Consider the following 57,671-nt stretch of genomic DNA (forward strand, 5'->3'; position numbering starts at 1 on the left):
GTTTCAATCCAAACGAAAGATAAAAACCAATGAAAACCCGAGTGGTTGTTCAGCTGGTTAGATTGTCCCGACTCGTCGGGAAGGTCGCGGGTTCGAGTCCCGTCCATTCCGCATAAAAGCCTTGGTTTTCCAAGGCTTTTTTTGTTTAAAACGCAAAAGAATTTATTTTCTTAAAAACTCTCTAGGCATTCCTTGGCATGTTGTTGCCCAGGAATGCCTAGAGACTTCACTGCTACCTACTGTCTTTCTATTATTAGTCTCCGGTTACTTCCTTAATCACTCGGAGCCAGTTTAAGCCCAGAATTTTTTTGATTCGTTGATCAGTATAACCCAGCCTTTGCAGCGCCATGGTGATTTGTGGATAATCGCTGATGTCCTTAATTTCACGCGGCAATTCAGGACCTCCATCCAAATCACAGCCAAGAGCCATGTGGTCCTCCCCTACTAAATTAACACCATAGTCAATTACTTTGGCCAACTGGTCTACATGCATCCAATATTCATCAGGAATGGTGCCATTGAAAACCAAAGGGACCTCTTTCATTACAGCCTTGTCTACCTCTTCAATTGTATTCATGGAGGTGGATTGCTTCACTGATTCCGGCGTAGTTTCTTTAGGTGCTGTTTGCCAAGCCCAATATTTAGGGTTGTTAAACAGACTTCCAAAGTGAATGCCAATTACGCCCCCTTTTGCCGCAATCGCTTTCGCTGCTTCGTCAGTAATACAACGTGGATGAGCCACAATACTATAAAATCCTCCATGGCTGTAGACTATAGGATGCTTACTTGCCTCAGCAGTTTGTAGTATTGCGTCATTAGATGCATGGGCGATGTTAATGATCATGCCAAGGCTATTCATTTCTGAAATAATCGTTTTCCCAAGTTCATTTATCCCTCCCCACCTACTTACGTCATTACAGGTGTCAATGAATGCATTCGTTGTATTGTGTGCGGTGAGCTGCATTGACCTAAGTCCTAAGCGATATAAGGCACGTAATAGGTTAATATCACCATCCAAATCAAAGGCTCCTTCTAAATCCAAGAAAGCAGCCATTTTGCCTTTCTTATTGATACGCTTTATATCAGAAGCATTCAACGCCAATTCAATTACAGAATCATTGTTTTTGATTTGGTCTAAAGCAAGGTTTATCACTCGAAAGGTGTTTTTAGTCTCAAACCTTCCAGGATAATAATGTTCAGGTGTGTAAACTGAGAAAAACATAGCATCCAAGCCTCCTTCTATAGCTCTAGGAAGATCAACGGTTCCGTCAGAATATCTTTGACCAATGTCCGTTTTCATCAACAACTCACGGGTCATTACATGAACATGTCCATCCATCACAAATGCTTTGCGATGCAATTTAGGCATTGGTTTACCCTGAGGGGTCAATGGTATGTTATTATCATTTTTCGGAGCAGCTAATAAGGAATTTAGTGGCAAAACACTTCCTGCTATTGGCAGTAATGTTAAGCCCTTAATAAGGTCTCGACGTTTCATTCGTTAATGCGTTTTTTTAATATAAATTTTATTCTTCAATGGTATTACCAGAACTTTGGATTAAACCTACACAGTCCCACTTCCTCACAAGTTCTGGCAATTAACCAAAATTGGATCGCTTGAGTCGCTGAAATACCTATTCATCAAAACCGCGTAGGTAAGGGCGACTTGGTGGCCGCTCACCCGTGTTGAATTGTGGGCCTCGTTTCGTGTGGTAAGTCATGTTCATAAATGGTGTTTCGATGCGTTTACCCACAGCCGAGTAAATACCATTTTCCCAGTTCGATTCCACATAGTGGTTGGTAATCCCAGTAGACAAAAGGAGACGTTCCGCATTGAATGGTTCTTTTTTTGACACCATCATTTCGGTAATCCAGTGAGGTTGTGCATTTGAGGCATGATACTGGTCAAAAGGACCTGCCCAACCAAGCATAGAGATTATCGTCGGCTCATTTTCCCCTTCAATCTCTCCAGCAAAGGTCCAACCGACATCTTTACCAGATATTACAGCTCCTTTCGTTCCATCATTGTATTCTACGATACAAATGTTTGCTCGTTCGTTTTCCTGAAAGTGTCCAGGCTTCAGTTCAAATTGTTTCGCCACAGCATCAAGCAGTTTTCCGGCCCAGGGATTGCGCTCAACCCATTCCCAAGTTTCTTTCCCTCGGATAGACTGCACAGATTTAACACCCGTCTCACCTCCTTTACGGCGCTCCACAAATGCCTGAAGAACATCAATGCTATGAAAAATACCGCCCTCATCAGACGCCCCTCCGACAACAATTGAATGCTTTAAAGGCGTGTCATTGTCAAGTTCTATATCAGGCGTGCGGTAATAAAGAGGAATAGAGGAGCCCCCTGTCAATGGGAAATTTAGCTCTCTGGATTTGTCAAACATCCATTTGGCTTCATCCCAATCATAAGAGAAGTGTTTGTCATTAAATACAGGTACAGCGCGCTTACTCTTTTCAAAAACCCGCACTACTTGTTGGAAGATCCTCCAGCGCGGCAAGAGCCAACGACCTTTGAGGTCTTTTGGATAATCACCATGTTCTGCAACAATAACAACGCCATCTACTGCCAGCTCCTTGCCTCCAAGTGTTACTGCCTCACCCACTGTCTTAAATACAGGGATGCCTTTGGCTTTTGCTACTTTCTGACCCAGTACGCTTTCGTCATGTTGATCTAAATAAATGGCGACAACTTCGACCCTAGACTTAGTATAAGCCCCTTGCCACCAATAGCCATCAATTAACTTGGTTGCGATCCAATCAGCATGAGACCTGGTGGCCCCCCAATAACTAACGAGAACTGCTATACGAGGCCGGCTCTGTGATTGCTGTGCAATAGAACTTATTGGAAAACCGACCAACGCTGTTAATCCGGCTACACCAGCCATCCCAAGCATTTCACGCCGGGTAATGAGGGGTTTTGCCTCCGAATCATCTATAGTAGGTATTGAATTTACTGTCGTATTTTGAATTTCGACTTCTTTTTTTGACATAACGTTTAAAATTTCAGTGGTTAGGGTGAAATAGGTAATACTTTCATAAACGTTAAATCTAAACAAATAATTTAATATAGGTTTTATTTACCAATCCATTGAAGCAATGAAGACTTTGGTTAACGGCCTTATTCTCTTTTGTCATTATGCCCTATCTGCATCATTTACAGGGTTTAGGGTTTCTTTTTTAACGCTTTCTCTTTATGGGCTGCGATGTGATCTGTCTTGCTACTTTTTATTTCATACTGAGGTTCTTCCATGCTGGCATGATGCGTATACCCTTTGTAATCAAAATCTGCAGTATGTACTTTAATAATTGTCCCAGATACATGTCCCGCGTGTGAGTTCCAGGTAACTTCGTCTCCTATTTTGAATTTATGATTCATTTTAAAAATATTTTAATCAATACCTTTCATTCCGCTATAAACAGCAAAATTTCCTGAATTGTCATTTCCTATTTGAATTCAAATGGAAATACCCTTCAGGAAACCTTGCCTTTATTGCCTTTTAAAACTCAAATGAATTAGACAGGAACTCCCTCAGCCTTCTTCATTCGATCCCAATTTCTATGCTTGGCAATTGCCTTAATAAAGGCATTTGCTTCAGCGTTGATTAGCACAGCTTTATCCTCTTTAAAATCTTTCACATAGGTTTCGTCCAAAAACTTTTCCCCTTCGTTGTCTGCAGCAATGGCCTTGCAGTGTTTTAAAGCTTCATTGATAAACTTTTTAAACTTGGCAGTTTTCAACAAAGCGTCGATAGACGATTGTCCACCCGGTATATAAACAGCATCGTACAGTACACTTTCAGTTGTGTTGATACTGGCAGCCACAGGATGATCCATATTGGAATCACACTTTACCGTTCCACCATGTGGCGCGATTATACTTACTGTAGCATTTTCTGCCTCCAAAGCAGTTTTCATGGCCTTAAAATCATCCATACTGAAACCATCTGCCGCCAACACAGCAATCTTTCGAGTAGCTATACTATCAAATTTGGTATTTGCCTGGCTCAGTGGTGCCGATTGATCGAGGTAATTTTTCTTAGGACCGGGCTGATAATCTTCTACATTAGCATCCGCTCCTATGGCTTGATTAATGGGTTGTTCTATTTTATCTGGAATCCTCAATCCCAAATTACCAGCCACTTTTTCCGCCAATTCCGTGTCAATCTGCGCAATCATCCAAAGCATTCTTTCCTGGATATGCTTGTGGGTACATTTGCCCAATTCGAAGGAATAAGCACTGGCAACATGACTTTTTTCCCACTCAGCCAAACTTCTGTAGAAAAGTGCTGGCTGTGAAAAGAAATCTGTAAAACTTTCGCTTCTGGCCCTGATTTTTTTACCATCTATTCTTTCCTCATAGGATGAAAATGCTCCCTCTGCAATTTTAGACATATGGGGGCATCCTCCACCTAGCGTATTGGGGAAATAAGCTGTTTGCCCTTTAGGTATTTCGGTTTGCATGTGCCCGTCACGCTGGTTATGATGGGTTTTAACTACAGGTTGGTTAATTGGAATTTGATGAAAATTAGGGCTTCCCAATCTGGAAAGTTGTGTGTCACGGTAAGAGAATAAACGTCCCTGAAGTAGTGGATCGTTGGAGAAATCAATGCCTGGAACAATATTCCCTGGTAAAAAGGCTACCTGTTCCGTTTCAGCAAAAAAGTTCTCTGGATTTCTATTCAAGGTCATTTTACCTATAATCTTGACAGGAACCATCTCTTCCGGTATCAATTTAGTGGCATCCAAGAGGTCAAAATCATATTTATGTTCATCTGCCTCCGGGACAATTTGAACCCCTAGCTCCCATTCTGGAAACTGCCCGGAATCTATTGCTTCCCATAGGTCCCTCCTGTGAAAATCAGAATCTGCCCCACTAATTTTTGTTGCCTCATCCCAAGTAACTGAGTGCACCCCTAAGATTGGTTTCCAATGAAATTTAACAAAATGTGCTTCCCCTTTTTCATTGATAAGGCGATAGGAATGAATACCAAACCCTTCCATCATGCGAAAGCTCCTTGGTATTGCCCTGTCGCTCATCAGCCAAATCTGATTGTGCAGGGTTTCAGGAGTCAGTGACACGAAATCATAAAAAGTATCGTGCGCAGAAGCTGCCTGGGGTATCTCATTGTTTGGCTCTGGCTTCACCGCATGTATAAGGTCTGGAAACTTCATCGCATCCTGGATGAAGAAGATTGGCATATTATTACCAACCAAATCCCATGTTCCCTCTTCGGTATAGAATTTCACTGCAAAACCACGAACGTCTCTTGCAAGGTCAGTTGAACCTTTGGAACCACCTACGGTGGAAAATCTTACGAAAACGGAGGTTTTACGGTTGGTATCTGTAAAAATCCCCGCTTTGGAATATTCGCTTATACTGTCATACAACTCAAAATAACCATGAGCGCCACTCCCTCTGGCGTGTACAATTCGTTCGGGGATACGTTCGTGGTCAAAACTTGTGATTTTTTCACGAATGATAAAATCCTCCAGAAGAGTAGATCCTCTTACTCCTGCTTTCAACGAATTGTTGGTATCATTTACTTTTACCCCCTGCCTGGTAGTTAGTGCCTGGTCTGTAGGATCCTTTGTAAATTTCTTTAGTTGTTCGGATTTTGCTGTTTCTTGATCTTTATTTTTCATTACCAGATTATTTTAAAGGTAAAACTCAAAACCTGCAATAGGCCACCCAATTCGTAAGGGAATTATCCCCATAGAAGATTCGAAACCCCATTGCATAATCAGAGTTGAATAGATCAAATCTAGCACAGCAAAAAGAAAAAGTATAGCTCTAAAGATTTATATATTAGCTCTATCAAAAGCTACCTTTTGTTTTAATTTAAATAAATCTTTAATTATCAAAACAAAATTTAGAAATCAGCTATTCCTGTTAGTTATGTATCATCTTGAGGCCTTTACCCTGTTAAAAAAAATGAATGACACAAGGTCAATTATTCTTGAAAAACCACTTCAAACTACTCATTCTTGAGAATTATTTAATTTCTATTTATTGAAAAATTAAATCATCATTCACATTGGTCTAAATAACACTATTTTAAGTCAACAATTCCTTCCCATTTAAGACTAGTTTTTGATTTAAATTATTGTCTATCCATTACATTATTCGGGGGTTTGAGATGCTGGCTTTTGGCGTACAATTTTGTATGGGTGTAAGAGTGCCTGAGTGAAAAGCCCTTCATATAAAGGGTGAAAAAAAATTAATTTTAATAAACATAGTATTCAAGAATGAGTTTCATTTCAAACGAATAGTGAATGCTAGTTTCACTTACTTAGACAGGTTACCAAAAGCAGGGTTAGCAAAAATATGAAAGCAATAAAAGAAATAGATGATTCAGCTTTATGCATTCATCGAAAAAAGTGGGCTAGAGGTTTCAGGTACGTTGACGAGAAGGGAACGACCATTAAAGACCAAAAAAAGCTAAAGCGTTTAAAGAACCTGGTGATTCCTCCTATGTGGGAAGATGTTAAGATTTGTAGGTTTGAAGAAGGCCATATACAGGCTACGGGTAGGGATAACAAAGGCAGGAAACAATATATTTACCATTCTGTCTACGAACAAAAATGCCAAGAAGAGAAATTCAATAAAATGGTAAAGTTTGCAATGGCCTTACCTAATATTCGTAAAAAAGCCTATAAGGCATTAAAGAATAAAGAATGGAGCAAAACAAAAGTACTTGGGCTAATGGTTTTAATTCTGGATGAATATGGCATTCGAATTGGCAACAAGTTTTACCAAAACAGCAATGATACGATTGGCTTAACGACCTTACGAAGAAAGCACATGAAAATTGAAGGCGAGGCGCTTACCTTTCATTTTAAAGGTAAGAGTAAAATCGATCGGAAAGTGTTAATTGATGATACTGAATTGATCAAATTGATCAAGGATTCAGCTGATCTTCCTGGTTATGAAATTTTCCGATATCAAGATGAAAACGGCAACTTTCAAGCAGTAGACAGTGATGAAGTAAACCAATATATTAATGAAAATATGGGAGAGGATTATTCTAGCAAATACTTTCGAACATGGGCTGCTTGTCGTATGGCTGTAGAATATTATCCTCTAGCATTTGAAGAATATGAAAAAGCGAAACGGAAAAAATTCAGCAACATCCTGGTAAAAATGGTAGCCTCAGAACTTGGAAACACCCCAACAGTATGCAAAAACTATTATATCCATCCTGAAATTTTTAATAAAATTGACCAGCAAACCTTACCACAACCCAACCCATTTAAGCCCACAAGAAGTGCTTATAAGCTTTCCGCAAGTGAAAAGCTTGCCCTACAGATTATCGAACAAGCTTCCACAAAATGAGTTTTCTTTGCGGCTTTATTCTTAAGAATTTCAATTCAAATAATTCAGTCATTTAGTAAGGTCGTTTGGCTATTTACTTTCCTGAATTCAAGGAATAACATCCTTATGAAAACATCTCTTAGCTAATCATAAGGATAAATGGATTATTTCTTAAATCGACCTACTATTTTTTTTGCTGCAAATACCAATGGCAAAGTAATAGCTCCCACTACCAGCCCAATCAAAAACTCTTTAACAATTGAGGGCCAAGTTGGGATCAAGTGATGGAAGAATTCAATATTATGTGCAAAAATACCGCCCGCTACCAATAGCAAGGCAATTGTCCCAATAACAGACAAACTTTTAATTACAATTGGTAAGGCTTTAACCAACAGCTGACCGAAAAAATCAGATACACTATTTTCTTCTTCATTATAAGCTATCAATTTTAACCCAAAGTCATCCATCCTTACGATAACTGCTACAATCCCATAGACACCAATAGTGGCGATAACAGCAATAATGGTTACTACCGCAACTTGAATCCAAATTGTTTCCTGAACGACTGTTCCCAAGGCTATAATAACGATCTCAACTGATAGAATAAAATCAGTGAAAATAGCTGATTTAATTTTATCCTTTTCAGTAGCCAAAATTTCAGCTTCAGTTAATTTCACATTCGGGATTTCAGCTTTGTGGTGTTTGTGTCCCGTCAAAAATTCAAAAACCTTTTCAGCTCCTTCATAAGCCAAGTAGAGCCCTCCAAGTAATAACACAATCGTAATTACCTTAGGCAGGAATGCACTCAGTAAAAATGCTGCCGGTAAGATCATTAATTTATTAAAAAAAGAGCCTTTCGTGATGGCCCATAGCACTGGGATTTCGCGTGAAGCAATGAAACCTGAAGATTTCTCAGCATTAACTGCCAGGTCATCTCCCAATATACCAGCGGTTTTTTTCGCTGCTACTTTACTCATGGTAGCCACATCATCCATAAGCGTAGCAATGTCGTCTAGCAATGCAAAAAACCCTGAAGCCATAAATTCTAAATCTTTAATTGTTGTAAAGGATGCAAAAATAATTTTTTAATTTAAATTACTTGTATTCACCTATTAATCAAGGCGCTTTTTTAAAAGTAATTCTAATCTCAACCCACAATCTAATACTTGCGTTCCCATCTGCTTGAATAAGGCAAACAAATATTTTTTTGAGTTCTTCCAAAAATTATCAACAAAGTATCTTAGTAAAAATAAAACAAACAAATTATTTATGCTTAAGTGGACAATCATATTCGTACTGTTAGCAATTCTTGCCGCCATGTATGGCTTTGGTGGCTTGGCCGAAGGTGCCGCAGACACCGCCAAAGTATTGTGTTTTGTGTTCGTCGGAATGGTGATTGGCTCACTGTTTTCAAGTTTCAAACAAGCTTAAACCCTTAATAAGCAAAAGAGACTGTATATCAGGCACTTTGCGTATATTTAAGGATATCTAAATTTTAAAAAAGATAGTAACCGAACATTTTAACGTTAGGTTACTATCTTCATATTCAAATTAAAAAAAGCAATTTTAGTAATTTGGATTTTGAACAATATTAGGAGCTTTATTCAATTCCTCAGTTGAAATGGGTAGCCAATACATTTTACTGGTAACCGGACCTCGATTAAATGCTGTTATTTGTTGCCATGTTGTTGTCAGAGAATTTTCCTTTGTAGTTTGCACAATATCTATACCCAGAACTGGACTCAATGATTGCTCTAAAATCTTCCACCTCCTAATATCATACCATCTCTTTTCTTCAAAAGCGAATTCAATTTTCCTTTCGTGTCGCAAAGCATCTTTAATATTTTCAGTAAAATTGGGAAGTCCAGCACGGTTCCTTATCATATTAATATATTGAGTAGCTTCACTATAATCTCCCAGTTCAAGACATGCTTCTGCATAATTTAAAATTATTTCGGCATACCTGAATTCAATCCAAACATTTGTATTTGCCTCAGACCTTCCTATAATTTCGTGGTCCAACATTTTTTTCATTACATAACCTGTAAAACTTCCACTCCAATTTTGGACTGGCCCTTGACGAGTATCAAGTCCAAATCTAGTAGAAGTAGTTTCATCTTCCATTATATTTACATGTGTTCGTCTTTCGTAAATTCCAACAGGATCTATTTGTACTAAATTATCAAAACGTGGCTGAAACAATGCACTATCATACAAGATCGAAGCATAAAATCTTGGTTCACGATATTTATAGATATTTTTATGTGAATATTTATTAGAGTTATTTATATAAAAATTATCAGCATCAATAGAAAAATGTTCATTAAAACTTGAGCCATCTTCCATTTCATAATCGTCAACAAAATTCTGAGTTATATTCATACTTGACCAATTATTATTTCCATTTGGGCCCATCCAAAGATTCATTGAATGTCTATTCCCTACATCACTAACAAACATTTTACCCCAAATGACTTCTTCATTTGAAAGGTCTTGTGCGCGGAAAAAGTCATAGTAATTTTTTGCAATGGCTCCTTTATCGGGAGCACCAAAATCAGCTAACTGAAGAGTACCGAGGTCCATTACGTCTTTCGCAGCATCCTTAGCTGCAACCCACAAAGCTTGCCTATTTTCGTTGATGTAACCCACAAGTTCATTTTCCGCAGTACCATCAGCAGTAAGATCACTAGCTGCAAATAATAAAATTCTAGACTTTAGAGATAATGCAGCCTCCTTTGAAGCTCTTCCCAATTCCATGTCCTTTTTAAAGTTTAGCAATTTAGCTGCCTCATCACATTCTGACAAAATAAAATTTACAGTTTCTTTAAAAGAAGATCGAGTAATAATGGAAAAATCATCTCCTAATACGCTAGGTTCTTTTAAAATCGGTAAACCTCCGTATGAGCGGCACATTTGCGTATATGCATACGCCCTAAGAAATAGCGCTTCACCTTTTAAAACTTCTGTTCTTTCTTTAATATCAGGCTGGGCAGATTCGGGATACCCTTCAACAACTTTGTCAATATTAGAAAGGAATACATTTATTCTTTGAACATTATTAAACAACCACCAAGTCACTTGACCATGAGATTTACTCCCCATGTTTTCCCACGTAGAAGCTACATTATCCGCACTTATTACACCATCAAGATAACCAACCATATGCTTACTATAGGCCTCGTCAGTTACTGCTGAGAGCATTGTATAGCCTTTAAAACCATGGCTAGTACCATTATAACAACCCTTCAAATAAGCATCTGCTAAATTAATATCAGACCATACTGTTGGGTCAGAATATTTATCTAATGGTACCTCATCCAAGATACTTTCATTACAAGATATAAGAAATAATATTACAATTAACGGATATATTTTTTTGTATAATTTCATAGCTATAATCAATATTTTATTAAAATGATACTTCTATTCCTAAAGAATAAACTTTCATTAATGGATAATTACTAATACTACCTAGTTCTGGATCCATTAATTTATTTTTGGAATATAATAAGAATAGATTTTGGCCCGAAAAATATATTTGAGAACTTTTTAGCCGTGCGAAATTATTTATATATTCTGGAATTATATATGATATTTGTAGATTTTTTAATCGAGCAAAACTGGAATTATGAAAACCATAATTAGTCTTATGGCTTCCTCTCCAGTACTCTTCATCTCTTTCAAAAGCCCTTGGCTTATCCGATATATTATTTTCAGGAGTCCATCTTCCCTCTGCATCGTACATGAAATAGTTTCCTCCTGAACCCTGAATTACATTATAAATTTCTTTTTGAACATTCCCAACGCCTTGAACTAAAGCTCTAACAGCCCAGTTTTTATAAGTTAATGATAAATTTAAACCAAATGTAATTTCAGGATTTACTGTTCTATCAAATAGAATCCTATCGTCATTAGTGATATCACCATCTCCATCATAATCTTCAATAATAATATCTCCAGGTCGAGCTCCAGATACATGTGGCAATGAGTTTACGTGCTCCTCATTTCTAAATATTCCAATAGAATTATAAAGCAATGCTGCACCCTGAGGGTGTCCAGTTTCTACTTGCCAAGGTACGTTCCTAGCAGGCTCATCAAATTCAATTACTCTATTTCTAGCAAAAGAAAAATTACCATTGATAGCATAAGATAAATCATTAACTTCATTTCCATATCCCAATATAATTTCAACACCTTTATTGTCGACAATACCAAAATTTTCATCCGGCAAGCCTAAGCCAGTGAATCCTGGCACTGAGGCATTTCTCTTTACAAGTATTTCATCCCGTCTTTGGTAAAAGTAATCAACCTCAAAATTCATTTTATTATTTAACAATAGGGATTCGAAACCCACATTAAATATGTTGGCCACTTCCCAAGTTATAAATGGATTTGAAACACCATCTTGCATCAAACTAGATGCATAATTTTTACTTTCTCCAAAAACAGTTCCAGTGCCAAATTGATAATTTGTTAGATATTGAAAGGCATCCACTCTATCATTTCCCATTTGACCCCATGAAGCCTTAAGTTTTAAATAATCGATATAATTCAATTTTTCTTTCCAAAAACTTTCTTCAGACACCTTCCAACCAGCAAGTACACTAGGGAAATTTCCCCATCGACCATTTTCTTTCTCAAATCGTAAGGAACCATCTCGACGAAATGAAAATTGAAATAAATATTTTTCTTTAAAATCATAACTTAACCTTCCGAAATAGTTTATTCTTGAATCTATACTAACCCATGACCCTATATTTTGATCTAGATTCCCCCCTGCAAATAGATACGGTAACTTATCCGAAATAAAATATCTACGAAATGCATCAATTCCTTTACCCTGGTATTTTGAACCTTCGTATGCAATAAAAGTGTTCAAATTATGTTCCCCATTAAAGGTTTTACTATAATTAGTCTTTAAATTGTAGGTACTTGTTTTGCTATCATCATAATAATCCTGTACGCGTGGCTCAGTATAACCTGCCTCATACCCCAATAAAAAATCAGAACCATCTTCTTTCCCACTATTTCCATTGGCATAATATGCGGCTTTATCTAATGTGTGCAATGTCCATGGTTTTTGAAACAACTTCCTAACTTGGAATTCCATATCATAAGCATAATAACCACTTACTTCTAATCCTTCAACTTTTGGGATCTTAAGCCTAGCAGTAATCATATTCTGACTTCTATATTTCTTAGTATCATCAAATCCTGTAGCAAAAGAGGTAGAAACAACAGCTTGATCCCCATATTCTATATCTGGTCCGGGCAAACCATTTGGATAAGTAGCCACTTCAGTAGGCTTACTTCTAATCAATGAATTATTAAAAATTGAATTTGCGCTTTTTGTTGGGTACATTTTATCTTCCTCAGACCCGTTAATATCTAAAGCAATACTGAGGTACTCATTAACTTGAATATCTACATTAGCTCTCAGATTATAGCGATTATATGATGTCGCATTATTTTTATATATCCCATCGTCGAAAACCTTACCGAAAGAAGTATAGTATTTAATATTATCACTACCTCCACTGACTGAAAAAGTATGATGATTAGTATTGGTAAACTTGGTAAGAACCGCATCATACCAATCAGTATTTGGATGGGTCCATGGGTAATCCCCTGAACCAAATTTTTCGATATCCTGAATTGAGTACGCCATATTGTTTTCAGGAATGTTTTTGTAAGACTGAACCTCCCTTATCATTTGAGCATAAGTAACCGCATCTGCCATTTCTGGTAACATTGTAGGAGAACTTAAACCTCTATTGAAGCTATACTTAAATAATGGAGAAGTATTTTCCTTTCCACGTTTGGTCGTGACTAGAATTACCCCATTAGCAGCCCGAGCTCCATAAATAGCAGCAGATGCATCCTTCAAAACTGATAAGCTTTCAATATCTCCAGCCTCAAGAGAATTCAGATCTCTTCCAGGAATGCCATCAATTACAACCAAAGGAGAATTATTGCCCAGTGTAGCATATCCCCTAATCGTAATATTAGCTGCGTTGTTTCCTGGTTCCCCATTCTGTTGTTGTACTATTACACCAGGTAATCTTCCAGCAAGAGCATTTGACACCATGGATACTGGTGAGGAAGAAAGCTCTTCATTTGATATCGTTGCGATTGACCCAATCACGTTTACCTTTTTCTGTGAACCATATCCAATTACGACTACCTCATTTAAAGAAGCCATATCTTCCGTCAAAACTACATCGACTACACTTCTTTCTCCTATTGCCACATTTTCCGTTAGGAAACCTATAAAGGAAAAAGATAAACTTGAAGCTTCAGGAACAGTTATCGTATATTTTCCATCCAGATCTGTGGCAGTACCAGTGGTGGTCCCTGGCAATAAGATGGTCACCCCGGGGATTGGCTCTCCATTTATATCCGTAACTGTACCGGTGATGGTTACATCCGCCAGTTCTGCAATTTCTATTGCCCGCTCAAATTTCCTCGAAGCCAACTTTACATGGATATTTTCGTTGATCTGAACAAAATGAAGATCTGTCTGCTGAGAAACCGACACCAATAATTTGTAAAGGCTTTGCTTATCTCCCCCTATTGAAAGTTTTTGACTTAGATCTATAAGATCATGATTATAAGTAAATTCAAAATCGGTTTTGTTCTCTATCAGTCGGAAGAATTTTGAAAGCGTTTTTCCATTGAGATGTATTGATAAATTTACGTCTTCAATAGTTTTGCGCTGTGCGTTACCTGTATTGGCCATTAACACGGTGCACATAAAAAGTTGCACCGAAAAGGCATATATTAATCTTTTTGACAGCATTATCAGTTGTCTTAGTACAGTTTTTTCCATAATTTTGTTTTGTTTAAGTTTTGTGACTTAGATGATGACCTTAGTAAGTTGTGAGATGCTAGTAAGGTCTAATTAAGGCAAGGTTTTGTTCCATTCAGGAACGAAATCCTGCCTTTTTTAACTGCTATTTATTTTTTTCTTTTCATGTCATATAGGGTTGGTGATGGTCACTATCTTATCTTCAATCTTAAATGCCAGTCCGGAGGATAGGAAAATTCCACTTAAAACATTTTCCAGATTTTCGTCTTTATAAATGCCAGAATAAGTCATATTTGCATTTGGCCTACCTTGCAACAAAATCTTTACTCCAAACCAATTTTCCACTTTCTCCTTAACCTCAAAGAAGGAATTTCTTTTAAAGACCAATACCTTATCCTTCCACCCTGTAATGTATAAGGGATCAAAAGAAGTTTTAAGAAGTGCCCCTTCTTTATCCCTCATCATCATTTCAGAAGGCGAAAGAGACATCTGATTGCCTTTCTCATCCTTGATATTCACTTTACCAGTTACTAGCGCAACTGATAAAGCTCCATTTTTCTTCTTATTAACATTAAAGGAGGTGCCCAGCACCATGATTTGGGTTTGGCCTGTTTCTACTACAAATGGCCTTGCCTCTTTTTGAACTTCAAAAAAGGCTTCTCCCTCAAGACTCACTAATCGTATGCTGTCATTAAACTCGGAGATATAGCTAATTTCACTTCCTGAGTTGAGAAAAATCTTAGTCCCATCAGATAAGCTCAAGACTGATTTCTTACCGGCGGGGTTAGTTCTTTTAATCAATGTACTTGAATAAGTCTGCTGATCAACGTTCTTTGACGTTTGGACTATCATTTGAAAACTAATCCCGAGGCAAAAAAGAATTAATAAGCCTGCAGCTATACCACGCCAAGGGAAGCTAAAATCAAGAAAACTACCAGCTCTCTGCAGTTTTTTCGGCTCAGAAATACTTTTGGCTTTTATAATATTTTCGAAAGTTTCAACATAGCAATTATCATCCATAATCGGGTTATCCTGGTATTTAACAGAACTGATGATAAAAATTGCCTGTAGCACCACATCCCTTTTTTCAGGGTTCTGTGTCAACCATTTTTCCCAAAAATGCTTGTTGTTTTCATTTGGGTGTTTTACCCATTGGATAAAAAAATCATCCATTATGAAGTTTTCAATATTGTAATCTTTATATTTCATATTGCGTGGGTAGATGTCCACTAATTAAATCGTTTTATTTTTTCTTTGATAAAAACTTTTAAAGTTTCCAAAGCTCGATAAATAATTTTTCTTGCAGATTTGACTTTGCTAAATCCCAACACCTCAGCAATTTCCTTATAATTCATATCCTCTTCAATCAATAGCAAAACTGCTTGCCGCTGGCGGGAAGTTAGTTGGTTCATTGCAAATTTGATCTTCCCCTGCATTTCGAGGTCATATTCTTGTTGAATGAGTTTGGTTTCATGACATATTTCTATGGGGAATATTCGCTCATCAATTTCCCCAGAATTATGAATGTATCGCTTCTCAGCGTTTATGCTTCTTATCACCTCTCTCTGCATTATTTTATATAAATAAGCCTTAATGCTATTCACTTTAGTCAAACTTCCTCTCCTACTCCTTAAATAAATAAAGATGTCTTGAATACAATCTTGAAGAATAGCTTCATCTTTTGAAAACTGCCAACCATACCGAAATAATGCTGGAACATAAACCCTGTAGATGTAATTAAATGCAGACTCATTGCCCTTATCGAATGCTTTCCAAATTTCCCGATCTGTACTATTTTCATATTTTCTGACATAGTCAGAATGCTTTAAAGGCAGAATTTCTGGATTTTTGATGTGTTGTGGATTTTGCATCTTTGGTGCAGGTGTCTTTTTTAGGGCGTTTAACAACTAGAGGAGAGATAGTCTATTATGCCCCCAAAAAATTTAAAATAATTTACCAGGGACATTAATGGATTGAATAATAGATTAAACCATTTCTCTTTATTAAGAATTATTTCCCAAATTTATTCGGGATGAATTTGAAAATTAAACCCCCTATATTATTTTCATAATAAGTTATTATTAATATTAATTAACCCTATTAATGATTAGTAACAATAAAATTTTCATTTATACACCATATTTATAAATAACATTATATTTGGCAATTACTCATTTTATTATGTATACTTATTTTGAATATTTTATATATCACAGAATTAGGTATTAACATTTTATTAACATTAAAATTTGATTCGGTGAAAAACACCTAAATTCAAAATGCACTAAACCCATTTAATTATTGCACGGAGCAATTCTTAAAAAAGTCAAAAAACCTTTTTACGAAATTCGGAGTTAAAAATTAAAGAGTATTAACAAATTGAAAACAGACTAAAAGTTCACCATTATGGCTTATTTACTTGAAAAATGTGAAGCTTCAATACCCACAAAGGACAATAGGATTTAGATTATATGAAGTATTCAAAACCATAAACCCAGAAAATTGGATGAATTATTGTGGCATTAATTATTTTATTCTAAAAAGAAAACTAAATGGAAAGCTTGTTTAAAACTACTTGGACATCTATTGCTCTAATGGCAATTACAGCTATAGGAATCTATATAACCGTAATTTTGCTAACTAGAATCAGTGGAAAGCGGAGTTTTTCTAAAATGTCTAGCTTCGACTTTGCAATGACCGTCGCTGTAGGATCTATCATTGCAACTACTATACTGTCTTCATCGGTTAATTTGATTGAGGGGATGTTTGGTTTGGCTATCGTTTATCTTTTACAAATTACGATCGCTCTGGCTAGAAGAAATAAATTTGTTGAGAAAATGGTGGACAACACGCCATTATTACTAATGGATGGAGAAAAAATACTGGGTCACAATCTTAGAAAAGCCAGGGTTTCTGAGAGTGATTTACGCTCAAAATTAAGAGAGGCAAATATTACTCAATTGTCCCAAGTAAAAGCTGTAGTCTTCGAAACTACGGGTGATATTTCAGTATTACATTCCAATGCAAATCATGCCCTCGATTTATGGTTAATGAAAGATGTAAACAGGGATTAGAATAAATATTTTATTTAGCAATAATAAATTTTATTGAATTAAAGACCTAGGTTAAAGGAGTTTATATTTGATCAATTTAAACCGCTAAAATCAAAAAAGATGGAGAAGGATATGAACACCGGAAACCTGGAAAACCAGCAGACTGTCCAACAACTTGAAAACAAATGGAGAAACATTAGCTCCACATATAGCAAAAGATACCCCGCTCTAACAGAAGAAGATATAACTTACAACGATGGGGAATTTGATGCTATGACTGAACGTATTGCCAATCGTACCAAAAGAACTAAGAAAGAAGTGCAAAACGAAATTCAGAATTGGGAGGATGATATTCATTATATTCCCAAAATGGAATAGAGAAAATGGTAAGTCCAACAAACCTTAGGAAAACCTAAAGGTTTGTTGGACTATATTTATTAGATTGTTTAAAAGAAAATATTTTCAACCTTCCCACAACTTACCTGCGAAATTTTACTCCCTATATTCTACTCTATTAAATCTTCCAAAGTTTTTATCTGCTCCAGATCAGTACGAATTTTTATTGCATGATTTTGGAGTATTTGATCCAGCATAATCGGCAGGTGCTGCACGCCCAATAATTCTTCATATTCTTCCAGTGCTGCCTTGTCGCCTCGGATTGCTTCCTCAAGCATGGCTTCATCATTGTTTCCTGCAAAAAATGATTTTGCATCCATCCAAGCACGGTGTATCGATCCGGTAAAACTACCCTCAGTATTCATTTCATCAAAATTGGCCTCCAATTCTCGCTTTAATCTTAAGTTAAAATCCCTACGTTCATTTGACCTCTTTAGAAAAAAATTTCTTAAGCCTGGGTGTTGCGTATTTACGGCAGCCGTTTCATATCCCTTCTCTGCATCTTTGTTTTTTTCTAAAATTTCTGCAAGTTGGTCGCTGAGCTTTCTATTTGTCGTTTCCATTTTTTTATTTCGTTATAGGTTCAATACGTTTATCAATTTATGGGTAATAATCGCTTCATCTTAACTTGAAAAAATGCTTTTTTAATTTGAAAAAAATAGAAATGAAAATTTGGGTTGACAGAAATATAGGATAATCAAAATCAAGGAAACGCTTCTATGAAGCGTGGCGTTTACTTGCTATTTTCCAAATATAGATATTATAAAATAAGCTTGGATTTAGGCCCGTTTTTCAGGCAAAAAAATTGTAAAAATAGTTCCTTTCCCCTCAACACTTTCAGCCTTAATTGCCCCACCATGGTTGCTGATTATTTTTTTAACTATGGCCAAGCCAATTCCTGTACCTTCGTATTCTTGCCTGCCATGAAGTCTTTGGAAAACTTCAAATATTTTTCCTTCCATACCTTTAGGCAAGCCTATCCCATTGTCCGTAATGGATAGGGCAAAGTACTTCTTACTGGGATTCAACTTTAAACTTTGCACCTGAACTGCAGAGACTTCAGAAGCACTTATAATAATTTCAGGGGACACACCTTGCTTTGCAAATTTTATGGCATTGCTTATCAAATTCGTAAAAACCTGATGCATCTGGAAAACAATGGCCTCTATTTTGGGAAGCTCTTTAACCATTATTTTAGCATTTGAATGCTCTATAGAATTACTGCTATCCTCAAGCACCTGCTCCAAAATAACATTTAAATCTATTTCTTCATATTTAGTAATGTCATCATTAGACTTGGAAAAAGCCAGTAAATCATCAATTAGTGTCCGCATCCTACCCGCAGCATTTGTGATTTTCTCGAAGTATTTTTTCCCTCTTTCTGAAAACCTTCCTTGCTCATTTTCCATTAATACAGATGTATACATCTGTATCTTCCGTAAAGGCTCCTGTAAATCATGACTAGACACATAGGCAAATGATTGTAAACCCTCATTTGCATTTTCAAGTTTTGCTATCGAATCCTGTAATTTTTCATTGGCATCTAATAATTGCTCAGTTCTTAAATCAACCTGGCTTTCCAACTCTTTTGTAAAATTTTCCAACCTATTTCGAGACAAAACCATGTCTGTTACATCAGTAGTGGTGACAATTACTCCAGAAATTGAGTAGTCCACATCTGGCAAAGGTAGGTAGTGATAGTCCATATAGAATTCTTGCTCCCTACCATCTATAGTGACGATCACCTTAGAAGCCTTGTCTTTTATAGCCTGACCGGTCGTTAAAACCTGTTGAAGTTCGCCTAGATATTTCTGGCCTATTAATTCTGGAAAAACCTCAGCTAGATTTTTTCCGTCAACCTCTTCCCAACTCCTAGCCCAAAAATGATTAAGCATACGCTTATTGGCCATTTCTATTTTTAAATCTTTTCCTCTTAAAATAGTCATCGCTATTGGTGAATGAAGCATATGGTTTCGAAACTGACTTTCATTTTCTGCCAAAACATACTTTGACTTAACATAATCAGTTACCTCATTGGTTACCAGCATTATTTCAGTCACTTCACCTTTACTAAAAGTGATTGGTTGGATAATAAAATTGAAAAAGGCATCTATAATCCCTCCATTCCTTTTAATGTTGATTTTAACCTCAGTACCACGAACTGCCTCTTGTTTATTAAATACTTCCTCAAAAAAATGGGAAACAGTATTTCTAACTTCTGGCATTGCTTCAAATAATTTTTTACCAACAAAATTATTTGCCTCCCTATCTACGAATTTTAACATCATATTATTTGCCATCTCACTCACTAAGTTCTTCCCTTTGAAAATAGCTATGCCTACGGGAGCTTTGAATACTATGTCTCGAAAACGTTGTTCCTCTTTTTTGATCTGGGCATTGGCGAGCTTTAACTTCTGTTCATAACGAACCTGTTCCGACACATCTTGTAATGTACCATTGAAGCGATAAAAGACCTTGTCATTTTTGAAACGTGACCTTCCAAGTGCACGTACTATTTTGATTTCATCAGTTTTGTGATTCTTTATGGAAAAGGTATCAGAAAATTTACTGGCCTTATGTCCAATAAATGTTTTTTGGATGTTATTCATCACCCGAGCTTTATCTTCTGGAACAATTGCCTCAAAAGCATTTTTCATCGAAACAGCTGTTCCTTTTGGAATGCCCAACCAATCCATTAATCGGTCATTCCCCTGAAAGGAATCAATAGCAGGATTATAATCCCAAGTGCCCAATTCTGCTGCATCTATTGCAAAGGCCAGTTGACTTTCACTTTCTTGTAATTTTTTGAGGTTCAATACAGCATCTGTGGTCTCTATACAGGTAATTAAAATCCCTTCTGTTTCTTCCTTGTCTCCTATCAGGACACTATAACTAAATGTCCAATATACCTCTTCCATTTTCCCATTGCGATAAATGGAAACCAGTTGATTTTCATGCCAGGTTGCCTCCCCGGTCTGCCATACCCCATCTACTTCTTTTTTAAAGTTTCAATAAGTTCCGGAAACGCCTCTTCAAATTTTTGGCCAATAATAAACGGATGCTTCCCATCTTTACCAAGGCTAGGCCTGTAGGCATCATTGTAAAAACAATAATACTCTTCTCCCCAAAGTATGAAATTTGGAAAAGCAGTTTTAAGCATGCTGCTCACAGACATCCTTAAAGACAAGGGCCATTTTTCAGGAATCCCTAAAGGGTGATTCGCCCAATCCTTTTCACCAATGACCCTACCCATCTCTCCTCCATTTCTCAAAAATTTTGGTGGTGATTGATTTTTTCTAAAATCATCCTTCATATTTATTGACATTAATAATTCACCAGTTACTTCTGACAAATTCCAGAGCAAAAAAACCAACAGCTATATTTATATTATGTGCCAAAAATCGTGATTCACCATTGAAAAGCAATTTAGAACATCAAAAGATAAAACCCACAAGCCTGATTACCTAATCATTAAACAAAGGAAAAAGTTTTAGTCAGACCAAAAATTGTTTCATAAAAGGAACCCAATTAGCTCCTAGTTCAGTCTTACAAAAACTCAATCTTGCCTAAAAAAAGAAGGCTTATTCAATAGGTACTTAAAAACTCAAAGAATGGATCACTGTACTTACCCCTATTCATATCCATTCAAAGCCATATTGATAAGGTTAATTTACCAATGACTATGGCACCTTTTACAACATTACAAAAAATTGATCCTGTAAACTCGGGTCCGTTTTAGTCTCCATTATGGATTTCATAGATTTGTTCAACAATGTTTTCAAATGGCTGAAAGAAATAGGTTTTTGTATGTATTGGTTCGCTCCGTTTTCCTTCAATAAATCTACTACATTGTGATTATAGGTAGTGGAATAGATTATAATCTTAATATCAGAAAATTCAGGAACTTCGCGAATATCAGTAAGACATTCAAATCCATTTTGGAGGGGCATATATAAATCGAGGTAGATGGCATCAGGTAATTGACTATTGGCATGAAGACCTTTCATTAATTCAACCCCATTGTCAAATTGGCTCACTAATTTATCTATGGGCAATTTCTCTAAACCCTCCAAGAATATCTCCCTATCATCTCTATCATCATCGGCAATGAAAATTCGGATTGGCTCCATTTTTATATTTATCGGTTACTTTACTAATTACTCAATGGGATGTTCAAATCACCATGCTCTCCTAGATCTGGTTTATCCCCAGTTATAGCACCAATCCCCATCTTCAATAGACTGATGAATTTTCCGCTTTCGGTATCCCAGTACTGGGCTTCTTTTGGAATGACTTTGATAGCTGTTAAATTAGGGTCATCGACTCCATCAAACCATGCATCATCTGCACTTCCGTAATACCGCTCCACAACTACCTTACCTTTATAAATAACCGCTTGACCAAAAACGGTCAAAAAGCTCATCTGATCCGGCTTGGAGTAAATCAATTGAATATTATTGTCCTTATTAATATTCTGATTGTGCTCGCTTTCACTACTACTTAAAAACCAGACACATCCGTCCTCATCAACATCCTTGGTACTCATTGGTATTAAATGCGGAGGTATTGAATTTAGGTTTGTACCCATTATTGCAAAACGTATGTCTTCAGCCAATTCTTTTAATTTGGCTATGGCTTCTTCATTAAATAAGTTTTCTCTGCTCATAAATTTAATTTTATTTACCCTAAATATAAAGCGGATATATCCATAGGTATGCTACTATTAAATTAGAAATTAACTCAAAAAAGATAAGCATCTTTGTACTTCAAAGCACTAATTTTTTAAAGAGTTATGAATTTGTCTTAATACACCATCAAAAGTCAATAATCCTCTGCCGATTTCAAGTCCAATTAAACACTCAATCCACGGCCCAAATCCGATAATTGGTATGGTTAACAGCAATTTAAAAAACATAGACCTGCTTTAAGAAGGCCCGTTTAAAATTTACCCATTAGAAGAAAAACCAGGATAACATGTCATGCCCCCATCCACAAAAATTGATGTCCCATTTATATATTCGGATTCATCAGATGCCAGCCAGCTTGCCACTTTACCAATATCATCCGGCACTCCTATCCGTTTGTAAGGGATCAACTTTAAAAGTTGCTCCATACCTTCTTTAGAACTCCAAACCTCCTTATTAATCTCGGTTTTTATAGCCCCGGGAGCAATACTATTGCACCTTATTTTTGAAGAGGCATATTCCTGACAAATACTTTCCATTAACAATAAAAGCCCACCTTTTGAAGCTGCATAATTTGAATGGCCCGCCCAGGGAATTTCTTCATGAACGGAACTTATATGGATGATTTTCCCAAGAGATTTGGACACATCAGGCCGCATCCCTCTTCTTAAAAATTCAATAATGGCTTCCTTTGCACATAAGAATTGCCCTGTTAGATTAACATCAATTACTTTCTTCCAAGCTTCTAAAGGCATTTCATGTAATTTATGATCAATTTGAACGCCAGCATTGGCTACTAATACATCCACTGTACCAAAGTGATCTATTGTCTTTTTAAAAAGGTTTTTCACATCCTCTTCTTTACTTACATCACCTTTTAGAACAAGTGCCTCTCCACAGTCAGCATTATTATCGATCCAATGGGCAACTTCCTCCGCCTCCGCTTTACTTTTCCGGTAGTTGACCACTACATTTGCTCCCCCACAGCCTAATGCTTTCGCAATCGCACTTCCTATTCCAGCACTTGAACCAGTGACAATACATGTCTGATTTTCAAGTCTTTTATTGTTATTTTTCATATTCTTAGCCTCATGATTTTTAAAATTCAATGTAGATTTAAACAGCAATAAACATTGCTCTTAAAAAGTAAAAATGGATGCTAAATATTTTTTTTAACTTATTACTTTAGAGGTAAAAATTAACTTTTTAGAAGCTATTTATTGATCAATTTAGACTTTATTTTACGCAGTTAATCTGAGAAAAAATGGAAACAGCTACAATAGATAAAAAGGAAAATTTACTAGATGGGATGGGTGCAATACCCTGTCCACAAGAAGGAACAACATTCCGTGTATGGGCACCTAATGTTGAGAATGTATCAGTAGTAGGTGATTTCAATAATTGGGATGAGAATGAGCACCCCATGAATTCGGAACACAATGGATACTGGGCAATTCATGTTCCATCGGCCAATGTGGGTGCAGAATACAAGTTTGCATTAAAATCTAATGGCAATACTTTGCTTAGAAATGATCCTTACGCTCGGCAGATGACCCATAGTAACGGCAATTCAGTGATTGCGAAAAGAGCATTCGATTGGGAAATCGATAATTTTAAAATACCAAGTTTAAATCAATTGGTAATTTATGAAATGCATATCGGTACTTTTCATCAGAAAATCGATTCAGGGGAACCAAGAATAGGAACATTTAAAAGTGCTATTGAAAAGTTGGGTTACCTAAAAAACCTTGGCATCAACGCCATTGAAATTATGCCCATAGCAGAATTTGCCGGAGGAATATCCTGGGGTTATAATCCTTCTTCACCTTTCTCTATAGAAACAGACTATGGAACTCCTGAGGATTTTGCATCTTTTGTGAATGCTGCGCACAAACATGGTATGGCAGTATTGATGGATGTTGTTTACAACCATTTTGGCTCTTCCGACTCTGACTTATGGCAATTCGATGGCTGGAATGAAAATGACAATGGTGGGATTTATTTCTATAATGATTATCGGGCAGAAACTCCATGGGGACATTCAAGGCCAGATTATGGAAGGCCGGAAGTGCGTCAATTCATAAGAGACAATGCTTTAATGTGGTTGGAGGATTACCATTGTGATGGTCTGAGGTGGGACGCTACCTCCTATATTCGATTTGTAGAGGGAGGAACCGGATACGAAAGGAATGAGATTTTTGAAGGCAAAAAAATGATTCAGGATATCAATGGGGAAATAAGGGCCAAATATCCAGAAAAAATATTGATTGCAGAGGACCTAAATGCAGACACCATAGTTACACAAGACCAATACTATGATGGACTTAATTTTAATACACAATGGGATTCTCATTTTGTACACAAAGTAAGGAATATTTTGATTCACGAGGAGGACAATTCCCGCAATTTGCAGGAGGTTGTAAACGCATTGACTTTCAAATACAATTACGATGTATTTGAAAGAATAGTTTATACAGAATCACATGATGAAGTAGCCAACGGAAGTTCTCGAATACCTGAAGAAATTCAACCTGGGCAGGCTGATGGCGAATTTGCTAAAAAACGGTCTGTACTCGGTGCAACACTGATATTCACTTCTCCTGGAATACCTATGATATTTCAAGGGCAGGAATTTCTAGAAGATGGTTTTTTTGATGACAACCAAGGGCTTGATTGGGAAAAAGCAAACCATTTTGAAGGGATTACAAAATTGTACCAAGACCTGATAAAATTAAGGTTGAGCCAGGAAAAAAGCCTACAAGGACTACAAGGTCAAGATATACAAATCATTCATTTTAATCAAGAAAACAATGTACTTGCCTACCTTAGAAGTCATGATGAATACCCCGATAATCCAGTTTTGATTGTGCTAAATTTCTCAAATCAAAGATTTGAGAATTATGATATAGGTACTCCATTTGCAGGATCTTGGAAAACCATTTTTAATAGTAGTTATTCAGGATACGATGAGGATGATTTTTATACAGCAAATACTGAATTAACGGTATCAGAGGGTGATAACTATGACAACCTACCACACAAATTAACATTTACAATTGCTGAATATGCTTCTTTAATTATAACCAGAAATATGGAATAGATTGTTTCTGATTTGCTCATACCGTGTCCAAACCTCCCACATTGTTGGTGGTTTGGACACATTTGGCAACAGACTTCATTTAACCAAAGTCTATGGTAAATAATTAGGATGTTGTTTTATGCTTGAATTACGAAATTGTGATTGTCCAGCGCTGAACATGGATCATTCCAGTCAGTATCCAAAGTACTTTTAAGAATGTTAGTCATTTCTTTCTGGCTATAAGGCTTTTGAATATACCCATTCGCTCCAAGACTATAAGATTTATCTACGTCTGAAGGATTGAATGAGGTCGAGAAAATTATGACACAAATATCCTTTAATCGGATATTTTTTCGAATTTCTTCCAAACACTCAAAACCATTCATTTTAGGCATGTTAAGGTCCAAAAACAAAATATCCGGCAATTCTGCAATTTCATCGTTTAGGTACTCCATGAGCTGAATTCCACCATTAAATATAATGGTTCTCACATTAGCATTTATGGCTGTAATAGCATCTTGAAAAAGCTCACAATCATCAGAATCATCATCAGCTAAGATGAGTAAATTCTCATTGAATTTATTTTTAAAATCGGTCATGGCAAATAATTTAATCCAAAGAAATTCTTAAGCGAAGAATCAAATGGGTGGAAAATTAAATTTAATTTCACTTTGGATGAAGACATATCTTCAAAAATAAGACCAAAGTAAGTTATGAACCTATCATAAAATAAAACAAGGGGAGGAACGAGTGGGTAAATTTCTTAACTTTCAACTTAATATCAAGAACTTAAAGTACCCTTCAATTGCTAAAATGCTAAGTGGTTTTACAGAAAGATCTTTGAGAGGGCATTGCAAATTAAAAAGCAGTCATAAGCGTCAATATCCTTTATAAAACGAAAAAAAATCATTCCCTGAGGAAGTTCAGGTAATGATTTTCAAATAACTTAAGAGAAATAATAAAAATATTATGAATAATTAATTTTAATCAAAAGGTCCCTTAATAACCAGGTCATTTCAATATGAAGTTGAAGCACTTCTGCTATTAAATTAAGTGAATCATTGGAGTTAAGGTAGATAAAATCATCTTTTAAGTATTTACGTATGGATTCTATAATCAATTGGTGATCATCTAACAAATTCCTTATAAAATACTCTGAATCAGATGATTTGGTATCAAACTCATTCAAATTCGCATTTTGCAACCTATTCTTAAGTGTACCTTGGGAATTGAAATTAAGTTTTCTTATCTGATTATTAATGATATAAAGCGCTTTTTCTATCATTCTGATTTTATCATGAAAAAAAGTAATGCTATCATCTTTATTAGTAATAACTCTAGATGAGGCCCCCAAGGTTTTAGCATACAATACCAATTCATCTGCTAATAGTTGTTGGAATATTTTTATGTTAATTTTCACACTTAGATCAGTGTACTCAAGATATGTCTCAGTTGGTCTCATTTTGTTATGCTTTTAACCCCATTTTAACCTATTAGCCATAAAATAAAACAGGTAGGTTAGGCTAAAACAAGTTTAATCCACCCAATTTCCTTATAGGGTCTCATTCAGAGAAACACTACTGGAAAACATGTGTATAAATTGTTGTTTTTTGGTCAAAAAAGCCGTCTAATTTAGACGGCTTTAGGTTGGTTATTGGTAATTAAAATAGTTGGTTTGATCTTAATGTTTTATGCTGATAAACTCATCAGCTGTTGTTTTTCCTTATATTCTTTTGGGCTGCAATTGTATTTTTGCTTGAAGATCTTCGAGAAATAACTCCTGCTCGTAAAGCCTACACTGTACACCACTTGCGATATATTGAGATCTGAAGTTTTTATCAACTCTTCTGCTTTTTCCACACGCAAAGCTCTGATATAATCACTAACAGTAGTTCCATGCATTAGTTTAAAACCTTCTTGCAATTTCCCTGGAGACAATCCAGATTGATGACTCAACTCTGAAATTGAATGTTGCGATTCAGGGAAATTTTGAATTGTTTTTGAAACTTCACGCACAGCTCCCAATTCCCTGTGGGTTAAATTTCCTTTGTTCATTTCCTTGTTTTTCACGTCATCAGTATGCTGCTGAATTTCGTAAGCAAGGATCAAGTGAACCAATCCTTCGATCATTAGACTTCTGACAATTCCACGTTGCTGTATGGCTTCAAGTTGTTGAATTTTGTCAGCTATTTTCAAATTATAGGATCCTATATAAATTGAATTTTTCGATTCTTCTCCTCTTAAAAATGACTTCTGGATCCTATAATTCAAATTGTGTTTTCTAAGTATATTCTGATTTGAAGTAGTCTTTACAACAATCAGAGATATCTTAATGTGTTCACCCTTTGTGAAATGAAGCACATTTTCTTCAAAAGCTTTATTTGTTAAAATTCCCGTCTGAAAATTCTCAAGTACCTTTTTATTAGATTGGTTACCAAAACTATGGGTAACTTTCCCTCGCAAACAGTAAGCAAAACAGATGGGAGGATTCTCAGCTGTACCTGCACGTAAAGTAAAGTCTTGTGAAAACTTTACGTCAAACTCTAATAAGGAAATACCACTTTTGAAAGTAATACCTCTAATCCGGCCACGACCAAATTCATTGTCAATATCCAGGATATGTTCCTTAACCTTAACACTAAGGTTTCCACTAAAATTTTGTTGCAACTGATCGAACATGTTTTTAATGGCTGTCGAAGAAAGGGATATGGTATTCATAACGTTAGATATAGGGTTAAACATTAAATTTTGAGCCTCAACTCAGGTAAATTGGTTATTCAATTCAAACATAGGCTGAGTGGCAAATCCCCATTTAACAATCTCTATCGGGTCATTTAAAGCTTTATTTATATAAATACTTTTAATCACAAATAGAAAAGTTGATTGTTAACTCAAATCCTTCAACAAATATCTTAAAGGTGGCACCAAATAAGTTACAGAACTTTGGGTTTACGTTGCAAAATTTCATGTTCTATATAATACCCAGGTAGGAAAAAACTTTTTAAAGCTTGATAATTCTATCTAAAACCTAAATTCTAAACAGCTTGATTTCAATAGAAATTATTATACAAACAATTAAATACCAATACAATAACAATTTAAAACCATATGTAAAAGAAGATTTATAAGGGACTATTTTATCAAATCACCTAGGTCTAGGATTCGACTATTAAAATCTTAAGTGTCGTTAAATTCTAAAAAATGGTCGACTTTTATTATTTCGGATGGCTTGCATCAAAATTTGCCAATCATTGTGCGTTCTGATTTAAAAGTTTCAGTTCAATAAATTTGTCGGTAAAAAAGCTGCTGTTTAAGCATGTTTTATATGAGAAAGAAAATTCGATTGAAGAACTCCCGCTAAATACTACAACCGCCCAATTTCTTGGTTTACTGAGATGGGTTTGATAAATAATCTCAATATTTTGGGCAAAAAAAATCAATTAATATCTCTTTAGAAACCAAAGAGTAGCGAGGTACAATCAGAGGAAATAGGGTTAAAATCGAAACAAAAATGTATTTCGATTCATATTAGAGGTGTGGTACTGCCAATTCAAATGCAGCACTCGTTCAATCACTTCCTTAAGTTTACTAAAACTAGTGGGCTTATTAATATAAATATTGGCCCCATTAACAAATGTTTCTTCAATGTCCTGCTCTGAAGAAGAGGTAGAATAGATGGCAATAATAAGGTCTTTCAAGGCGGTATTTTGACGGATTTCTTGCAAGCATTGCATCCCATTTTTTGCTGGCATATTTAAATCCAGAAAAATTAAATTTGGGTGTGCAACATCCGGAATCAAAAGATAGTCCATAAGTTCCTGACCATCTTTAAAAAGAGTTAGTTCGGTTTTTATAGATAGCTGTTTAATCGCTTCATCAAAAAGCAATCTATCATCTTCATCATCATCAGCAAGTGCAACACTCAGAAAGTTAGTATCCATATTAAGGAATTAAGGTTTAAAACTTTGAAGTGTTTGAGTTTTCTTTCGACGCATAATACGCTGGAAACTACTTGGGGTTAGCCCTGTAGTTTTTTTAAATTGTCCAGATAAATGGGAGACACTACTATAGTTCAAACGATATGCGATTTCCGTTAATGTCAAGTCTTCATCACACAACAATTCCTTCACAAGGTCAACTTTTCTTAAAATCACATAGTTCTCAATGGATGAATAGGTGTTTTCTGAAAATACAGAAGACAAATAGGAATAAGTGTAATTGAGCTTATCAGACAAATAGCTTGAAACTTTCAATATTCGAGCGTTTTCATCGATTAACATTTCATCAATGGTGTTTTTAATACGGTCTACAAGTGTTTCTTTTTGGTCTTCCAACATTGTAATCCCATATCCCTTCAATGCCTTAAAAAGTTTTTCCTTTGTCTCAAGTGATAATGGTTCTAAGGTATTTACTTCTCCTAAATCCGTTGATGAATAGGATATCTCAAGCTTCTCCAATTGCTCCCGTACCACCGTTTCACAAATCACCTTGAAATTATATCTCAGATAAATCTTCATTAAAAATGAACCAATTAAAGTTTATTGTCCAGAATTGGGGCAAGATAATCACAAATTTCGTATTAAAATCCTGAAATTTCAATAAAAAATAAGCCATTTACCTTTTTGAACGCAAATAGCTGAAACCATGAACTTTAATCCTATTTTTGTTGTAGATTAAAAAAACTACTTGGTCCCAATAAACAGGGATACTACGTATTACAAATAAATGATTATCGCAGGGCCAAAAAAAAGCGGATTTTTCTTTAAAGAAAAATCCGCTTCAGAATTCAATTTTCTAAGTCTGCCTACTAATTATCATCGGTAGCGTCGTCGATTTCATCTTCCACTTCTTCTGCGCCTTCTTCAATAGCATCGCCAGTATCTTCAACTGCCTCCTCTATTTTATCGCCAGTAGTCTCTTTTTTTTCTCTGCAACTTGTTAGTGACAAGAAAGATGTTGTCATCAATGCAATCAGGAAAATATTAATATAACGTTTCATAAATTCTAACTTTAGTTTAAATGTTTTCGAATTAATTTAAATGCAAATGCTGGTTTAAAATGCTTAAAATCCCTTTCGTCCGAAAATCAAGGATATAAGAAATAAGACAACGAAAATAAAGAAGATCACTTTCGCGATAGATGCTGCTCCTTCAGCAACGCCGCCGAAACCAAATATCGCAGCAATAACTGCTATAATAATGAAAATAATTGTCCAACGTAGCATAGTGAATTTTTTAGGGTTAATAATAACTAAGCAAGGCACTTTTATACCTATTTTCAAAATTATCATTTAAGATTCAGTCCTATTGTCTCAATAAATTATAATCTTACTTCAATCCGATTTCAGAATATTATTAAGTGATAGGCAACTACTCTGTACTTTCGGTAGACTTAGGTGAAACTTTCCAAATAATTCCTCCGTCATCATCATTTACTAATAATGAGCCGTCTGGTGCGACAACCACACATACGGGCCTTCCAAAAACTTCGCTTTTCTCTTCGTTTGCAATAAATCCAGTAAGAAAATCTTCCGCCTTTGTAGGCTTCCCGTTTTCAAAAGGAACAAAAAGAACTTTATATCCAGACAATTTAGCTCGGTTCCATGAACCATGTTGGCCTACAAATGCTCCGTTTTTATATTTCTCAGGAAATCTATCTGCATTATAAAAAGCAATGCCTAATGATGCTGTATGGTTTCCAACAGGCACATCTGGAACAATGGCTTTAGCCACCATCTCCTCATGGGGATCATCCTTCCATCGAGGATCCTTTACCTGCCCATAATAACTGTAAGGCCAACCATACCAACCACCTTCTTTTACACTGGTGATGTAATCCGGAACCAGATTGTCGCCTAACTTATCACGTTCATTTACTGCAGTCCAAAGTTCTCCGGTTACAGGATTGAAATCCATTCCTACAGGGTTTCTTAATCCACTCGCATAAGTGATCTCCCCTGACCCATCTGGATTAATTTGTAAAATATTGGCTCTTCTTTCTTCTTTTTCCATTCCCTGTTCACCTGCATTGCTTGCAGAACCTACAGAAATATAAATTTTATCCTTGTCCTTACTGGCAATGATGTTCCTCGTCCAGTGATTATTGTAGCCACTTGCAGAAAGTGCTACAATTTTCTCCCCTTCACTTGTCAAATTTGTATCCCCTTCTTTATAGGGATAGCGGTAAAGACCATCTGTGTTCGCCACATAAAAAAACCCGTCAAGTACCAACATTCCGAAATTTTGGTTAAGGTTTTCTAAAAAAACGTGCTGTTCGTCAACATTTCCATCCCCATCATTGTCACGTAAAAGTGTAATTCGATTTGCGCTTTTTTTGGTATTGGATTCGGCTACAAAAATATCTTTATTGGGAGCGATATAAGTCCACCTTGGATGATCCAGGTTTTCTGCAAATCGGGTGACAACAAAACCCTCTGGGGCTTTAGGCGTCACACCTTCAGGCCAATCAACAATTTTGCTTTGATTGGTAACCGATTCTGATGTGAAGGGAGCCTCCAATGTAAGATCGCCAACAGCCGTTTCAACCGTAACACTTCCTTTATCGGCATACTCTTCCTTTTCAGTTTCAGTCAACTTTCTATCCTGACAGCCTAAAACACTTATCATTAAAATAACAAACAACCCTCTTTTCATATTTTTTCCTTTTATTCTCCATTAATTATATTTCGGTTTTGATACGATAAATGAATACCGATCAGCATCAATTATTTTAAACCGAAGAAGATTCTACCTTAACCCTATATGTATCGAAAGCAGGTAGACCCATTGCTTTCGGACTCCTAATCCTATTTTAATAATTCTCAGTTTAATTAGCACAAATCATGTACCATAATTTAAAATGATGATTATTATTACAGAAATATCACCTATTTTGATCTTAGTCAAACAGCATTGATATTTTGAAATAACAAGGCCTTACCTAAGATTGATTCTTATGAATCCTCTGTTGGTTACAGGATAGTTTGAATAATTACCGCAATAAAAAAAGATGGATTTGGACAAGAGTTGTATTAAAAGCAGGTTTTCGGTCACAAATTCTTAGGATTTTTTTATAGAACTTATTTAGTAGCCATCATAAAAACTATCTTTGAATTGATAACAGAAATTAGCTATAAAGATGAAACAACTTAATTGCGATATTTTGATAGCAGGGGGAGGTCCTGGAGGTTTGCCTGCAGCATTGGCTGCTGCTAGAATTGGTGCAAAAGTTATCCTATGCCAGGACAGGTCCGTTTTAGGTGGAAATGCTTCTAGTGAAGTTCGAATGCACATAGTAGGTGCTGATTGCAGCGGTAAGCGAGGGGAATCTTTATCGGTTGAGGCCAGAGAGTCAGGTATAATCGAAGAAATTCGTCTTGACGCAAGCGTGAACAATCCCCAGCGGTCACCATCGGTTTTCGACTTGATTTGGTATGACAAATGCCGGAATGAGCCTAACCTGGAATTAATGCTTAATACCAGGGTATATGCCACCGAATTACAAGGCAAAACGATCAAAAAGGCTTTTGCCAGAAGAGAGTCTACAGAAGATGAATTTGAAATTGAAGCCAAAATTTTCATTGATTGCACAGGAGATGGCACTATAGGTGCCTGTTCTGAAGCTCCCTATTATGAAGGTAGAGAGGCAAAATCTACTTTCGGTGAAAGTTTGGCTCAAGATAAAAGTGATAAATTAAGACTAGGCTCATCACTCATGTTTCAGGCTAAAAAACATGGGGAACCTATGCCTTTTACCGCCCCTACCTGGGCCCGGAAAATAACAGAAGAAGACCTTATTCTCAGGCCGCATGCCACCCCAGCCATGGACATGGATTTGGGATTAGAGTATGGCTATTGGTGGCTGGAATGGGGTGGAACCTTAGACACCATCAAAGACAATGAGCTCATTAGAGATGAATTACTCGCGATTTTGTTGGGTGTTTGGGACCATGTAAAAAATGGTGGTGACCACGGCGCTGATAATTGGGCCTTAGAGTGGTGTGGATTTCTACCTGGCAAAAGGGAAAGCAGAAGGTTTAAAGGCCAATATACTTTGACGCAAAAAGATGTTCAAGAAGCCAATACCTTCGAAGATGCCATCGGTTATGGTGGATGGCATATTGATATTCACCCACCTGCAGGGGTAGATGCGATCAATGAATCACCTTGTATTCATCATGATGTGCCCCACCTCTACCAAATACCATTAAGAACGACCATCAGCAATACCATTTCCAACCTTATGTTTGCAGGAAGAAACATCTCTGCCAGCCACGTGGCTTTTGCCTCAACACGTGTGATGGCTACTTGTGCTGTAGTAGGACAAGCAGTAGGTACTGCTGCAGCATTGGCCGCAAAGAATGACATAGCTCCGGCAGCTATTGTAAGCGACAAGAAATTGCTTGGCAATATCCAACAACAGCTTCTAAAAGACGATGCATTCATACCAGGTATATCCAACCAAGAAAATGACGACTTGGTAAAATTGGCTCAGATTAAAGCCAATTCAGAACAAAAAGAAGGGCAAGCCATCAACATCATAAGTGGTCAAAACCGCAGTGTTCATGGTAAGAGGGGCGTTCGTTCCGATTTAGCTATTCCAGGTACCCACCGATGGATGAGTGATCCTGAAGCAGGCATGCCAGCGACCATTGAACTACATTGGGAGGCTTCAAAAAAGATTCGTCACTTACAGATAATTTTTGATACCGGAGCGCATAGGGTGCTCACTTTCAGCCTTGCCGATGAATACACCAAAAAGATGCATTGGGGAAGCCCTCAACCGGAAACAGTAAAAAATTACCAAATCGATACTTACCTAAATGATCAGCTAATGGAGACTTTATCGGAATCGAACAATTACCATAGACTTCGCAAGCATACACTAAATGGTGAAGCAATAGACACTGTTAAAATCACCGTATTGGCTACTCAAGGTATAGATCATGCCCGGATTTTTGAAATCAGGGCTTACGAATAGTTCAAAACTGTATAAGTAAAAAATCCATGATACCCCTTAAATTAATGTTGAAAATCTTTTCATACCTGGTTTTTTTAGGCTTCTTTTTTCTCATCGTAGAAGCTTACCCTCAATCCCATCTTTCAGATAATTTTATTGCCAGCGCTGAAGAATCCGATTGGAAAGGATTCGAACGATTTGATTTTAATTTTCAAGGCAAAAAAGCCAGGTTAATTCTACCTAAGAAACCACTTCAAGGGAATCCCTGGATTTGGCGTGCAAGATTCCCAGACTGGCATACTGAGGCGGATAGCATTTTGGTATCCGAAGGGTTTCATCTTGCCTATATTAATACGGACAATTTATTCGGGGCTCCTGAAGCCGTTAAGGTTTGGAATGATTTTCACACGTTTCTAACTGTTGAGCATAAACTTCAACAAAAGGTGTCTTTAATGGGCGTCAGCAGAGGCGGGCTTTTCATATACAATTGGGCCAAAGAAAATCCTGAAAAAGTTGCCTGCATTTATGCCGAAGCACCTGTACTGGATTTCAAAAGTTGGCCTGGTGGATTTGGGGAAAGTGAAGGGTCTCCAAAGGATTGGCTCAAGCTTAAAGAAGTTTACAACTTTGCCGATGATGAGGTGGCAAAAGCATATAAAAATAACCCAGTCGACAACCTTATGGAGCTGCCTTCCCACAGGGTACCTATATTGCACATGATCGGGCTTGAGGATCAGGTGGTACCTGTTGATGAAAACACCCTGCCCTTTGTTCAGAAGTACATAAAATCAGGTGGCATTGCCACAGTGGTGACATCTGTAGCTGGTGAACAAAGCCTAAAAGGTCATCACTTCCCCATTCAAACACCCCGTTTAGTAGCTGATTTCATCAAATACCACTCCATACAAGCCTTACCTTTGAGTTCGGAAGATTACCATCAGAGCAATGGGGGAATGAAGAATTCTTTAATCAAATTTTCTCAAAATGAAAGTGGACGAGTAGCGTTTTTGGGTGGCTCTATCACTCACAATGCTGGCTGGAGGGACAGTGTAAGCAATTACCTGCAAAACCGATTTCAAAACACTGATTTAGAGTTTATCAATGCAGGTATTCCTTCTATGGGAAGTACCCCTTCTGCCTTTCGATTGGAGAAAGATGTTTTAGCCAAGGGAAAAATTGATCTCTTATTTCTGGAAGCAGCAGTTAACGATTCCGGTAATGGGAGAACTTCTACTGAACAAAAGCGTGCAATGGAAGGCATCATCAGACATGCGAGGGAAGTAAATCCTGAAATGGATATCGTTATAATGCATTTTGTAGATCCCGGAAAAATGGCCTCCTACAACCAAGGTTTAGTGCCAGAAGTAATCAAAAACCACCAGTCAGTAGCAGACCATTATAATATCCCAACCATAAACCTGGCAAAAGAAGTAACAGACAGAATCAATGCTGGGGAATTTACCTGGGAAGATGATTTCAAAAATCTTCATCCTTCACCGTTTGGCCAAGGGATTTACGGCAATTCTATTATCACCTTCCTTAAAAATAGCTATAATAAAAGGCAAAACATGTCGGATAAAACAACCAGCTATTCGACACCAGAAAGGATAGACCCTTATTCCTATGATAAGGGAAAACTAATAGATATAAATGAGGCACAACTAGCTAAAGGATGGCACATAGATTCAAACTGGAAGCCAAATGACAATAAAAAACAAGACCTGACTTTGTAAATGAGCCTTTTTTAATTGGGAACAAAGGAGCTAAATCCCTTAAACTAAGATTCGAGGGCAATACTGTGGGGATTGTAGTAGCTGCAGGTCAGGATGCCGCCAATATTAGCTATAGAATTGATAAGGGAGAATGGCAGCAGTTAGACCTATTGACCAAATGGAGCGATCAGCTTCATCTGCCTTGGTATTATACCTTAGCAAGTGAATTAGTAAAAGCCCCTCACTTATTAGAAATAAGGGTGCCTGAAAGTCTAAATGAGGATTCCCAGCCTAAAGTATGTAGGATTCGATACTTTTATGTGAATTAATTATTTAAATCCAGACTAAAGTAATTCTGAAAATCACTCACAAGATGGAAAACCCTACTGCTGGATTTATTTTAAACTCAGCAAAAATCCAGACACAAAAAAGAACCAAAACGGAGACATTAATCTAATACTTGTAGATGGAATTGGGTGGCAGGAAGTATTTAAGGGTGCTAATTCTTTATTCATCAATAACAAGGGAATGGGGAGAATTCAGGTGAGCTAGTGGGTGAAATTTTAAGACATTGACCAAATCAGGTGATGAGAAATACTGATGCCTTTCTTTTAGGGATCAGTAAAATCACAAGGACAACTCAAGCCCTTAGATAATCGTTTATTCTGAAATAATATAGTCCATTGAGGTATGACTGAGTTTCAAAAATATGTCCCTATTAATTGTTCTTTCTTTGACCGACTACAGGATTGGGCAACGAGAAAAGAAATCGTTAAAATAATTTTCCTTGATAAGGATTTAAATAGCAACACTATAAACACTAGAATATTAGATCTATTCACCAAGAATAGTGAAGAGTTCATCGTACTAGAAAGCGGTGAAAAATTCCGACTAGATAAACTAATAAGTGTAAATGGGTTGTTGGTGACCTCTTGTGAAATAGACAATTCCAAATCAAGGTATGATTCTTGAAGCCACAAATGACAACTAAAGGACAGTCTAAATAATTATTTGACAGCTGCTTTCTGTTTTAAACTGGCACCGGTCTAAACATCAATTCAAGACAATATTACTGATTGACAGGAAAATAATTCCACCAAAATATCAGTTTATTGCTAAGATAGTATTTGGTGCAAATGCTACATTTTAAAAAAGACATTTTACGCATTAATAAGGTATTATAATTTGGGAGCACTTTCCCTCTCCTTTATTCAAAAATTTCACCTGTATAACTACAATTCTTTGTCAGGTGATGATTAATTTCAAACTAAAATAAATTTCAAGGTTTATCGTTTATGAACATTGAAATATTTTTAAAAAAGTTGAGCAACCTAAAAACCTAACAAAAAACCATGAAATTACTTTTCATAGTAAACCCCATCTCTGGGGGATGTGGACAAAGAGCCATTTATAAAAAAATGCCAAAGAATTGTGCCTTAAATATGGAATAGTAAATCATTTTTTTAAAACAACTGGAGAAGATGATGAAGAAAAAGTAAAGGAAATTATTGCAGATTTTGCTCCTGATAGAGTTGCCTCTGTCGGTGGTGATGGTACAACCCTGTTTTCGGCTATTGTATTAATGGATAAGAAAATTCCTATGGGTATTATCCCGCTAGGATCCGCAAATGGTATGGCTGTAGAATTGGGGGTGAACTCAACCCCTATTGAAGCTTTAAAAGACCTGATCATGTCTTCCATGATCAAGAACCTTGACATGCTGAAAGTCAATGACAAATATTATTCTGTCCATATTGGTGACGTAGGAATAAATGCAGAGATCGTAGCCTCCTACGAAAAGGATTCCAATAGAGGAATGACTACCTATGCCAAATACTTTTTGGATGAGTTAAGGAAAATCGATCCATTCGAAATTGAAGTTGATGCAAACAATGAAAAAATAAGCGAAAAGGCAGTGATGGTAGGAATTTGTAATTCAAGGAAATACGGAACTGGAATACCCCTCAATATTAACGGCAACCCAATGGATGGCAAATTTGAAATTATCCTGGTTAAAGATTTAAATGCTCAATTTTTAATCAATGCAGGCCTTTCTAAATTTAATGATGTCTTTTATATGAAAGAAAACATCACCGCCATAAGTACAGAAAAGGCAATTTTGAAATTTGATCAACCCCGAGTTTTACAACTGGACGGTGAGGTAATTGGGAAATTTGATCGACTGAAAGTTGAAATTATTAAAGGAGCCATTTGCTTAATTACCTCAAAGGACAATCAGTATGTAGATTAATTCATCCTTTCAAACATCAATAGCTTATTGTATTCCAATTAGTGGACGTATCTCTAAGGGCTAAGCCATTTTTTAGGATGGGAAAAAGATCTAAACATAGATTGCCTTAATTTGGTGCATCCATGATTATATATAAGTAACCTTACACCAAAACCTAAATATTGCAATAATCACTCAATACAATACTCCTATTGTTCTAGATTTAGGCCCCTAAATCTAGAACAATAGGAATTATGTTAATTCTAAATTTCAATATTTTCTTTTCCAAAAGACAAACAATCCACCATAAGCTTGCTGATTGATCAGTATTTTTCAGAATATTTAGAAAAATGGTAATTTATTGAAATGATATTAAAAATTATTTTTCTTTGAATATTTAATCTCAATTCGAACCATTTGCAAAAAAAAGTAAGTCAAACTTAATAACTAAGGGAGCTTAAAACTGAGTGACAGTTTTTCTAAATTAGCATACAATCTGCTGATTTTTTAATAATTTACAAATTATTAAATCCTATTTGTTATATACAGATTATAGGAAAAAACTTTAGTTTACTGAATTTAATTGTCTTTAAAACTTTAGAATGAGCCTAATTTTTTAGCGTTTTTTCCAAATTCATCAAATATCTTTTCCATAAAAAAATTGTTAAAATATTAAAACAATTAAAATTTTTTTATAGGTTTGTTGATCTAAATGAAAAGTAAGAGACATTTTATAAAGAATTCTATTCAGAACCCCTTCCTAATAGGGACCTCCTTAGCATCATGCTTTTTGATGCTAATATTTGGCCCAATTCTTTTGGGTGGGAATTCTACTGAAGAGCATTCAGAAAGCTCTAATCAGCAAGTTTCTTTTCTTTCCGCCAATGACATTCTAAGTGACATTCATTACTTTTTGCATTTTCCATTCGAGGGAGATTCTCCTGAAGAACAAGAAACTGAAAATGAGTCCAATAAGACGCTGGATGAAGACAGTGAGAACTTCTATGTAAATTCAGCCTTTTTTTCAAAAGCAGGTTACAATCTGGAGAAAACTTTGTTTTCCCAATTGAACCTATCTAATCATAATAGGTCTAAAATTTCACTCGTTATTCTTCACCATTCCTGGAAGAGTTTCCTCGTATAATTTTTTTCAAGTCACCCGAATACTTCATTAGGGTCTTTACCCATGATTTATTCCACCCCCTTTAAATAAGCAGATTTTCATCTGCACAAGGGCAATCTATTTCAACTTTTACAAAAAATCAGATTTATTATGACGAGGATATTAATTCTTCTCTGTTTGGTAGGAATACTAGGCAATACTGCGTGCGAGCATAAAAAAGAGGCTGAACATCATGAATCCACCTTCCGAGTTACGAGCCCAATTAAAATGGACACCGTAGTTTTTCAGGAATATGTAAGCCAGGTTCATTCCATACAACACATAGAACTTAGAGCTCTTGAAAGAGGCTATTTGCAGAAAGTGTTTGTAGATGAGGGACAACACATTAAGAAAGGGCAACTTATGTTCCAAATCATGCCACTTATCTATGAGGCTGAAAAGCAAAGAGCATCAGCAGAAGCAGATTTTGCAGAAATAGAATACAACAATACACAAAGCCTTGCAGACAGCAATATCGTTTCTTACAATGAATTGGCCATGTCCCGAGCAAAGCTAGCGAAGGCAACAGCCGAACTTAATCTAGCAAAAGCACACTTAGGATTTACTGAAATAAGAGCGCCATTCGACGGTATTATGGGACGCTTTCAGGTAAGACTGGGAAGCCTTTTAGACGAAGGAGAATTATTGTCAACTTTATCCGACAATAGTAAAATGTGGGTTTATTTCAATGTTCCTGAAGCTGAGTATTTGGATTATGCCTCCACAACTGGTTTAGATAATATGCCTGAAGTACAATTCAAAATGGCCAATAACAAAAACTTTAGTCATTCAGGGATAATTGAAACCATTGAAGCGGATTTTAATAATGAAACAGGAAACATTGCCTTCAGGGCTACATTCCCTAATGAAAAGGGCGTATTAAGACATGGTGAAACGGGTAATATATTAATGCCTGTATCCTTTGATGATGCATTGATAATCCCTCAGAAAGCTACCTTCGAGATTTTGGATAGAAAATACGTCTTTATTGTCGACGACACGAACACTTTAAGAACAACAGAAATAACTATTGCTCACGAAGTTCCACATTTGTACATGGTAAGTGGCGGTTTAAAGGCGGATGATAAAATTCTAATTGAAGGCCTAAGAAAAGTTAAAAACAATCAAGAAATAAAATATGATTTTCTTGATCAAAAAGAAATTTTGAAAGATTTAAACCTGCTTCATGCAGAGTAAATTTAACCTTTAAATTACTTAGACATGTTTAGCAAGTTTATACAAAGGCCGGTTTTAGCGATAGCTATCTCCCTGGCCATCATATTCCTAGGAATATTAGCTATTACGACAAGGCCAATTTCACAATTCCCGGAAATTGCCCCTCCACGAGTAAATATTTTCATAGCCTATCCGGGATCTAGTGCAGATGTCCTGGTCAAATCCACCCTGATACCTCTGGAAAGAGCGATTAATGGTGTACAAGGAATGCAATACATTATCTCCGATGCAACAAGTGCGGGAGAGGCCACCATCCAGATAATATTTGAACCTGGAACGGATCCAAATGCGGCAGTAGTCAACGTAAAAACCAGGATAGATCAGGTGATGAACAATCTCCCGCCTCTGGTACAGAGGGAGGGTGTAATCATCACTCCTATCCAACCGAGTATGTTGATGTATGTTAACCTTTTCAGTACAGATAAAAATGCTGATGAGAAATTTCTGTACAACTATGCGAATGTCAACATTCTACCGGAGCTTCAAAGGATAAGTGGAATGGGTAGGGCCACAATTCTTGGTAGCCGCCAATATGCCATGCGTGTTTGGCTAAAACCCGATAGAATGAGGGCATACAACATTTCCACAGAGGAAGTGCTGGCTGCCATTGATGAACAAAGTGTAATCGGTAGACCAGGTAGACTGGGGCAGAGTTCCGGTAAAACAGCTCAATCCATTGAATATGTATTGACATATAAAGGTCGATTTAATTTACCCGAAGAGTACGAAGACATCATCATTAAGGCAAACCCTGAAGGTGAGATTTTGATGCTCAAGGACATTGCAGAGGTTGAACTTGGTAGTGAGTTCTTTGATATTTACTCGAATAAAGATGGCTATCCTGCCGCTTCAATGGTATTGAAGCAAAACTTTGGCAGTAACGCCAGTAAAGTAATTGACAAGGTAAAACTGAAATTAACTGAACTGGAACAGGATTTCCCTCCAGGCATGTCCTACGAGATCAATTACGATGTTTCGACTTTCGTCGATGCCTCGATTGATAAGGTATTGCATACTTTAGTAGAGGCTTTTATTCTAGTAGCTTTAGTTGTATTTCTGTTCCTTGGGGATTTAAGGTCAACCATTATTCCAGCTATTGCAGTCCCTGTTTCCTTGATAGGTGCATTTGTTTTTATGCAGTTGTTTGGGTTAACAATAAACATGATCACACTATTTGCCCTTGTATTGGCGATAGGTATAGTGGTCGATGATGCGATTGTGGTAGTTGAGGCAGTCCATGCCAAAATGGAAGAGGAGAATCTCAGCCCATTCAAGGCTGTGAAAAAAGTACTTGGGGAGATCAGTGGTGCGATTATAGCCATTACACTGGTCATGACTGCGGTGTTTATACCCGTTGCTTTTATGACAGGTCCTGTAGGTGTTTTTTACAGACAATTTTCCATTACAATGGCCAGTGCAATCGTCCTATCAGGGTTGGTAGCGCTTACGCTTACGCCTGTTTTGTGTGCGATGATTCTTAAAAACAACCATGGAAAACCTAGAAAGAGATCTCCTATCGATCTATTTTTGGATTGGTTCAATAGAAAATTTGAAAAAATCACCGATAAATATGAAGGCTTACTTAAGCTTATTGTAAACCGAAAGGTGGTCACCTATGGTATTCTTCTAGCTTTTGGTTTTGGCATTTTTGCAGTCAATGAAACCTTACCCACAGGGTTTATCCCTAATGAGGATCAAGGAATGATTTATGCAATTATTCAGACCCCTCCAGGATCTACATTGGAAATCACCAATGAAGTATCAAGAAAACTGCAGGAAATTGCTGAAGAGATTGATGGTATCCAATCCGTATCTTCCTTGGCAGGGTATGAAATCCTTACAGAAGGTAGGGGTTCAAATGCAGGTACTTGCCTTATTAACCTTAAAAACTGGGAGGACAGAGAACACTCAGTAAAAGAAATAATAGAGGAACTAGAGGAAGAAACCAAAGACTTAGGAGCTGTTATTGAATACTTCGAACCACCAGCAGTACCAGGCTATGGTGCTTCAGATGGTTTCTCCTTAAGAATGTTGGACAAAAACAGTACTGTTGATTATCAGGAATTTGATCAGGTCAACCGTGACTTCATGGATGCGTTAAGAGAGCGCCCTGAATTAAGCGGACTGTTTACTTTCTTCGCTGCCAATTATCCTCAATTTGAGTTGACGATTGATAATAAACTAGCCATGCAAAAAGGTGTATCCATAGGCAAAGCCATGGAAAACCTGGATGTTCTCATCGGTAGTACTTATGAACAAGGCTTTGTAAGGTTTGGGAATTTCTTTAAAGTCTATACCCAATCGGCTCCGGAATACCGAAAAATGCCTTCGGATATCATGAAATTATTCATTAAGAATGACCATGGAGAAATGGTCCCTTACTCTGCCTTTATGAAAATGGAGAAAAAGCAAGGGCCAAATGAAATCACCAGGTTCAACCTATACACCTCCTCCTCTATCAAGGGTGTACCGGCACCTGGATACACTAGTGGTGATGCCATCAAAGCGATCCAGGAAGTAGCGGAACAATCGCTACCCAATGGATATGACATCGCTTGGGAAGGACTTTCCTATGATGAATCCAGGAGAGGAAATGAGGCCATCTACATCTTTATCGTCGTTTTGATCTTCGTGTATTTGGTATTGGCTGCTCAATATGAAAGTTTTATAATTCCATTGGCTGTTATTCTTTCTTTACCAATAGGTGTTTTTGGTTCCTTCCTTATGTTAAAATTCATGGGACTCGCCAATGATATATATGCACAGATTGGCTTGATTATGTTGGTTGGTCTGTTAGGGAAAAATGCGGTGTTAATAGTTGAATTTGCTATTCAGAAACACCAGCAAGGCTCCACTATTCTAGAGGCAGCTATAATCGGTGCCAAGGTTAGATTTCGTCCTATTTTGATGACTTCATTTGCTTTTATCGCTGGACTTATTCCTTTGGTAATGGCTACAGGAGCTGGTGCAATAGGCAACAGAACCATTGGTTCTTCAGCTATGGGTGGAATGTTATTCGGAACCATATTTGGTGTGATAATCGTACCAGGGCTCTACTATATATTCGGCAGTATCGCGGAAGGCAGGACACTGATCAGAGATGAAGATGAAACACCACTTAGTGAAGACTATGTTAAAAGGCAATATGATTCAAGATTGCTTAAGAAATTAAAGAAATTATTGTCGAAAAATGAACTAGAAAATGGTCAATAAATTCCTAAATAATACGACAACCCTGCTGCTTTGCATGCTCCTTGTTTGGGGATGTAAGATACCTCAGGCGACAACATTTGACGAAAGCAATTCAGTTCCAGATAGTTTTAACCAATCTAAAGACACTACTAACAGTGCCAATACCAATTGGAAAGCATTCTTTACTGATCCTCAGTTAATCACATTGATAGATACAGCTCTTGCAAATAATCAGGAGTTGAACATTATGCTTCAGGAGATAGCAGTGGACAATAACGAAATCCTAGCGAGAAAAGGAGAGTATTTGCCTTTTGTAAACCTGGGAGTTGGTGCTGGATTGGAGAAAGATGGCGAATACACCCGGCATGGGGCTGTGGATGAAAGTTTGAATATCAGGGAAGGACAAGCCATTCCTAATCCGTTGCCTGATTTCATGGTAGGTGCCTTTGCTTCCTGGGAATTAGATGTTTGGAAAAAACTTCGCAATGGAAAGAAAGCAGCCGTAGCAAGGTATTTATCAAGTGTTGAGGGCAAAAATTTCATGGTCACTAATTTGATCGCAGAAATTTCAAGCTCTTATTACGAGCTTATGGCATTGGACAACTTGTTGGATATTATTCAAAAAAACATAAGCATTCAAAAGAATGCTTTACATATAATTGAACAACAAAAACAAGCTGCTCAGGAAACACAGTTGGCTGTTAATAGATTTGCTGCCCAGGTACTCAACACCGAGAACCTGCAATACAAAATCAAGCAGCAGATTGTTGAAACTGAAAACAGGTTGAACTTCCTTGTAGGTCGCTTTCCACAAGGCATAGAAAGAAGCTCTTCTGGGTTCAATGATATTTCGGTCAATGAAATACATTCTGGAATTCCATCCCAATTGTTAATCAATAGACCGGATATTAAGCAAGCTGAACTCACTTTAGCCGCAGCCAAACTTGACGTTGCTATAGCACGAGCTAATTTTTACCCTTCTTTCAGTATTGAGGCAGGTGTAGGATTCGGTTCATTTAACCCCAAATACCTGGTCAATCCTCAATCCATATTGTACAATTTGGGAGGGGATTTAATGGCACCATTGGTGAATAAGAATGCGATAAAAGCGACTTACAGTAGTGCCAATGCAAAGCAATTACAAGCGGTTTACAGTTATGAACAAACCATTTTGAAAGCTTATATAGAAGTAGCCAATCAACTTTCGCAAATAGCGAATACAAGTAAAAGCTACGAGACGAAGTCTAAAGAAGTTGACTTACTCAATCAATCTATTACCATTTCAAATAGTTTGTTCCGCTCAGCCAGAGCTGATTATATGGAGGTTTTGCTTACCCAAAGGGAGGCATTAGAATCCAGAATGGAGCTAATAGAAATAAAAATGAGCCAGATGAATGCTAAAGTAAATATTTACAAAGCACTCGGTGGTGGATGGAATTAACAAGGTTCATCCCATTTGAATAACACCTATATAGCAAAAAGCCACTTGAATTATCAAGTGGCTTTTTCACTTTTTAGAAGATTAAAATCGGTTTCGAAAAAATTGATAAGTCGTGATTTTGTCAGCATTGTTGCAGAAAGAAAGCAACAATGCCGCCAAATCCATGTGTTCGTATTTCACTTTTCCATGCGTTAAAACCCATAGCTATTGATTTTATCGTTCTTTTTATAAAGCGTTAGGTGGAGCTATGCAGTAGGATTCGCGATAGCCTGTCCTTGCTCAATCGGGATTGTTAGAATCACTTTAAAAATGGCAACTCTAATGTCCATTATAACTTCGTGCTATTACCAAGGTTTTGCTGAGTTCTGCAATAACCACATTTTCGCATATGGATGGTCCTTACTTTGTCCTGCAGGAATAAATTGGGTATCCTCAAGTGAGGATATAGCCTGCTCATAATTGACCAAATAATTTGGGTCCAGGTTAGGAGTAGGATACATGTACCTGACCGGAATAGCCGCACCAAATTGGGTTACTGGCCCTGCCTCTAATACTGGATAGCCTGTTCTTCTCCAATCAAACCAAGCTTGAGGGTTTTGCCAGTTGGCTATCCATTTTTGTTCTATGATTCGTTCTGCTTTATTGGTGCTTTTAGCATAAGAAACTGCTTCCTGATCGTAATAGGTTTCAAAATTGAAGTCCCCTGAATTCGATAGAATGCCATATTTCTCCATTGAGGCAGAAATTGCTTCTTTGTAATGTGCTTCTGGATCATTGGCCCCAAGCCCACCTAAGAGTGCTGCCTCAGCCATCAGAAACTTTATTTCACTATAGGTCACCAGGTTCATGTTTACGTAGCTGTCTTGGTTTTTTCTATACCTCTCATGCAAATAAGAAATGTAAGGGCTTCTCTCAGGGTGATACCCTTCTTCGTCATTCCCCTTATTGTACGACATGGCTTCCACTATAGGGAGCCCAACCGGTAAGCCTACATATAAATTGGTATTCACCTCTACTCCAGCAGGAGCTGGTTTAAACCGAACTGTAGCTGATTCACCAAGAATATTAGTTACAACTGAATCCTTTTCTACCGTCACCTCAGCATCCCATTTATACTGAACAGGTAATACCCAACGGTATAGTCGAGGATCGTCTAAGTCAATGAGTTTATCTACGAGTGTTTGCGCAGGCTTTAACAATAAATTAGGGTTTGGACTGTTTAGTGGTCCTCCAGGTGTAGCGTTATTTTCATCTGTTCCAAGAAAATCAACTTTTGCATCATCACTATTGTCCATAAAGGTATACTGCGAAGCCTCATTGAATTCTTTATCCAAGTCAATTCCCAAGGAAGCCATGTCCGACTTTTTGTTAATCAATCGCATGCTGTACCGCATTCGCAAAGCATTGGCAAACCTTCTCCATTTTTGAGCATCTCCACCATACATTATATCCGAGGTAGCGTTTACCAGATCTTTGGCTGGATCCAGATTTTGGAGAATGGCGTCAGCTTCTCTTAAGTCTATTAATATGCCATTATAAACATCTTCTTGCCGATCATAAACAGGGAAAAAGACATCATTATTGGCTTGTAAAGCGCTGGAATAAGGAATATCTCCATACAGATCAGTCATGAGACCATAATGAAACGAACGAATAATTAAGGCTATTCCTTTGAAGAAGTCATTGTTTTCTTCTACTGCATTCTCATAAATAACTTGATTGTTCCTGAGTATATCAAAATAGCTGTTCCAGGATTCGTGTCCCCAACCATAGAAATTAACAACTACAGCACCTTCATTGGTGCCCCGTTGTACATATTGCATTGCCCCAGCAATTTTGGAATTTTCATAGCCCAGATTGTGATAGGTTTTGGCTGTATTTGACAATACATAGGTCAGAATATAATTGGATGACACCTGTTCAGGACTATTCGGGTTCATGTTTACCTCGGTGAGGTCCTCACAAGCCCAAAAGGCCGTAATCAATCCAATACAAAGTATATTTTTTAATAGATTTTTCATGGCTATTCTTCAGTTAAAATTCAGCATTTAATTTCAGTCCCAGAGAACCGGTCCACGGCATTACATTGTAATATTCCACTCCTTGTATCCAACGGTTACCAGTTTGCCTAAAGGCTCTTTCAGGATCTACCCCATTTCCTGCTTCGGTCCAAACAAAAAGATTGTTACCTACCACTGAAAGTGAAGCGCTTCTCAAACTAATTTTATCCAACCAACTTGTTGGCAACTGATAAGTGACAGCTATTTCTCTTAATTTGACATAAGTGGCACTGTAGAGGTTTCTGTCAGGAAAAGGCCTGTGGGCATACCTGTATGCCTGAAAAGGGTTAAGCCATTGGGTGGTAGCTCCGCCCAAATTTTCTATATAGACGATGTTGCCTTCTGCGTCCCTACTTTCGCGTACACCCACATTAAAGCTCGCATCTTCCTCTCTGAAATTGGCTTCATCACCAGGCCATGGAAGACCTCCATAGGCTGCGTTTCTTCCCCCTATCCATTTCCCAAAATAAGCTTCAGGGTTTTCCTTGACCTGATCCTCAATTGGTCTTCCTTCGTCGTATGAGACACCCGAAAGGGTCTCTTCCAACATCCCATTGTTTCCTAAAAACATCATCGTATTGGAATAAAACTCTCCCCCTTGTCTCCAGTCTATATTGGCATATAAACTAAAATTCTTGTACCTAAATGTTGGTTGAAATGACAACATGAGGTCGTGATTGAAATTCCCGATCTTCACCAAATTATTTACATCCTGGTCCGCCTGGTACAATCCACTTCCAGTAAGTACCGGATACCCGAAGTAGGCCGACTCCTGGTCTTTAACAGTGAGTACCGGGCGCATGTATATGTCACCGATATCTCCACCTACATAGGTTCTCAATTCGGCACCACTGTAGGAGGTGAAATTAAAATAGGTAATCCCATCTGCCAGCTCCTTGATGCTTGTGCGATTTCTGGAGAGATTTACATTTAAGTCCCACCTGAAATCTCCTGCAATAATCGGGGTAGTACTAATCCCCAATTCAAAGCCACGGCTTTCGACCAATCCAGCATTGATTAATTTACTGCTGGCACCAGACTCGATGGGAAGGTCTATTGGTAAAACCTGATTTTTATTGGCTCTGACATAATAGGTCGCCTCTATTCCCAATCGATTATTAAAAAGAGAAATATCCACACCTGCTTCTGAGGAAGTTGATATTTCAGGTTTCAGGGAAGCATTTCTCAATAGCCCGCCCATGTACATGCTTTTTGCTGTTCCCCAGTCTAATGCGGTTCCAAATGTTGGCACCAAACTATAAGGTGCCACATCATTACCAACCTGGGCAATGCCTGCCCTAAATTTAAAAAGATCCACGTAAGAAGGCATTTCAACCATTTCTGAAACGATGGCACTTAAAGAAACAGATGGGTAGAAATAAGAACGATTTTCTATAGGTAAGGTACTTGACCAATCGTTTCTCGCAGTGATATCAAGGAATAATTTATTCTGGTAACCTGTAGACAATGAGCCATAAATACCATAAATCACTTTCCAGAAATGTTGGCTATCGTAGGACACCGTTCCTGGTGCACCATTCGCAATTGTATACAACATCGGGATTACCAATTGACCCGCATTATTGTCTACATAACTGTACTTTTGTTCCATTCTATTTGCCCCTGCCAAAGCGGTTATGTTCCAGTCTTCGTTAAAGATTTTCTGGTAATTCATCATGAAATCCAGGTTATTCTCTTTATTGAAATTATTTCTTATATGGTAACCTCCATTGATCTGGTCATAATTATTATAGGCAATAATCGCCTCTTGTTGTTCTTCATAGGAATCCCTCGCATAACGGAGCAACATGCTTAAATTGTTGGTGACGTCATAATCGAGCTGTAGCTTACTTACAGTTCTATTCCTATCAAAACCGGTAGGATTTTCATTGACAACGAAATATGGGTTGTTTTGCTTTTCCTTGTATTTCCGCTGCAGTATACCTTCAGATCCCGGAATCCAATATTGTTCCAGATCTAAAATATTCACCTGTGGACCAGTTTCAAAAAGACTCCTAACTGGGGAAGTTCTACCACCGTCAATAATCGGCCGGTTATCAGATCCGGATTCTGTGATATTTATGGTTGCAGTTGCTCTTAATTTATTGGTAATATTATAGTTGGTGTTGAGGCCTATGGTAAGTCTGGAAAAATCTGTATTTGGAATAATTCCTTTATTCGCCATGTTCCCGACTGACAATCGGAAGCTACCTTCGTCATAATCTCCATTGACAGCTATATTATTGGTATTTGTATAGCCTGTCTGAAAGAAGTCTTTAAAACGATCAGGATAAGATAAAAGTGGTGCAGGCTCACCATTGCTATTCCATTGCACCCACTCCTCTCCTACATCCAGCTCTGGTCCCCAACTCTCGTTTTCACTTTCTTCAAATACATGTGCGCCACTTTTTCCAGAGGCGAATTCATTTTGAATTGGCAGATACCTAAAAGGGAAATCCATCACCACTGAGGAGTTAACGGCCACTCCAATGCCTTTTCTTCCCGATCCAGATTTGGTTGTAATCAATACTACCCCATTACCAGCCCTTGAACCATATAAAGCGGCAGCACTCGGACCTTTAAGAATCGATACATTTTCGATATCATTGGGATTGATGTCTGAAATGGGATTCCCCATGTCCGCACCGCCAAACCCATTGTTCAGCTTATTGGCTACCGGTACTCCGTCAATTACAAAAAGCGGTTGATTGTCACTGTTAAGAGAGTTTCCACCTCGAATAATGATATTAACTGATGAGCCAGCAGCACCATCCATTTGAGATATTTGTACGCCCGCAACTTTTCCAGCCATGGCATTTAAGACATTGTTTTGTGGTGTTTCTGTAAGGTCTCTTCCATCTACACTACCTACTGAGTATCCAAGGGATTGTTTTTCTCTTTTCACCCCCAAGGCAGTAACCACTGCTTCTTGAAGGGATTTCATGTCTTCCAGCAAGACAATGTCGATTATCTCTCGATTCCCGACAGTTACCTCCTGTTTCTCAAAACCTATAAAAGAAAAACCAACACGGCATTTTCTCTATCAAACTCTAAATTATAATTCCCATCCTGATCAGTAATTGTTCCGGATGAAGTTCCTTTTAAGAGTACTGTAACTCCCGGAAGTCCCAAACCATCGACGTCAGAAGTAACTTTTCCTCTAACCTTCTGATTAGCGATTACCTGGTATTGGTTTGGCTGAATACTGCCATTGTCAAGGGAGGCAACCTGAATTAGGTCGCTGTTGTCAGAGACAAGCCTGGCCAATTCTGCCATACTACTGCCAGAGTGTTTATCTTTAGGCACAATTACATAGGACCCCCCTTTTTGTTTTACAAATGAGAGTTCATAGGGGCTAAGCAGCCTTAAGAGATTTTTCTCAAGTCCCTTTTCCAAATCGATTAATGTACTGTCTACCGAAAGGTTCTTTATCATTCCATCGGCGAATAATATATCAGCTTTATAAAAAACTTTAAGCTTATCAAGCGCATCAGCTAAGGCTATATCGTATTGATTTTTGGCCAATGAGAGATGTGCCAATTGCACGGGCTTTATGCCAGTGGCATGGGCAGTTGTGAGTGGACCATAATGCAAAAGGGAGCAAAATGTCCAAACCAATAGCGAAAAGGGTAAAATCTTTTTCATATCAGATTTAGGGTTTTAATAATTGACTTAATGTTTTGGTTAATCTGGTTTATACAGAAGTGTTTATATTTGTGTAGTTATTTAAAGGAATCACATTATTTAAGGTCAGTTCTTGATTCGGTAAAGAAAAATTGAAAATCATTTTTGTTTTGAAGTATCTTTTGAAAATAAAATTGTTAGTCCATAATGCTAGTCCAATTCAATAAACCGAAAGCGTTTCTCTTCTATTTCCATGGATATGCCTAACACCTGAGCTACTGCATCAGCAAATTCTTTGGCATCTTCGGATCGGAAAGAACCAGACAAGGTTCGTTTTCCAATGGAATCACCAGAGATTTCTACCTCAACACCATAATTATCGCTTATAATGCGCGCAATATCAGTAAGGCTTGTCTGATCAAATACATAGCGGTACTGCTTCCATGAAGCGAATTCCTCTGGTACTTTTACTTTTTCTTTCTGAAGGATCCCATCATCTTCCATCCGCACTTTTTCGCCTGGTTTCATTACAATTGACTCCTCCCCAGTAGCATTATGCTTGATCAATTCAACCTTTCCTGACTTTAGTTGCACCTCCGTATTGTGTCGACGGTTATACACAGTGAATTCTGTTCCGTGAACGACTACATCCAAGCCATTCATCGTTTGGACAATGAATTTGTTTATTGGGTCGTGGGTAACGTTGAAGGAGGCTTCACCTGTCAATTCGACTTTTCTCGAATTGGCAAGAAATGCAAATCTCGGGGCCTTCAATTCGCTGTTCGCATTCAAATACACTACAGTACCATCATAAAGTGTAACAGTGGCCAATTCCCCATAGCCTGTACGGTAAGTCTTAACCGTAATTCCCTTATAGGTACCCAAAAACAATAGCCCAAAAAGGGTAAGGGATGCTACTAAAAACAACTTTATAGAACGGTGTTTTTGAGGTTTCCTAACAAACACTGAAGTAATACCTGCGCTTGTACCTGTCTCACTTTTATCCCTAAAGGTTACCAATGCCTGTTCCGTATCTGTGAGGTATTGGGGATTCTTTCTTTCCCATTCCTCCAGGTAGGCATAAAACACTTCCTCATTCGCTGGGGATTCATTCACCCAATCGTCTATCCATTTCTTTTGGATCACGGAAACTGAACCCTTGAAATAATTAAGTAATAATTCCTTTATCGTATCTTTATCATGCATTGTTGATCGTGTTATTGGTTAGCTGGTAAGGGCAGTTTGCAATTAATGGGCAATTTTGCCCTAAAGCAGATGGGTAAACACCAGTGTGAAAATCAACCACTTGTCTTTTAACAAATGTCTTATAGCTATTTTTGACCTATACAATTGCGTTTCTACTGTCCTTACAGAAAGCGCCATACCCATTGCGATCTCTTTCATTGATTTCCCTTCAAATTGGAACAAGAGATAAATTTTTCTCCGTTGACTAGGTAGCGTTTCTATGGCTTTTTCAAAATCCTGATAAAGCTCTTCATATTGGGTTATGCTATCAGGTTGATAGGTCTCTGCAATTCTCGGTTCTGGTGATGTCGCCAAGTCTCCTTTTCGAGCCAAATCAAATTTTAGGTAATTGAATCCTCTATTTCTTACCGCCTTAAATAAATAGGAACGAATGGATGTTGTAATGGTCAAGAATAATTTTTGGTCATAGAATTGAGCAAGCAAGTCTGAAACAATGTCTTGCGCAACTTCTTTAGATCCCACAAATCGGACTGCGTGGGAACAAAGTGGCTGGTAATACCTCCTAAAAACCAGCTCCATACCTTTGGATGGCTCTTCTTTTAAAGCATGCCATATTAGCTGTTCGTCCTGAATTGCTTTTTTAGACCGCTTTTGAGGAGGTATTTCCTCTGAATCTTGCCTGGATGTTGACAAAATACGCGTAACATTTGCTGCTGTTTTGAATTGTGGCATTGGTATTTGGGTTTTTTTATTGCCTGTCTTTTAGTAAGACAATTAAAGACCCCTATACTACTTACAAAAGTTGAAAAATATTATTCGTTTTATGATAAATATCTCAATTATTATACGATTTAAAAGGAGTTTATCCGAATGTTAACATTTGGTTATTTAAAAAATACCGAATTTACTTCTAATAGGGTTTTATCCTTTTGCTAAAATCGAAAAAACTTAACTTGATAGAATATGAACAGGTGATCCTTTGTGTTTTTAATACAGATAAAATTATTAATCAATAGTTTATTTCAAATGAACCCCCTTTTTTATATGCTTCTATTTTTAGCAAGCATTTGAAATTTTACCCGAAACGTTTACATAAAAAAAGCTAATTATAAATAAAAGCCTTCTTTACTGTTATACATCGACCAGTTTATCGTCATTTAAGTACAAGATGAAAACGAAAGAATTTAAAGAAAGGGTAATTTCAATGTCGGAGCGGTTGTATCCAATGGTGTCAAGGATGTTAGGCAATAGCACCAATGCTGAGGATGCCATTCAGGAAATAATGATCAAGTTATGGGAGCGACGTAGACAAATTAAAAACCATCCCAATCTTCCAGCCTTTATTTTCCTGACGGCAAGGAATCATTGCCTTGACTTGATCAAAAAGAAAAAGCCTCCAGAGGCTTCATATGATGTTCAAACGCAGTTATTGGCATCTGCACCAGAACACGATTCTTTCGAATGGAGAGAACTCAAGGGCAATATAGAGAAGGTATTGGAACGTCTTCCGGAACAACAGAAGGAAGTCATGATTATGAGAGATTTAGACGGCATGGAATTTACTGAAATTGCCGAATTGACAACATTAAGAGTGGACCATATTAGGGTTCTTTTGTCCAGAGCGAGGCAACAAGTGGCGATAGAACTCCAAAAAACATACAGCTATGGAAAAGGGGGAATTAAAAAATTGATGGAAAAGTATGCTGCAGGACACAGTACACTTGAAGAAGAGGAATTACTTATCAAAAATTCAACTGATAATGAGTCAATAGAGACACAATGGTTCAAATATGTAAAAGGAAAAAAGCAAAATCCAAAGACAGGTTTTAATGATAAAATTTGGGAGGCCATTAAGAAAAAGAAAAAAGAGGCTAACCAGAAAGCTTATAATTGGTGGTATGTCGATAGCAGCGTCCCTCCTATTTCTGTTGTTTTACTTAAGGCCAGCGCCAATCCCAGAAACGAAAAGCCTTGCAGAAAAAGAGGCTTTATTAAAAGAGGCTTTGGCTATGTTTGAAAACAACACCATTAAAACAAATAATAAAAAGGTGCTCTATGAAGACGAAATAATCATCATTTACAGTACTTCAGAATAATTACGACAAAATTTAACCTTAAAAACAAATCACAATGAAATACCTTCTATTAGTTGTCGGCATAGCCCTTGTACCATTTTCTAGTATCACGGCTCAGGAAACCAGTAAAGATGTTAAGGAAAAGCTGGAAATCACTATTAAAGACAGTGACAATCCAGATGTCTATATTGATGGTAAAAAATACGACCATTCTATTATTGACCTATTGGATAAAGATAAAATTGCATCCATCGACGTGCTTAAAGGAGAGAAAGCATTAAAAGAATACAATGCGCCAAATGGTGTTATCTTGATTAAAACCAAGTCCAAAAATCCAGATCCCGTTAAATTTAGATTTCGAGAAGGGGCTAACAATGAGACAGAACCTCTTATAATAATTGATGGAATTCCCACAAGCAAGGCACACAGGGGAAGCTCGATCCTATTGACATAGATTCCATAAACGTATTGAAAGGAGAAGAGGCTGTGAAAAAATATAATGCGAAAGGCGGAGTAATAATTGTCACCACAAAAACCGCTGCAAATTTGAAAAAAAAGAAAGAATAATACTGTTAGTCATTTAAAAAAACGCACTTATTAACTGTTTATTTAGATTTTTAAAAGGTTATTCAATCATTAATTTGGCAGGTCAGCAATGGCCTGCTTTTTTACTTTCTTTCTAAGAACCTATAATGGCTTCACCTTTCATGATTTTTTCTAAACAAGACTGAAATTTATTTGTTGTGTTCAGACATCCTAGCGTCTTAGGGTTTGGGGGAATACCTGATAAACAGGTAATTCAATTGGCAACGCTATCCTAAAAAGGCACTGAATTGGCAAAAAAATGGTAAATTGGAATTATTGCCCATAGAATATTTCTCTATTTTTATCAAATCAGTTTACTTGACAAACTAATTTGAACTCCTTTAGCAACAGGTTCGTTGTCAAATTTGTACCGGAAAAAATAACGTGTCAATGGCAAAGGTCATTGCTTACTCCTTAGAAAATCAATAAATGAAGCCAAAACACATATTCATTATCTCCTCCTTAATCGCCCTCATTTGTATTTCTGCAATTTCCCAATATATGCCATCTATTTTATGGATATTGTGGCTGGTGGTACCTATAATTATTTTAGGATTGGTAGACATTATTCAGACCAAACATACTATTAGAAGAAATTTTCCAGTAATTGGAAACTTCAGGTACCTATTGGAAGACATCAGGCCGGAAATCATGCAGTATTTTGTAGAAACGGATACTGAAGGGAGGCCTATCAACAGGATATTTCGTTCATTGATCTATCAAAGGGCAAAGAAGGCCAATGATACGACCCCTTTTGGGACACAAATGGATGTATATGCAGCTGGTTATGAATGGATGGATCATTCTATTTATGCCAACAACCATGCTGATGTACAACGGGAGTCCAGGATTTTGGTAGGTGGGGAAGCCTGCTTAAAACCTTATTCTGCTAGCATTCTGAATATTTCAGCCATGAGTTTTGGTTCCCTTAGTAAAAATGCCGTTTTAGCAATGAATACAGGAGCTAAAATTGGAGGATTTGCACACAATACCGGTGAAGGGGGTATTAGCCCTTACCACAAACAACCTGGAGGAGATTTAATTTGGCAAATTGGCACCGGCTATTTTGGTTGTAGGACAGAGGCCGGCAATTTCTGTGAGGAAAATTTCCAAAAAAACTCAACCATGGACAATGTGAAAATGGTCGAGATTAAAATTTCTCAAGGTGCCAAACCGGGACATGGTGGAATACTTCCTGCTTCCAAAAACACAGAAGAAATTGCTGCTATTCGCCATGTAAAACCCCATACAGATGTTCATTCTCCTCCCAAACACAGCGCATTTGACAGTGCTGAAGGCTTGATGCATTTCATTCAAAAGCTAAGGGATTTGTCTGGAGGAAAGCCCATAGGATTTAAAATCTGTATAGGCAAAAAAGAAGAGTTCATCGAGTTATGTAAAGCGATGGTTTCGCTTGGAATCAAACCCGATTTCATCACTATAGATGGCGGTGAGGGAGGTACAGGTGCCGCTCCAATCGAATTTTCCAATTCTTTAGGTATGCCTTTAAAAGATGGGCTTTCCTTTGCCATAGATACCCTTAGAGGATTTGACTTAAAAAAAGACATTAAGGTTATCGCTTCTGGCAAGGTTTTAAGTGGGTTTGATATTGCTCGGGTGATAGCAATGGGAGCAGATATGGTCAATAGTGCAAGAGCAATGATGATGGCAACAGGTTGCATTCAGGCTTTGCAATGCAATGTTAATACCTGCCCTACGGGAGTAGCTACTCAAAATAAAAGTTTAATGGCAGGCTTGGTGGTTGAAGACAAATCCCAAAGAGTAGCTAACTTTCATGAAGAAACGGTGAAAAGTTTTATTGAGCTTATTGCAGCTTCGGGCATTCGAAAAACGGAGAAATTAAACAGGGAACATATTAATCGCAGAATTGGGATGAACCAGGTTTTGAAATACAGCGAAATTTATCCAGAAGTCCCTGAAGGTTCTTACTTAGAACATATGATGAATGGCGTTAAAGAAAAGGTTATTGAAAAATAAACCAACTTCATTAATCATCAAATAAAGCCAAGGCGTTAATTGATCATTTGTTTTCCTATTTGGATTGCTTTTAAGAAAGTCATGATTGATATTCACGACTAGGTATACAATTTATTAAGGGGTATAGATAAATCCGGAAATTATGCAAACAATACTAGGTTCAGGTGGTGCCATAGGTACTGAATTGGCAAGGGCGCTAAAAACTTATACGGACGAGATAAGGTTGGTTAGCAGAAACCCGAAAAAGGTAAATGATACTGATGAATTATTTGCTGCAGACCTTTTAGACCCCAAGGCTTTAGAGGCAGCTATTCACGGATCTTCAATTGTTTACATTACAGTTGGATTTGCTTATAGTTATAAAGATTGGGCTGAAAAATGGGTGCCTTTTATTGAAAATGTGATCAATTCCTGTGCACAGTCGAATTGCAAATTGGTGTTTTTTGACAACATCTACATGTATGATTCAGACTTTCTCAATGGCATGACGGAGGAAACACCCATAAACCCACCAAGTAAAAAGGGAGCCGTCAGAGCTAAAATTGCTCAAATGATTTTGGATGCAATAGCTTCCAAAAAGATACAAGCCCTTATCGCCCGATCCGCAGATTTTTATGGCCCTTCCATCTCAAACAATAGTCTTCTTACTGAAACAGTATTTAAACCGCTGAGCCAAGGTAAAAAAGCAAATTGGCTGGTAAGCGACCGTTTCGCGCATTCATTTACCTATACTATCGACGCAGCCGTTGCCACAGCATTATTGGGCAACACTGAAACGGCTTATGGTCAGGTCTGGCATTTGCCAACTGCCTCTGCACCATATACAGGCAAGCAATGGATAGAAAAT

Annotated in this window: 46 protein-coding genes and 1 tRNA gene (1 of these 47 running past the window's edge); 19 read left to right on the top strand and 28 right to left on the bottom strand. The window is 37.2% G+C overall.

Annotated elements, in window-relative coordinates; translation table 11 throughout:
* Positions 1–39: 39 nt before the first annotated feature.
* Positions 40–111 (top strand) — tRNA-OTHER (locus ADICYQ_RS01615).
* A gap of 142 nt (positions 112–253) precedes the next feature.
* Here the strand turns inward: ADICYQ_RS01615 and ADICYQ_RS01620 are convergent.
* From ADICYQ_RS01620 to ADICYQ_RS01635, 4 genes are all read right to left on the bottom strand, one after another.
* Complete coding sequence (locus ADICYQ_RS01620; RefSeq protein WP_040413923.1) at positions 254–1,498, bottom strand: dipeptidase; 1,245 nt, start codon at positions 1,496–1,498, stop codon at positions 254–256.
* Between the two features lie 136 nt (positions 1,499–1,634).
* Positions 1,635–2,870, bottom strand: coding sequence for a hypothetical protein (locus ADICYQ_RS01625; RefSeq protein WP_235114248.1), 1,236 nt, complete (start codon positions 2,868–2,870; stop codon positions 1,635–1,637).
* Between the two features lie 305 nt (positions 2,871–3,175).
* Positions 3,176–3,388 carry a hypervirulence associated TUDOR domain-containing protein gene (locus ADICYQ_RS01630; RefSeq protein ID WP_020890176.1) on the bottom strand — a complete coding sequence of 71 codons (213 nt, stop codon included), beginning with the start codon at positions 3,386–3,388 and terminating at the stop codon, positions 3,176–3,178.
* Between the two features lie 137 nt (positions 3,389–3,525).
* Entirely contained in the window at positions 3,526–5,655 is a 2,130-nt protein-coding gene (locus ADICYQ_RS01635; protein WP_020890177.1) for a catalase, read from the bottom strand.
* Between the two features lie 682 nt (positions 5,656–6,337).
* On the opposite strand from ADICYQ_RS01635, the gene ADICYQ_RS01640 reads away from it, so the two are divergent.
* Positions 6,338–7,345 carry a DNA topoisomerase IB gene (locus ADICYQ_RS01640; protein WP_020890178.1) on the top strand — a complete coding sequence of 336 codons (1,008 nt, stop codon included), beginning with the start codon at positions 6,338–6,340 and terminating at the stop codon, positions 7,343–7,345.
* Positions 7,346–7,488: 143 nt separating this feature from the next.
* Here the strand turns inward: ADICYQ_RS01640 and ADICYQ_RS01645 are convergent, their stop codons facing one another.
* Complete coding sequence (locus ADICYQ_RS01645) at positions 7,489–8,364, bottom strand: DUF808 domain-containing protein (RefSeq protein ID WP_020890179.1); 876 nt, start codon at positions 8,362–8,364, stop codon at positions 7,489–7,491.
* 277 nt (positions 8,365–8,641) lie between these two features.
* Here ADICYQ_RS01645 and ADICYQ_RS01650 point away from each other — a divergent pair, with 277 nt between their 5' ends.
* Entirely contained in the window at positions 8,642–8,755 is a 114-nt protein-coding gene (locus tag ADICYQ_RS01650; RefSeq protein WP_020890180.1) for a DUF1328 family protein, read from the top strand.
* Positions 8,756–8,890: 135 nt separating this feature from the next.
* Here the strand turns inward: ADICYQ_RS01650 and ADICYQ_RS01655 are convergent, their stop codons facing one another.
* The 4 genes from ADICYQ_RS01655 to ADICYQ_RS01670 form a co-directional block, all read right to left on the bottom strand.
* Entirely contained in the window at positions 8,891–10,714 is a 1,824-nt protein-coding gene (locus ADICYQ_RS01655) for a RagB/SusD family nutrient uptake outer membrane protein (protein ID WP_040413929.1), read from the bottom strand.
* A gap of 19 nt (positions 10,715–10,733) precedes the next feature.
* Positions 10,734–14,153, bottom strand: coding sequence for a SusC/RagA family TonB-linked outer membrane protein (locus ADICYQ_RS01660; RefSeq protein WP_244948077.1), 3,420 nt, complete (start codon positions 14,151–14,153; stop codon positions 10,734–10,736).
* Positions 14,154–14,300: 147 nt separating this feature from the next.
* Positions 14,301–15,341 (bottom strand): FecR family protein, encoded by a 1,041-nt coding sequence (locus ADICYQ_RS01665; RefSeq protein ID WP_040413931.1) that lies wholly within the window; start codon positions 15,339–15,341, stop codon positions 14,301–14,303.
* Positions 15,342–15,361: 20 nt separating this feature from the next.
* Positions 15,362–16,003, bottom strand: coding sequence for an RNA polymerase sigma factor (locus tag ADICYQ_RS01670; protein ID WP_020890184.1), 642 nt, complete (start codon positions 16,001–16,003; stop codon positions 15,362–15,364).
* Between the two features lie 723 nt (positions 16,004–16,726).
* On the opposite strand from ADICYQ_RS01670, the gene ADICYQ_RS01675 reads away from it, so the two are divergent.
* Together ADICYQ_RS01675 and ADICYQ_RS01680 are read left to right on the top strand one after the other, a co-directional pair.
* A complete protein-coding gene (locus ADICYQ_RS01675) occupies positions 16,727–17,206 on the top strand; it encodes a DUF421 domain-containing protein (protein ID WP_369073247.1) in 480 nt (159 codons plus the stop codon).
* A gap of 99 nt (positions 17,207–17,305) precedes the next feature.
* Positions 17,306–17,563 (top strand): hypothetical protein, encoded by a 258-nt coding sequence (locus ADICYQ_RS01680; protein ID WP_051160084.1) that lies wholly within the window; start codon positions 17,306–17,308, stop codon positions 17,561–17,563.
* A gap of 128 nt (positions 17,564–17,691) precedes the next feature.
* Here ADICYQ_RS01680 and ADICYQ_RS01685 read toward each other — a convergent pair whose 3' ends face one another.
* The 6 genes from ADICYQ_RS01685 to ADICYQ_RS01710 form a co-directional block, all read right to left on the bottom strand.
* Entirely contained in the window at positions 17,692–18,144 is a 453-nt protein-coding gene (locus tag ADICYQ_RS01685; RefSeq protein WP_020890188.1) for a ferritin-like domain-containing protein, read from the bottom strand.
* 216 nt (positions 18,145–18,360) lie between these two features.
* The gene (locus ADICYQ_RS25635; protein ID WP_020890189.1) at positions 18,361–20,499 is read right to left on the bottom strand and encodes a PAS domain-containing sensor histidine kinase; all 2,139 of its coding nucleotides are present in this window, start codon (positions 20,497–20,499) and stop codon (positions 18,361–18,363) included.
* Between the two features lie 71 nt (positions 20,500–20,570).
* Positions 20,571–20,894, bottom strand: a complete 324-nt coding sequence (locus tag ADICYQ_RS01695; RefSeq protein ID WP_020890190.1) for a hypothetical protein — start codon at positions 20,892–20,894, stop codon at positions 20,571–20,573.
* A 379-nt stretch (positions 20,895–21,273) separates the two neighbouring features.
* A complete protein-coding gene (locus ADICYQ_RS01700) occupies positions 21,274–21,711 on the bottom strand; it encodes a response regulator (protein WP_020890191.1) in 438 nt (145 codons plus the stop codon).
* Between the two features lie 23 nt (positions 21,712–21,734).
* Positions 21,735–22,247, bottom strand: a complete 513-nt coding sequence (locus ADICYQ_RS01705; RefSeq protein ID WP_020890192.1) for a pyridoxamine 5'-phosphate oxidase family protein — start codon at positions 22,245–22,247, stop codon at positions 21,735–21,737.
* Positions 22,248–22,526: 279 nt separating this feature from the next.
* The gene (locus ADICYQ_RS01710; protein WP_040413939.1) at positions 22,527–23,345 is read right to left on the bottom strand and encodes a glucose 1-dehydrogenase; all 819 of its coding nucleotides are present in this window, start codon (positions 23,343–23,345) and stop codon (positions 22,527–22,529) included.
* Positions 23,346–23,530: 185 nt separating this feature from the next.
* Between ADICYQ_RS01710 and ADICYQ_RS01715 the strand changes: the two genes are divergently transcribed.
* Positions 23,531–25,366 (top strand): alpha-amylase family glycosyl hydrolase, encoded by a 1,836-nt coding sequence (locus ADICYQ_RS01715; protein WP_020890194.1) that lies wholly within the window; start codon positions 23,531–23,533, stop codon positions 25,364–25,366.
* 116 nt (positions 25,367–25,482) lie between these two features.
* Here the strand turns inward: ADICYQ_RS01715 and ADICYQ_RS01720 are convergent, their stop codons facing one another.
* The 8 genes from ADICYQ_RS01720 to ADICYQ_RS01755 all read right to left on the bottom strand — a co-directional run bounded on the left by ADICYQ_RS01720 (position 25,483) and on the right by ADICYQ_RS01755 (position 31,998).
* Complete coding sequence (locus tag ADICYQ_RS01720) at positions 25,483–25,944, bottom strand: response regulator (protein WP_020890195.1); 462 nt, start codon at positions 25,942–25,944, stop codon at positions 25,483–25,485.
* 368 nt (positions 25,945–26,312) lie between these two features.
* Entirely contained in the window at positions 26,313–26,807 is a 495-nt protein-coding gene (locus ADICYQ_RS01725) for a ferritin family protein (RefSeq protein WP_040413942.1), read from the bottom strand.
* 227 nt (positions 26,808–27,034) lie between these two features.
* Positions 27,035–28,063 (bottom strand): helix-turn-helix domain-containing protein, encoded by a 1,029-nt coding sequence (locus ADICYQ_RS01730; protein ID WP_020890198.1) that lies wholly within the window; start codon positions 28,061–28,063, stop codon positions 27,035–27,037.
* A gap of 776 nt (positions 28,064–28,839) precedes the next feature.
* The gene (locus ADICYQ_RS01735; protein ID WP_020890199.1) at positions 28,840–29,286 is read right to left on the bottom strand and encodes a response regulator; all 447 of its coding nucleotides are present in this window, start codon (positions 29,284–29,286) and stop codon (positions 28,840–28,842) included.
* A gap of 9 nt (positions 29,287–29,295) precedes the next feature.
* Entirely contained in the window at positions 29,296–29,862 is a 567-nt protein-coding gene (locus ADICYQ_RS01740) for a helix-turn-helix domain-containing protein (protein WP_020890200.1), read from the bottom strand.
* 290 nt (positions 29,863–30,152) lie between these two features.
* Positions 30,153–30,344 (bottom strand): hypothetical protein, encoded by a 192-nt coding sequence (locus ADICYQ_RS01745; RefSeq protein WP_040413944.1) that lies wholly within the window; start codon positions 30,342–30,344, stop codon positions 30,153–30,155.
* Between the two features lie 63 nt (positions 30,345–30,407).
* Positions 30,408–30,626, bottom strand: coding sequence for a DUF1328 domain-containing protein (locus ADICYQ_RS01750; protein WP_438830470.1), 219 nt, complete (start codon positions 30,624–30,626; stop codon positions 30,408–30,410).
* Between the two features lie 88 nt (positions 30,627–30,714).
* Positions 30,715–31,998, bottom strand: coding sequence for a PQQ-dependent sugar dehydrogenase (locus ADICYQ_RS01755; protein ID WP_020890203.1), 1,284 nt, complete (start codon positions 31,996–31,998; stop codon positions 30,715–30,717).
* Between the two features lie 484 nt (positions 31,999–32,482).
* Here ADICYQ_RS01755 and ADICYQ_RS01760 point away from each other — a divergent pair, with 484 nt between their 5' ends.
* From ADICYQ_RS01760 to ADICYQ_RS01795, 9 genes are all read left to right on the top strand, one after another.
* Complete coding sequence (locus ADICYQ_RS01760) at positions 32,483–34,324, top strand: FAD-dependent oxidoreductase (RefSeq protein WP_020890204.1); 1,842 nt, start codon at positions 32,483–32,485, stop codon at positions 34,322–34,324.
* A 44-nt stretch (positions 34,325–34,368) separates the two neighbouring features.
* On the top strand, positions 34,369–36,036 hold the full coding sequence (locus tag ADICYQ_RS01765) for an SGNH/GDSL hydrolase family protein (RefSeq protein WP_051160085.1): 1,668 nt from the start codon (positions 34,369–34,371) through the stop codon (positions 36,034–36,036).
* A gap of 65 nt (positions 36,037–36,101) precedes the next feature.
* A complete protein-coding gene (locus tag ADICYQ_RS25640; RefSeq protein ID WP_020890206.1) occupies positions 36,102–36,344 on the top strand; it encodes a hypothetical protein in 243 nt (80 codons plus the stop codon).
* 361 nt (positions 36,345–36,705) lie between these two features.
* Positions 36,706–36,987 carry a hypothetical protein gene (locus ADICYQ_RS01770; RefSeq protein WP_020890207.1) on the top strand — a complete coding sequence of 94 codons (282 nt, stop codon included), beginning with the start codon at positions 36,706–36,708 and terminating at the stop codon, positions 36,985–36,987.
* 457 nt (positions 36,988–37,444) lie between these two features.
* Positions 37,445–38,266 carry a diacylglycerol/lipid kinase family protein gene (locus ADICYQ_RS01775; protein ID WP_020890208.1) on the top strand — a complete coding sequence of 274 codons (822 nt, stop codon included), beginning with the start codon at positions 37,445–37,447 and terminating at the stop codon, positions 38,264–38,266.
* Positions 38,267–39,035: 769 nt separating this feature from the next.
* Positions 39,036–39,389 carry a hypothetical protein gene (locus ADICYQ_RS01780; RefSeq protein ID WP_146947257.1) on the top strand — a complete coding sequence of 118 codons (354 nt, stop codon included), beginning with the start codon at positions 39,036–39,038 and terminating at the stop codon, positions 39,387–39,389.
* Positions 39,390–39,518: 129 nt separating this feature from the next.
* Positions 39,519–40,604, top strand: a complete 1,086-nt coding sequence (locus ADICYQ_RS01785; protein WP_040413948.1) for an efflux RND transporter periplasmic adaptor subunit — start codon at positions 39,519–39,521, stop codon at positions 40,602–40,604.
* 24 nt (positions 40,605–40,628) lie between these two features.
* The gene (locus ADICYQ_RS01790) at positions 40,629–43,856 is read left to right on the top strand and encodes an efflux RND transporter permease subunit (protein ID WP_020890211.1); all 3,228 of its coding nucleotides are present in this window, start codon (positions 40,629–40,631) and stop codon (positions 43,854–43,856) included.
* A complete protein-coding gene (locus tag ADICYQ_RS01795) occupies positions 43,846–45,276 on the top strand; it encodes a TolC family protein (protein ID WP_040413951.1) in 1,431 nt (476 codons plus the stop codon). The genes ADICYQ_RS01790 and ADICYQ_RS01795 overlap by 11 nt, the downstream gene beginning before the upstream one ends.
* A gap of 344 nt (positions 45,277–45,620) precedes the next feature.
* On the opposite strand, the gene ADICYQ_RS01800 is transcribed toward ADICYQ_RS01795, so the two are convergent.
* The 5 genes from ADICYQ_RS01800 to ADICYQ_RS01815 all read right to left on the bottom strand — a co-directional run bounded on the left by ADICYQ_RS01800 (position 45,621) and on the right by ADICYQ_RS01815 (position 52,898).
* On the bottom strand, positions 45,621–47,297 hold the full coding sequence (locus tag ADICYQ_RS01800) for a SusD/RagB family nutrient-binding outer membrane lipoprotein (protein WP_020890213.1): 1,677 nt from the start codon (positions 47,295–47,297) through the stop codon (positions 45,621–45,623).
* A 13-nt stretch (positions 47,298–47,310) separates the two neighbouring features.
* Positions 47,311–50,349: a SusC/RagA family TonB-linked outer membrane protein gene (locus tag ADICYQ_RS01805; protein ID WP_081652269.1), complete on the bottom strand. Its 3,039-nt coding sequence runs from the start codon at positions 50,347–50,349 to the stop codon at positions 47,311–47,313.
* A complete protein-coding gene (locus ADICYQ_RS25645) occupies positions 50,346–50,981 on the bottom strand; it encodes a carboxypeptidase-like regulatory domain-containing protein (RefSeq protein WP_020890215.1) in 636 nt (211 codons plus the stop codon). The genes ADICYQ_RS01805 and ADICYQ_RS25645 overlap by 4 nt, the downstream gene beginning before the upstream one ends.
* Positions 50,982–51,170: 189 nt before the next feature.
* On the bottom strand, positions 51,171–52,166 hold the full coding sequence (locus tag ADICYQ_RS01810) for a FecR family protein (RefSeq protein WP_020890216.1): 996 nt from the start codon (positions 52,164–52,166) through the stop codon (positions 51,171–51,173).
* 60 nt (positions 52,167–52,226) lie between these two features.
* The gene (locus ADICYQ_RS01815; RefSeq protein ID WP_020890217.1) at positions 52,227–52,898 is read right to left on the bottom strand and encodes a sigma-70 family RNA polymerase sigma factor; all 672 of its coding nucleotides are present in this window, start codon (positions 52,896–52,898) and stop codon (positions 52,227–52,229) included.
* A gap of 436 nt (positions 52,899–53,334) precedes the next feature.
* Between ADICYQ_RS01815 and ADICYQ_RS28040 the strand changes: the two genes are divergently transcribed.
* From ADICYQ_RS28040 to ADICYQ_RS01835, 4 genes are all read left to right on the top strand, one after another.
* Positions 53,335–54,183: a GFO_1088 family ECF-type sigma factor gene (locus ADICYQ_RS28040; RefSeq protein WP_020890218.1), complete on the top strand. Its 849-nt coding sequence runs from the start codon at positions 53,335–53,337 to the stop codon at positions 54,181–54,183.
* Positions 54,184–54,296: 113 nt separating this feature from the next.
* The gene (locus ADICYQ_RS01825) at positions 54,297–54,695 is read left to right on the top strand and encodes a hypothetical protein (protein ID WP_020890219.1); all 399 of its coding nucleotides are present in this window, start codon (positions 54,297–54,299) and stop codon (positions 54,693–54,695) included.
* Between the two features lie 560 nt (positions 54,696–55,255).
* Positions 55,256–56,824, top strand: a complete 1,569-nt coding sequence (locus ADICYQ_RS01830) for an FMN-binding glutamate synthase family protein (RefSeq protein WP_040413954.1) — start codon at positions 55,256–55,258, stop codon at positions 56,822–56,824.
* A gap of 142 nt (positions 56,825–56,966) precedes the next feature.
* Positions 56,967–57,671 carry the 5' portion of an NAD-dependent epimerase/dehydratase family protein gene (locus ADICYQ_RS01835; protein WP_020890221.1) on the top strand. It continues 204 nt past the right edge of the window, so 705 of the gene's 909 nt are visible here — the first part of the coding sequence; its start codon is at positions 56,967–56,969; its stop codon lies off the right edge, out of view.

The organism is Cyclobacterium qasimii M12-11B, assembly GCF_000427295.1.
Classification (GTDB): Bacteria; Bacteroidota; Bacteroidia; order Cytophagales; family Cyclobacteriaceae; genus Cyclobacterium; species Cyclobacterium qasimii.

Bases quoted from the DNA above. Each gene is read 5' to 3' on its own strand.
- ADICYQ_RS01745 (WP_040413944.1), bottom strand. From the start codon at position 30,344: ATGAAACGTTATATTAATATTTTCCTGATTGCATTGATGACAACATCT.
- ADICYQ_RS01810 (WP_020890216.1), bottom strand. From the start codon at position 52,166: ATGCATGATAAAGATACGATAAAGGAATTATTACTTAATTATTTCAAG.
- ADICYQ_RS01700 (WP_020890191.1), bottom strand. From the start codon at position 21,711: ATGGAGCCAATCCGAATTTTCATTGCCGATGATGATAGAGATGATAGG.
- ADICYQ_RS01800 (WP_020890213.1), bottom strand. From the start codon at position 47,297: ATGAAAAATCTATTAAAAAATATACTTTGTATTGGATTGATTACGGCC.
- ADICYQ_RS01790 (WP_020890211.1), top strand. From the start codon at position 40,629: ATGTTTAGCAAGTTTATACAAAGGCCGGTTTTAGCGATAGCTATCTCC.
- ADICYQ_RS01785 (WP_040413948.1), top strand. From the start codon at position 39,519: ATGACGAGGATATTAATTCTTCTCTGTTTGGTAGGAATACTAGGCAAT.
- ADICYQ_RS01705 (WP_020890192.1), bottom strand. From the start codon at position 22,247: ATGAGCAGAGAAAACTTATTTAATGAAGAAGCCATAGCCAAATTAAAA.
- ADICYQ_RS01680 (WP_051160084.1), top strand. From the start codon at position 17,306: ATGGAGAAGGATATGAACACCGGAAACCTGGAAAACCAGCAGACTGTC.
- ADICYQ_RS01660 (WP_244948077.1), bottom strand. From the start codon at position 14,153: ATGGAAAAAACTGTACTAAGACAACTGATAATGCTGTCAAAAAGATTA.
- ADICYQ_RS01640 (WP_020890178.1), top strand. From the start codon at position 6,338: ATGAAAGCAATAAAAGAAATAGATGATTCAGCTTTATGCATTCATCGA.
- ADICYQ_RS01620 (WP_040413923.1), bottom strand. From the start codon at position 1,498: ATGAAACGTCGAGACCTTATTAAGGGCTTAACATTACTGCCAATAGCA.
- ADICYQ_RS28040 (WP_020890218.1), top strand. From the start codon at position 53,335: ATGAAAACGAAAGAATTTAAAGAAAGGGTAATTTCAATGTCGGAGCGG.
- ADICYQ_RS01645 (WP_020890179.1), bottom strand. From the start codon at position 8,364: ATGGCTTCAGGGTTTTTTGCATTGCTAGACGACATTGCTACGCTTATG.
- ADICYQ_RS01695 (WP_020890190.1), bottom strand. From the start codon at position 20,894: ATGAAGGATGATTTTAGAAAAAATCAATCACCACCAAAATTTTTGAGA.
- ADICYQ_RS01730 (WP_020890198.1), bottom strand. From the start codon at position 28,063: ATGAATACCATATCCCTTTCTTCGACAGCCATTAAAAACATGTTCGAT.
- ADICYQ_RS01685 (WP_020890188.1), bottom strand. From the start codon at position 18,144: ATGGAAACGACAAATAGAAAGCTCAGCGACCAACTTGCAGAAATTTTA.
- ADICYQ_RS01755 (WP_020890203.1), bottom strand. From the start codon at position 31,998: ATGAAAAGAGGGTTGTTTGTTATTTTAATGATAAGTGTTTTAGGCTGT.
- ADICYQ_RS01675 (WP_369073247.1), top strand. From the start codon at position 16,727: ATGGCAATTACAGCTATAGGAATCTATATAACCGTAATTTTGCTAACT.
- ADICYQ_RS01765 (WP_051160085.1), top strand. From the start codon at position 34,369: ATGTTGAAAATCTTTTCATACCTGGTTTTTTTAGGCTTCTTTTTTCTC.
- ADICYQ_RS01720 (WP_020890195.1), bottom strand. From the start codon at position 25,944: ATGACCGATTTTAAAAATAAATTCAATGAGAATTTACTCATCTTAGCT.
- ADICYQ_RS01735 (WP_020890199.1), bottom strand. From the start codon at position 29,286: ATGGATACTAACTTTCTGAGTGTTGCACTTGCTGATGATGATGAAGAT.
- ADICYQ_RS01725 (WP_040413942.1), bottom strand. From the start codon at position 26,807: ATGAGACCAACTGAGACATATCTTGAGTACACTGATCTAAGTGTGAAA.
- ADICYQ_RS01740 (WP_020890200.1), bottom strand. From the start codon at position 29,862: ATGAAGATTTATCTGAGATATAATTTCAAGGTGATTTGTGAAACGGTG.
- ADICYQ_RS01635 (WP_020890177.1), bottom strand. From the start codon at position 5,655: ATGAAAAATAAAGATCAAGAAACAGCAAAATCCGAACAACTAAAGAAA.
- ADICYQ_RS01795 (WP_040413951.1), top strand. From the start codon at position 43,846: ATGGTCAATAAATTCCTAAATAATACGACAACCCTGCTGCTTTGCATG.
- ADICYQ_RS01630 (WP_020890176.1), bottom strand. From the start codon at position 3,388: ATGAATCATAAATTCAAAATAGGAGACGAAGTTACCTGGAACTCACAC.
- ADICYQ_RS01650 (WP_020890180.1), top strand. From the start codon at position 8,642: ATGTATGGCTTTGGTGGCTTGGCCGAAGGTGCCGCAGACACCGCCAAA.
- ADICYQ_RS01770 (WP_020890207.1), top strand. From the start codon at position 36,706: ATGACTGAGTTTCAAAAATATGTCCCTATTAATTGTTCTTTCTTTGAC.
- ADICYQ_RS01815 (WP_020890217.1), bottom strand. From the start codon at position 52,898: ATGCCACAATTCAAAACAGCAGCAAATGTTACGCGTATTTTGTCAACA.
- ADICYQ_RS01830 (WP_040413954.1), top strand. From the start codon at position 55,256: ATGAAGCCAAAACACATATTCATTATCTCCTCCTTAATCGCCCTCATT.
- ADICYQ_RS01760 (WP_020890204.1), top strand. From the start codon at position 32,483: ATGAAACAACTTAATTGCGATATTTTGATAGCAGGGGGAGGTCCTGGA.
- ADICYQ_RS01825 (WP_020890219.1), top strand. From the start codon at position 54,297: ATGAAATACCTTCTATTAGTTGTCGGCATAGCCCTTGTACCATTTTCT.
- ADICYQ_RS25635 (WP_020890189.1), bottom strand. From the start codon at position 20,499: ATGGAAGAGGTATATTGGACATTTAGTTATAGTGTCCTGATAGGAGAC.
- ADICYQ_RS01670 (WP_020890184.1), bottom strand. From the start codon at position 16,003: ATGCAAAATCCACAACACATCAAAAATCCAGAAATTCTGCCTTTAAAG.
- ADICYQ_RS01655 (WP_040413929.1), bottom strand. From the start codon at position 10,714: ATGAAATTATACAAAAAAATATATCCGTTAATTGTAATATTATTTCTT.
- ADICYQ_RS01715 (WP_020890194.1), top strand. From the start codon at position 23,531: ATGGAAACAGCTACAATAGATAAAAAGGAAAATTTACTAGATGGGATG.
- ADICYQ_RS01665 (WP_040413931.1), bottom strand. From the start codon at position 15,341: ATGAAATATAAAGATTACAATATTGAAAACTTCATAATGGATGATTTT.
- ADICYQ_RS01710 (WP_040413939.1), bottom strand. From the start codon at position 23,345: ATGAAAAATAACAATAAAAGACTTGAAAATCAGACATGTATTGTCACT.
- ADICYQ_RS25645 (WP_020890215.1), bottom strand. From the start codon at position 50,981: ATGAAAAAGATTTTACCCTTTTCGCTATTGGTTTGGACATTTTGCTCC.